This window comes from Hominilimicola sp. (assembly GCF_046972485.1).
Classification (GTDB): Bacteria; Bacillota; Clostridia; order UBA1381; family UBA1381; genus Hominilimicola; species Hominilimicola fabiformis.
Genome location: NZ_JBKVWU010000002.1, coordinates 1 through 57,671 on the forward strand (window position 1 = coordinate 1; position 57,671 = coordinate 57,671).

General features: G+C 38.9%; 56 protein-coding genes, 1 tRNA gene and 1 pseudogene (1 of these 58 running past the window's edge). 13 read left to right on the top strand and 45 right to left on the bottom strand.

Going from position 1 to position 57,671, the window contains the following annotated elements; translation table 11 throughout:
* The 6 genes and pseudogenes from ACLTU0_RS00270 to ACLTU0_RS00295 all read right to left on the bottom strand — a co-directional run.
* A pseudogene (locus tag ACLTU0_RS00270) lies at positions 1-256 on the bottom strand (YggS family pyridoxal phosphate-dependent enzyme); the annotation flags it as partial.
* Between the two features lie 17 nt (positions 257-273).
* On the bottom strand, positions 274-1,458 hold the full coding sequence (locus ACLTU0_RS00275) for an HlyD family efflux transporter periplasmic adaptor subunit (RefSeq protein ID WP_412320912.1): 1,185 nt from the start codon (positions 1,456-1,458) through the stop codon (positions 274-276).
* Positions 1,459-1,553: 95 nt separating this feature from the next.
* Positions 1,554-2,681 (bottom strand): patatin-like phospholipase family protein, encoded by a 1,128-nt coding sequence (locus ACLTU0_RS00280; protein WP_298974092.1) that lies wholly within the window; start codon positions 2,679-2,681, stop codon positions 1,554-1,556.
* A gap of 57 nt (positions 2,682-2,738) precedes the next feature.
* Positions 2,739-4,460, bottom strand: a complete 1,722-nt coding sequence (locus ACLTU0_RS00285; protein ID WP_298974091.1) for an ABC transporter ATP-binding protein — start codon at positions 4,458-4,460, stop codon at positions 2,739-2,741.
* Between the two features lie 15 nt (positions 4,461-4,475).
* Complete coding sequence (locus ACLTU0_RS00290) at positions 4,476-6,191, bottom strand: ABC transporter ATP-binding protein (protein WP_412320914.1); 1,716 nt, start codon at positions 6,189-6,191, stop codon at positions 4,476-4,478.
* 96 nt (positions 6,192-6,287) lie between these two features.
* Entirely contained in the window at positions 6,288-6,782 is a 495-nt protein-coding gene (locus tag ACLTU0_RS00295; protein WP_147514696.1) for an amidase domain-containing protein, read from the bottom strand.
* Between the two features lie 499 nt (positions 6,783-7,281).
* Between ACLTU0_RS00295 and galE the strand changes: the two genes are divergently transcribed.
* Both galE and ACLTU0_RS00305 read left to right on the top strand, forming a co-directional pair.
* Positions 7,282-8,307, top strand: coding sequence for a UDP-glucose 4-epimerase GalE (gene galE, locus ACLTU0_RS00300; RefSeq protein WP_022230013.1), 1,026 nt, complete (start codon positions 7,282-7,284; stop codon positions 8,305-8,307).
* A gap of 71 nt (positions 8,308-8,378) precedes the next feature.
* Positions 8,379-9,086, top strand: a complete 708-nt coding sequence (locus tag ACLTU0_RS00305; protein ID WP_412320917.1) for a DNA alkylation repair protein — start codon at positions 8,379-8,381, stop codon at positions 9,084-9,086.
* Between the two features lie 41 nt (positions 9,087-9,127).
* On the opposite strand, the gene trmB is transcribed toward ACLTU0_RS00305, so the two are convergent.
* The 5 genes from trmB to ACLTU0_RS00330 all read right to left on the bottom strand — a co-directional run bounded on the left by trmB (position 9,128) and on the right by ACLTU0_RS00330 (position 15,582).
* Entirely contained in the window at positions 9,128-9,796 is a 669-nt protein-coding gene (gene trmB / locus ACLTU0_RS00310) for a tRNA (guanosine(46)-N7)-methyltransferase TrmB (protein ID WP_022230015.1), read from the bottom strand.
* 137 nt (positions 9,797-9,933) lie between these two features.
* Positions 9,934-12,693, bottom strand: coding sequence for an S-layer homology domain-containing protein (locus tag ACLTU0_RS00315; RefSeq protein WP_412320919.1), 2,760 nt, complete (start codon positions 12,691-12,693; stop codon positions 9,934-9,936).
* Between the two features lie 121 nt (positions 12,694-12,814).
* On the bottom strand, positions 12,815-13,327 hold the full coding sequence (locus tag ACLTU0_RS00320; protein ID WP_412320921.1) for a dihydrofolate reductase: 513 nt from the start codon (positions 13,325-13,327) through the stop codon (positions 12,815-12,817).
* Entirely contained in the window at positions 13,324-13,974 is a 651-nt protein-coding gene (locus ACLTU0_RS00325; RefSeq protein WP_412320922.1) for a hypothetical protein, read from the bottom strand. Before ACLTU0_RS00325 ends, ACLTU0_RS00320 begins: the two co-directional genes overlap by 4 nt.
* Entirely contained in the window at positions 13,975-15,582 is a 1,608-nt protein-coding gene (locus tag ACLTU0_RS00330) for an ABC-F family ATP-binding cassette domain-containing protein (RefSeq protein ID WP_022229321.1), read from the bottom strand. It abuts the gene before it with no gap.
* 93 nt (positions 15,583-15,675) lie between these two features.
* Here ACLTU0_RS00330 and ACLTU0_RS00335 point away from each other — a divergent pair, with 93 nt between their 5' ends.
* Entirely contained in the window at positions 15,676-16,509 is an 834-nt protein-coding gene (locus tag ACLTU0_RS00335; RefSeq protein ID WP_337871104.1) for a deoxyribonuclease IV, read from the top strand.
* Between the two features lie 46 nt (positions 16,510-16,555).
* Here the strand turns inward: ACLTU0_RS00335 and ACLTU0_RS00340 are convergent, their stop codons facing one another.
* Entirely contained in the window at positions 16,556-16,843 is a 288-nt protein-coding gene (locus ACLTU0_RS00340) for a hypothetical protein (RefSeq protein ID WP_022229323.1), read from the bottom strand.
* Between the two features lie 144 nt (positions 16,844-16,987).
* On the opposite strand from ACLTU0_RS00340, the gene ACLTU0_RS00345 reads away from it, so the two are divergent.
* From ACLTU0_RS00345 to ACLTU0_RS00355, 3 genes are all read left to right on the top strand, one after another.
* Positions 16,988-17,362: a zinc-ribbon domain-containing protein gene (locus ACLTU0_RS00345; protein WP_412320924.1), complete on the top strand. Its 375-nt coding sequence runs from the start codon at positions 16,988-16,990 to the stop codon at positions 17,360-17,362.
* A gap of 82 nt (positions 17,363-17,444) precedes the next feature.
* Entirely contained in the window at positions 17,445-17,948 is a 504-nt protein-coding gene (locus ACLTU0_RS00350) for a hypothetical protein (RefSeq protein ID WP_412320926.1), read from the top strand.
* Positions 17,949-17,970: 22 nt separating this feature from the next.
* Positions 17,971-18,432, top strand: coding sequence for a hypothetical protein (locus tag ACLTU0_RS00355; protein ID WP_412320927.1), 462 nt, complete (start codon positions 17,971-17,973; stop codon positions 18,430-18,432).
* 54 nt (positions 18,433-18,486) lie between these two features.
* Here the strand turns inward: ACLTU0_RS00355 and ACLTU0_RS00360 are convergent, their stop codons facing one another.
* Entirely contained in the window at positions 18,487-19,638 is a 1,152-nt protein-coding gene (locus tag ACLTU0_RS00360; protein ID WP_412320929.1) for a G5 domain-containing protein, read from the bottom strand.
* A gap of 277 nt (positions 19,639-19,915) precedes the next feature.
* On the opposite strand from ACLTU0_RS00360, the gene ACLTU0_RS00365 reads away from it, so the two are divergent.
* Positions 19,916-20,185, top strand: coding sequence for a hypothetical protein (locus ACLTU0_RS00365; RefSeq protein WP_022229328.1), 270 nt, complete (start codon positions 19,916-19,918; stop codon positions 20,183-20,185).
* 1 nt (position 20,186) lies between these two features.
* Here ACLTU0_RS00365 and ACLTU0_RS00370 read toward each other — a convergent pair whose 3' ends face one another.
* The 6 genes from ACLTU0_RS00370 to mltG form a co-directional block, all read right to left on the bottom strand.
* Positions 20,187-20,987 carry a zinc-ribbon domain-containing protein gene (locus ACLTU0_RS00370; protein WP_022229329.1) on the bottom strand — a complete coding sequence of 267 codons (801 nt, stop codon included), beginning with the start codon at positions 20,985-20,987 and terminating at the stop codon, positions 20,187-20,189.
* Positions 20,988-21,509: 522 nt separating this feature from the next.
* Positions 21,510-26,285 (bottom strand): InlB B-repeat-containing protein, encoded by a 4,776-nt coding sequence (locus ACLTU0_RS00375; protein WP_412320931.1) that lies wholly within the window; start codon positions 26,283-26,285, stop codon positions 21,510-21,512.
* A gap of 315 nt (positions 26,286-26,600) precedes the next feature.
* The gene (locus ACLTU0_RS00380; RefSeq protein WP_412320933.1) at positions 26,601-30,416 is read right to left on the bottom strand and encodes a hypothetical protein; all 3,816 of its coding nucleotides are present in this window, start codon (positions 30,414-30,416) and stop codon (positions 26,601-26,603) included.
* A 130-nt stretch (positions 30,417-30,546) separates the two neighbouring features.
* Positions 30,547-31,770 (bottom strand): peptidase U32 family protein, encoded by a 1,224-nt coding sequence (locus ACLTU0_RS00385; protein ID WP_412294428.1) that lies wholly within the window; start codon positions 31,768-31,770, stop codon positions 30,547-30,549.
* Between the two features lie 19 nt (positions 31,771-31,789).
* Positions 31,790-32,455, bottom strand: a complete 666-nt coding sequence (locus ACLTU0_RS00390) for an O-methyltransferase (protein ID WP_117966619.1) — start codon at positions 32,453-32,455, stop codon at positions 31,790-31,792.
* Between the two features lie 13 nt (positions 32,456-32,468).
* Positions 32,469-33,551: an endolytic transglycosylase MltG gene (mltG, locus tag ACLTU0_RS00395; RefSeq protein WP_412320935.1), complete on the bottom strand. Its 1,083-nt coding sequence runs from the start codon at positions 33,549-33,551 to the stop codon at positions 32,469-32,471.
* A 188-nt stretch (positions 33,552-33,739) separates the two neighbouring features.
* On the opposite strand from mltG, the gene ACLTU0_RS00400 reads away from it, so the two are divergent.
* From ACLTU0_RS00400 to ACLTU0_RS00410, 3 genes are all read left to right on the top strand, one after another.
* Positions 33,740-35,473 carry a phospho-sugar mutase gene (locus ACLTU0_RS00400; protein WP_118446180.1) on the top strand — a complete coding sequence of 578 codons (1,734 nt, stop codon included), beginning with the start codon at positions 33,740-33,742 and terminating at the stop codon, positions 35,471-35,473.
* A gap of 301 nt (positions 35,474-35,774) precedes the next feature.
* Positions 35,775-36,767 (top strand): helix-turn-helix transcriptional regulator, encoded by a 993-nt coding sequence (locus ACLTU0_RS00405; protein ID WP_022228873.1) that lies wholly within the window; start codon positions 35,775-35,777, stop codon positions 36,765-36,767.
* Positions 36,768-37,037: 270 nt separating this feature from the next.
* Complete coding sequence (locus ACLTU0_RS00410; RefSeq protein WP_022228874.1) at positions 37,038-37,295, top strand: HPr family phosphocarrier protein; 258 nt, start codon at positions 37,038-37,040, stop codon at positions 37,293-37,295.
* A gap of 81 nt (positions 37,296-37,376) precedes the next feature.
* Here the strand turns inward: ACLTU0_RS00410 and ACLTU0_RS00415 are convergent.
* The 22 genes from ACLTU0_RS00415 to ACLTU0_RS00520 all read right to left on the bottom strand — a co-directional run bounded on the left by ACLTU0_RS00415 (position 37,377) and on the right by ACLTU0_RS00520 (position 51,431).
* Positions 37,377-37,452 (bottom strand) — tRNA-Thr (locus ACLTU0_RS00415).
* A gap of 45 nt (positions 37,453-37,497) precedes the next feature.
* Positions 37,498-37,941 carry a GatB/YqeY domain-containing protein gene (locus tag ACLTU0_RS00420; protein WP_022228875.1) on the bottom strand — a complete coding sequence of 148 codons (444 nt, stop codon included), beginning with the start codon at positions 37,939-37,941 and terminating at the stop codon, positions 37,498-37,500.
* 32 nt (positions 37,942-37,973) lie between these two features.
* On the bottom strand, positions 37,974-38,147 hold the full coding sequence (gene rpsU / locus ACLTU0_RS00425; RefSeq protein ID WP_022228876.1) for a 30S ribosomal protein S21: 174 nt from the start codon (positions 38,145-38,147) through the stop codon (positions 37,974-37,976).
* 183 nt (positions 38,148-38,330) lie between these two features.
* Positions 38,331-39,128: an N-acetylmuramoyl-L-alanine amidase gene (locus ACLTU0_RS00430; protein WP_412320938.1), complete on the bottom strand. Its 798-nt coding sequence runs from the start codon at positions 39,126-39,128 to the stop codon at positions 38,331-38,333.
* A 25-nt stretch (positions 39,129-39,153) separates the two neighbouring features.
* The gene (locus tag ACLTU0_RS00435) at positions 39,154-39,564 is read right to left on the bottom strand and encodes a holin family protein (RefSeq protein ID WP_412320940.1); all 411 of its coding nucleotides are present in this window, start codon (positions 39,562-39,564) and stop codon (positions 39,154-39,156) included.
* A gap of 16 nt (positions 39,565-39,580) precedes the next feature.
* Entirely contained in the window at positions 39,581-40,534 is a 954-nt protein-coding gene (locus ACLTU0_RS00440; protein ID WP_412320942.1) for a hypothetical protein, read from the bottom strand.
* 2 nt (positions 40,535-40,536) lie between these two features.
* Entirely contained in the window at positions 40,537-41,955 is a 1,419-nt protein-coding gene (locus tag ACLTU0_RS00445) for a phage tail spike protein (protein WP_412320943.1), read from the bottom strand.
* Positions 41,956-41,965: 10 nt separating this feature from the next.
* Positions 41,966-42,793 carry a phage tail domain-containing protein gene (locus ACLTU0_RS00450; protein WP_412320944.1) on the bottom strand — a complete coding sequence of 276 codons (828 nt, stop codon included), beginning with the start codon at positions 42,791-42,793 and terminating at the stop codon, positions 41,966-41,968.
* 11 nt (positions 42,794-42,804) lie between these two features.
* Positions 42,805-44,535 (bottom strand): hypothetical protein, encoded by a 1,731-nt coding sequence (locus ACLTU0_RS00455; protein ID WP_412320946.1) that lies wholly within the window; start codon positions 44,533-44,535, stop codon positions 42,805-42,807.
* A gap of 2 nt (positions 44,536-44,537) precedes the next feature.
* Positions 44,538-44,705, bottom strand: coding sequence for a hypothetical protein (locus ACLTU0_RS00460; protein ID WP_412320948.1), 168 nt, complete (start codon positions 44,703-44,705; stop codon positions 44,538-44,540).
* A gap of 17 nt (positions 44,706-44,722) precedes the next feature.
* The gene (locus ACLTU0_RS00465) at positions 44,723-44,992 is read right to left on the bottom strand and encodes a hypothetical protein (protein ID WP_412320949.1); all 270 of its coding nucleotides are present in this window, start codon (positions 44,990-44,992) and stop codon (positions 44,723-44,725) included.
* Positions 44,993-45,002: 10 nt separating this feature from the next.
* On the bottom strand, positions 45,003-45,602 hold the full coding sequence (locus ACLTU0_RS00470; RefSeq protein ID WP_022228885.1) for a major tail protein: 600 nt from the start codon (positions 45,600-45,602) through the stop codon (positions 45,003-45,005).
* Positions 45,603-45,648: 46 nt separating this feature from the next.
* Entirely contained in the window at positions 45,649-45,990 is a 342-nt protein-coding gene (locus tag ACLTU0_RS00475) for a hypothetical protein (protein ID WP_022228886.1), read from the bottom strand.
* 4 nt (positions 45,991-45,994) lie between these two features.
* Positions 45,995-46,318 (bottom strand): HK97-gp10 family putative phage morphogenesis protein, encoded by a 324-nt coding sequence (locus ACLTU0_RS00480; protein ID WP_412320951.1) that lies wholly within the window; start codon positions 46,316-46,318, stop codon positions 45,995-45,997.
* On the bottom strand, positions 46,308-46,625 hold the full coding sequence (locus ACLTU0_RS00485; protein WP_412320953.1) for a hypothetical protein: 318 nt from the start codon (positions 46,623-46,625) through the stop codon (positions 46,308-46,310). Before ACLTU0_RS00485 ends, ACLTU0_RS00480 begins: the two co-directional genes overlap by 11 nt.
* A complete protein-coding gene (locus ACLTU0_RS00490) occupies positions 46,609-46,968 on the bottom strand; it encodes a phage head-tail connector protein (protein WP_412320955.1) in 360 nt (119 codons plus the stop codon). Before ACLTU0_RS00490 ends, ACLTU0_RS00485 begins: the two co-directional genes overlap by 17 nt.
* A 27-nt stretch (positions 46,969-46,995) precedes the next feature.
* Positions 46,996-47,817 carry a hypothetical protein gene (locus ACLTU0_RS00495; RefSeq protein ID WP_022228890.1) on the bottom strand — a complete coding sequence of 274 codons (822 nt, stop codon included), beginning with the start codon at positions 47,815-47,817 and terminating at the stop codon, positions 46,996-46,998.
* 31 nt (positions 47,818-47,848) lie between these two features.
* On the bottom strand, positions 47,849-48,364 hold the full coding sequence (locus ACLTU0_RS00500; protein ID WP_308456557.1) for a DUF4355 domain-containing protein: 516 nt from the start codon (positions 48,362-48,364) through the stop codon (positions 47,849-47,851).
* Between the two features lie 53 nt (positions 48,365-48,417).
* Positions 48,418-49,731 carry a phage portal protein gene (locus ACLTU0_RS00505; RefSeq protein ID WP_412320957.1) on the bottom strand — a complete coding sequence of 438 codons (1,314 nt, stop codon included), beginning with the start codon at positions 49,729-49,731 and terminating at the stop codon, positions 48,418-48,420.
* Entirely contained in the window at positions 49,728-50,978 is a 1,251-nt protein-coding gene (locus ACLTU0_RS00510) for a PBSX family phage terminase large subunit (RefSeq protein WP_412320959.1), read from the bottom strand. The genes ACLTU0_RS00505 and ACLTU0_RS00510 overlap by 4 nt, the downstream gene beginning before the upstream one ends.
* Positions 50,962-51,189: a hypothetical protein gene (locus ACLTU0_RS00515; protein WP_412274676.1), complete on the bottom strand. Its 228-nt coding sequence runs from the start codon at positions 51,187-51,189 to the stop codon at positions 50,962-50,964. Before ACLTU0_RS00515 ends, ACLTU0_RS00510 begins: the two co-directional genes overlap by 17 nt.
* Positions 51,190-51,227: 38 nt before the next feature.
* Positions 51,228-51,431, bottom strand: coding sequence for a hypothetical protein (locus ACLTU0_RS00520; protein ID WP_412274679.1), 204 nt, complete (start codon positions 51,429-51,431; stop codon positions 51,228-51,230).
* 228 nt (positions 51,432-51,659) lie between these two features.
* Here ACLTU0_RS00520 and ACLTU0_RS00525 point away from each other — a divergent pair, with 228 nt between their 5' ends.
* From ACLTU0_RS00525 to ACLTU0_RS00535, 3 genes are all read left to right on the top strand, one after another.
* Positions 51,660-52,313, top strand: a complete 654-nt coding sequence (locus ACLTU0_RS00525; RefSeq protein WP_412274681.1) for a LexA family protein — start codon at positions 51,660-51,662, stop codon at positions 52,311-52,313.
* Between the two features lie 64 nt (positions 52,314-52,377).
* The gene (locus ACLTU0_RS00530; RefSeq protein ID WP_412320960.1) at positions 52,378-53,628 is read left to right on the top strand and encodes a M16 family metallopeptidase; all 1,251 of its coding nucleotides are present in this window, start codon (positions 52,378-52,380) and stop codon (positions 53,626-53,628) included.
* 117 nt (positions 53,629-53,745) lie between these two features.
* Complete coding sequence (locus ACLTU0_RS00535; protein WP_022228898.1) at positions 53,746-53,997, top strand: IreB family regulatory phosphoprotein; 252 nt, start codon at positions 53,746-53,748, stop codon at positions 53,995-53,997.
* 76 nt (positions 53,998-54,073) lie between these two features.
* Here ACLTU0_RS00535 and ACLTU0_RS00540 read toward each other — a convergent pair whose 3' ends face one another.
* The 4 genes from ACLTU0_RS00540 to ACLTU0_RS00555 all read right to left on the bottom strand — a co-directional run.
* Entirely contained in the window at positions 54,074-54,862 is a 789-nt protein-coding gene (locus ACLTU0_RS00540) for an HAD family hydrolase (protein ID WP_412294407.1), read from the bottom strand.
* A 54-nt stretch (positions 54,863-54,916) separates the two neighbouring features.
* Complete coding sequence (locus tag ACLTU0_RS00545) at positions 54,917-55,732, bottom strand: ParB/RepB/Spo0J family partition protein (RefSeq protein WP_147514725.1); 816 nt, start codon at positions 55,730-55,732, stop codon at positions 54,917-54,919.
* Between the two features lie 713 nt (positions 55,733-56,445).
* Positions 56,446-57,177, bottom strand: coding sequence for a 16S rRNA (guanine(527)-N(7))-methyltransferase RsmG (gene rsmG / locus ACLTU0_RS00550; protein WP_412320962.1), 732 nt, complete (start codon positions 57,175-57,177; stop codon positions 56,446-56,448).
* A 13-nt stretch (positions 57,178-57,190) separates the two neighbouring features.
* Positions 57,191-57,671: the 3' portion of an SGNH/GDSL hydrolase family protein gene (locus ACLTU0_RS00555; RefSeq protein ID WP_412320964.1), read on the bottom strand. 257 nt of this gene lie beyond the right edge of the window; 481 of the gene's 738 nt are visible here — the last part of the coding sequence; the start codon falls outside the window, past its right edge; it ends in the stop codon at positions 57,191-57,193.

Here is a 57,671-nt window from a genome sequence, read left to right on the forward strand (position 1 = left end):
ACTTAACCTTGTTTGTCTGCAAATGACCTATAAGATGCCACTTTGCAGGCAAAACGCTGTCATATTTGTCCCTTACCTCCTGCGGCTTATTCTCGCCGATGTCCGTTACACCAAGCTTTATTGCTTCGTTCATCATTTCGGCAGGGTGAGTTTTTGTAACGGCAACAAGCGTTATATCTTCACGTTTGCGTCCGCTCCTCTTAGCCGCCGCACTTATTCTCTTTTCAACTTCTTCAAGATTTTCCGCTATACTCACTTTTATCATTCCTTTACCTATCTTTCACCGACAACAATTCTCTCCATCTGTGAAAGTTTATTTTCCGCGTTGTCTGTCGATTCGATTATTGCATATCCGGCGTCTGTATTTGTAAACAAGACATCGCAATAACAGTCATGCTCTCTGTTTTCTTTTATTCCTATGACCTTCTTAGATCCGTCGTCTTCCGTTCTGACAGACTGTATCGGTACTTTGTAGCCTTCATAGCTTTCAAAAATCAAGTCCACATCCACAAGTCTGTAAGAAAATGCACTTTCAAGATATGTCGGGCATTTAACCGTCAATATAACTCTGCCGTTTTCTTCAGCTGAAACGGAATTTATACTGCCCTTAACAACTGCGTCCGCCATATTGTTAAACCTAAGTTTTACGTTATCGCCGACTTCTCTGCCTTCTATGGTGTCTGACGGTATATCCATCATAACGTACCAAACGTGATTATTAACAATTTTGCACACCGCACCGCCGGCATTGATTTTATTGTCAATCTTCTGTATCTTCGGTGACTGCGACAAACCTTCAAAATATGAAACATCATAATTTTCTATGTCATTCGGAACAAGCTCCGTTTCGTATCCGTCTACATAAGTTGTAAACACACCCGAAATCTGTGCATAAATATCCTCTTTGTTTACGCCGATACTGTTTAAAATCTGCTCTCGCTGATTTTCAAGTTCCTGCTCTGTGTTGTCCTCCGCAAGCTGATTGCTTTGTCTTAGGCTGTTAATATCCTTTTTGTATTTTGCAATAGAAAGAATATCGTTATCCTGCGCCGCGTCAATTATATCATTTTCACGCTCGTATATGTTATTCTCCAAAGTGTTTGAATCGAGCGTTGAAATTGATTCTTCACTCTTTTCTGTTCTTGTCTTTTTTATCTTGTTGTCAACAACGGTAAGTTCTTTAATGCTGTCATCGCTGACATCGCCGTAAAACAAAGAACCGATTGTACTGTCTTTGCTGACTCTCTCACCCTCCGCAACGGAATGATAAGCCGTTCCTGCACTGCGTGAATACATAACCCATTCATCGCGTATAATAAAACCATTTGTATTTATAGCATTTTCTTGCGTTATATAGCTTAATTTCTGCGTGTTTATCGGTGTGACGGCATATTTAATACCGTATCCGACCATAGCGGCTATCGCTATACAGATTACTGTGATAAAGAATTTCTTCATCTGTTATTTTCCCCTTAATCCACAAAAATGTTTTGTGGTTTCTGTCAATATAATTATATTATATAATTTTTTTCGACTAAATACAATAGCAAACATCATTTTTGTGATTTAAAATATAAAATAGCCGATGCGGCGTCATATTTTTCACCAAGTATTGACAACTTTTCTTTCACAAAATCACTTTTACCCTTTTCAAGCACATCAACAATCCACGTCATAAACAGCCGTTCATCTGCATTTTTTATTTTTTCAAACACACCGCCCGATATTTCGCCGTTATGCTGACGGACATATTCAAAATATTCATTCATAACCGCACCGACAAGTTCATCAATCGTATACAGTTTGTACGGATTTACGCCGAATATATTCGCCGCAATTTCAATACCCTCAATAAGCTCCTTTGAATATAATCTTCTTGCAGCTGCGTAATCTCTTGCTTTAAAACTGAATAAAACGCCGCTGAATTTGCCGAACGCTTTCATACAGTCGTAATATCCGTCCTGTATGCTTTTTCTTATTCCGTCCCTGTCAAAATCAAACGTCCCCGTCTGCGGACGTGAGCATTTAATATTTATCACATTTTTACCGGCAAGATTAAAAGTTCTGTAAAACCCCACTCCCTTTACATCTATCGCAATAATATTGTCAATCCCTTTTTCAAGCAGCATATTAATCGGCATATTGTTTGACACACCGCCGTCTATAAATTTCTTTTCGTCAATCGTCCTCGCCTTAAATCCCGGAAAGCACGCACTCGCCATAAGGTATTCGGTCAGTTTACCGTAAGGTATGTCTTTGATAAAATAATAATTTTCGCTTTTCTCCGAAAGTGAAAAAGTCGCTATACCGAAATCAATTTCGGAATTACGAATTTTATCCTCGTCGACTATTTCATTTAACAGATTTTCAAGCGGTGACATATCAAGTCCGTTGTTACTGTAAATTTCTTTTGCGATTTTCATTAAGTTTTTGACTTTAAAAAGATTTTCGTCATTCTCCATTTCCTTCGGCAACAATATAATATCGTCAATCGCAATTTTGTTCCATAATCTTTCGGCTTTTGTTTTACTGCCTTGCACGAAAAGCGCACCGTTTACCGCACCGATTGAAACACCCGACACCGCCGAAACTTTAATTTTAAGTTCTTTAAGCGCTTTCCATACACCAATCTGATATGCCCCTCTGACACCACCGCCGGCTAAGACAAGTCCGTATTCCATATTTGTCCTCCTACCCAATGCAAAATTTGGTGTGCATTTTCACGCACACCAAATAAATTAGCTGTTATATAGTTTTGTATAAAATCCATTCTTGGCAATCAATTCATTGTGAGTACCCTGTTCAATAATTCTGCCCTTGTCCATAACAAGAATCAAATCAGCCTCACGAATTGTTGAAAGACGGTGAGCGATAATAAAGCTTGTTCTGCCTTCCATCATCTTTAGAAATGCCTTTTGTATTCTCTGCTCTGTCATTGTATCGACATTTGAAGTTGCCTCGTCAAGAATAAGTATTTTAGGATCTGACAGCATCGCACGTGCAATAGTCAAAAGCTGTTTTTGACCGCTCGACAAATTTCCGCCGTCCTCTGTAATCATTGTATCATAGCCGTTCGGCAAACGCTTGATAAAGCCGTGTGCAGACGCAGCCTTTGCGGCATTTATAATTTCTTCTTCTGTCGCACCCTCTTTACCGTATGCGATATTTTCTTTTACAGTACCCGCAAACAACCAAGTATCTTGAAGTACCATACCGAAATTCTTACGCAAGCTGTCACGCTGAACAGAATCAATAGCCTGTCCGTCAACGAATATAGTACCCTTATCCACACCGTAGAAGTTCATCAAAAGATTTACGATAGTTGTTTTACCTGCACCCGTAGGTCCGACTATTGCTACTCTTTGACCCGGTTTTGCAGCAATATTCAAGTCTTTGATAAGTTCTTTATCCTTATTATATGAGAAATCAACGTCTTTAAACATAACTTCACCGTTTTTAACTTCAAGTTCGGGTCTGTCCTCGTCGGGCGTTTCAGGCTCAATTTCGCCAAGCGCGAAAATTCTTGCCGCCGCTGCCTGTGCAGATTGAAGTTGAGTTAAAATACTTGTCATATCATTAATCGGACGTGCAAACTGTGTAGCATAAATCAAGAAACTTGATATTATACCTACCGACAAATGTCCGGCAAGTGCGGCAAGTCCGCCAAGAACGCCGACAGAAATATACGCAAGGTTATTGATATATCTTGTAGTCGGATTGACAAGCGATGAGTAGAATTGAGCCTTTTGACCGCAGTCGTAAAGACGTGCGTTTATCTCGCCGAATACTTCACTGCTCTTGTCCTCATAACCAAATGCCTTGACAACCTTTAAATTGCCGACCGTTTCCGAAACATAACCGTTAAGTTCACCGATAGTCTGTGCCTGTAATCTGAACATTTTACCCGAATTAGTCGCAATCGCTTTTGAAACGAATATACAAATAATCGTAATAACAATAACACAAAGTGTTATTCTCCAGTCAAGCAAGAACATCAAGACAAGCGAACCGACAACCGTTACGATACCCGAAAACAGCTGTGTAATTCCCTGCAAAAGGCCTTCGGAAACTGCGTCTATGTCGTTTGTAAGACGGCTGATAATATCGCCGTGTGAATGACCGTCAAAAAATTTAAGCGGCAATTTTGAAATCTTGCCGAATGCGTCTTTACGCATTTTTTCAATCGAATGGTTTGAAAGTGCGTTTGTAAACACTGTCATTCCCCATGTAAACAAAGCATTAAGCACATAAACCGCAAAAAGTATTCCTATAAATTTCGCAACCATAGGGAAATCTACGTTATTTTCGCCTTTGATAAAGTCGATAGCTCTACCCGAAATATACGGTGCAACAAGCATAAATATGTTTGCAAGCAATGCCGATATTATAACCAAAATAAGATATTTTCTGTTACCCGCAATATAAGAGTTAAGCTTTGAAAGTGTTTTATTGTTTTTCATCGTTTTACCCCTTTCTTAGTCAAGCTGTTCCTGTGAGTAACAAATTTCCCTGTAAATATCGCAAGTATCAACAAGTTCTTTGTGTGTACCTATTCCGACAATTTCACCGTCGTCCATAACCGCAATTCTGTCCGCGTCTTTCACCGAATTTACACGTTGTGACACAATTATAACTGTCTGACTGTCGGTATTTTCTTTAATAGCACGTCTTAAATTTGCGTCTGTCGCATAGTCAAGTGCACTGGCGCTGTCGTCCAAAATAAGTATAGGCGAATTTTTGATTAACGCACGTGCGATTGTAATACGCTGTTTTTGACCGCCGGAAAGGTTGTTACCGCCTTGTGAAACGAATGTATCAAAGCCTTTTTCTAATCTGTCGATAAATTCGGTTGCCTGTGCCGTATCAGCCGCACGACGCATTTCTTCCAACGTTGCGTCTGCCTTTGCCATATGAAGATTGTCCGCTATTGTACCCGAGAAAAGTGCCGCTCTCTGCTGTACAACCGCAACAGTCTTTCTAAGCGTGTCCTCATCGTATTTCTTTATATCCACGCCGTCAATAAGCACTTCACCCTTTGTCGCGTCATAAAAACGCGGTATAAGGCTTATAAGCGTACTCTTACCGGAACCTGTACCGCCGATAATACCGATTGTTTCACCCTTTTTAATCGTCAAATTAATATTATCGACAGACGGTACTTTACTGCCTGTATATGTCAATGATACGTTTTTAAATTCAACCGCATTTTCACCGTTTTGAGTAGTATTCTTTTCGCCGTATTCAATAAGCGGCTCTGTTTCAAGAACTTCCCCCACACGCAAAGCCGACGCATATGCCTTTGTGTACAAAACAACAAGGTTTGCAACGACTATCATAGCGTTTAGAATTTGCGTAATGTAGTTGATAAACGCGATAACTTCACCCTGCGAAAGATGACCTGTGTTTACACGAATACCGCCGAAATAAATAACCGCAATAGCCGCAAGATTCATTATAATAGTAGTAAGCGGATTGGTAAGTGCGGCAATTTTACCGACTCTTATAGCTGTATTTGCGTAATCTGTATTTCTGTCTTTAAATCTTTCTTTTTCACGTTTTACGCCTGCAAACGCACGAATTACACGCACACCGGAAAGATTTTCACGAAGTACCAAAGTAAGCGAGTCAAGCTTTTTCTGAACAGATTTATAAAGCGGTACTGCCTTGAACATTACAAGGAAAAGTACGAGTATAAACAGCGGTATGACAATCATAAATATAATCGACAGCTTTAAGTCAATCATAATCGCCATAACAAGTCCGCCGACGCACAGAAACGGTGCACGGATTACAAGACGTATAAGCATTGCAACCGCCGATTGAAGTTGAGTAACGTCACCCGTAATTCTGTTTATAAGTGACGGCGTACCAAACTTATCAAGCTGTGCGAATGACAGTGTACCGATTTTTTTGAACATCGCATTACGCACATCTGTACCGAATCCCTGTGACGCGATAGACGCACTGTACTGACATATAAACGCAAATATTACACCGAATGTCGCAATGACAAGCATTAATATACCCATTTTAATAATATAACTTCTGTTACCCATGTTAACTCCGTTATCAATCAGCAAAGCCATAAGAGTCGGAATTAGCAACTCCAACACCGCCTCGGACAATTTAAAAAACGGTCCGACTGTAAGCTGAAGCCTGTACGGTTTCAGAAACGGAAATAGTTTTTTCAATATATAACACCTCTTTTGTAAAAAATCAATATCCTTTTTATTTTATCACTTTTTCTAAAAATATTCAATGAAAAATGTGCATTAATATTAATATTTTCACTCGCCTACATTCGTAATATGTAACGGACGTATTTTTATATATCGGTATGACGATAGCGGTCTGCAATCCGCATCATACGAATGTGCCGCAACAAGAATTGACTGCGGTGTTCTGTTTCCTGCGTCAACCACAACCGGAGAATGGTCAAATCTTTCTTTGTCGGTAAATTGCAGCTGAATAATGTCGCCGTTTTGAATTTGTGATAAATCGGTTAATATCGCTCTAGGTCCTGCACCGCGGTTGGTGGTTAAAAATCTGTATAACTCGTCAACTCCTGTCCATGCCGGCGCTCTGTTGTTTACAGAAATGTAGTACCAACCGTATGTCGGCGTGTAGTTCATAACGCCGCTGCCGGCATATATGCACTGTGACGCAAAGTTTGTACAATCACCGCCCAAATCAGAAAAATCATAGTATTTCGGATTTCTTCCGTATGCCCACTTTTTCGCATATGCAACCGCATTCGCTCTGTTATATTCCATAAATATCATTCCTTTCTTTTTGTATATTAATATAATATGGAATATAGGCGGTTTTGTTAATGGGTGATAAATACCACCACTCCGTCACTTCGTGCCACCTCTCCTCAAGGAGAGGCTTTTTAGGCTCCCCTTGAGGGGAGCTGTCAACGCAGTTGACTGAGGGGCGGCAAAACAATAATATTACGTAGGGGCGACCATTGGTCACCAGAATAAATAAAATTTCGTTCGTACGGAACAGCTCCCCCACGTCCCTTTTACATTATACCCCTCCACACTTCGGCTCCCCTTGAGGGGAGCTGTCAACGCAGTTGACTGAGGGGCGGCAAAACGATAATATTACGTAGGGGCGACCATTGGTCGCCCGAATAAATAAAATTTTGTTCGTAAGGGACGCTGTCCCGACGTCACACATATTTTTATAAAATCCCGACAAAAATATTTTTCAGTATTGAAAAATGCTTTATATTGGTATATAATAAAATTAAATAAATATAGGGAGGAATCGCTAATGAAAATATTGGTAACAGGCGGTGCAGGATACATAGGCAGCCACACTTGTGTCGAACTTTTAAATGCAGGTTATGAAATTGTCGTACTTGACAATCTTTACAACGCAAGTGAAAAATGCCTTGACGCAGTAAAAAAACTTACAGGAAAGGATTTTCCGTTCTACAAAGTAGACTTGCTTGACAAAGAGGCAACAGAAAAGGTATTTGCAGAAAATAAAATCGACGCAGTTATTCACTTTGCCGGTCTAAAGGCAGTCGGCGAATCTACAAGAATACCGCTTACATATTATGATAACAACATCACAGGTACACTTCACCTTATGCAGGCTATGGAAAAATACGACTGCAACAACATCGTATTCTCATCATCAGCTACTGTTTACGGCGATCCTGAAAGAGTTCCTATCGTTGAAACTGACAACAAAGGTGACAAAATTCTTACAACAAATCCTTACGGAACAACAAAACTATTTATCGAAAGAATTATGACAGACGCTCAAAAAGCTAATCCAAAGCTATCTGTAACACTTCTTCGTTACTTCAACCCAATCGGCGCTCACGAAAGCGGTATTATGGGTGAAGACCCTAAGGGTATTCCGAACAACTTACTTCCATACATTGCACAAGTTGCAGTAGGTAAGCTTGAAAAAGTTCACGTATTCGGTAATGATTACCCTACTCCTGACGGTACAGGCGTTCGTGACTATATCCACGTTGTTGACCTTGCAATCGGTCACGTTAAGGCTATTGAACATTGTTCAGACAAGGAAGGCGTACACATCTACAACCTTGGTACAGGTAACGGTTACAGCGTTCTTGACATTGTTAAGGCATTCTCAAAGGCTTGCGGTAAGGAAATTCCTTATCAAATCGACCCAAGAAGACCGGGCGATATTGCCGAATGTTATGCAGATCCTGCAAAGGCAAAGGCTGAACTTGGCTGGGAGGCTAAGAGAGGTATTGACGAAATGTGCGCTGACAGTTGGCGATGGCAGTCAACTCACCCTGACGGTTTCGGTGAATAATTGATTTTAAGAGTTGTTTTAGATTTATTCCAAAACAACTCTTTTATTTTCAGACAAAGAAAGGACAAATAATGGAGCTTACAAAAGAAATATGGACGCAATCAGATTATGACGAATTTGCGGAATACTTAAAAACATTGGCTGACGAAAAATACAAAAAATTCAGTGACTCGCTTGTTCCCGGCGGAACGCAATCTATCGGTATTCGTGTACCCATCTTGCGTCAAACGGCTAAAGCTATTTCAAAAGGTGACTACGCGTCATTCCTTAATTGCAAAAACAACGCATACCGTGAAGAAATTATGATTAAAGGCTTGGTTATGTCGCTCATTAAGTGCGATTATCACGAAATGCTCGGCTATATCAAGCAATACGTTGCTCAAATCACAAGTTGGGAAACTTGCGACATTGTTTCATTTAAAGGATTGAAGAAACATTTAGATGAATTTTTAAATGACATTGAATATTTTATCTACAACGAAAATCCGTGGATTGTACGTTTTGGTTTTAAATGCCTTATGGAATTTTATTTGACCGATGAATATATCGACAAAGTGCTCTCATACGTCAACTCGGTAAATTCAGATTTCTACTATGTTCAAATGATGCAAGGCTGGCTCGTTGCAACAGCCGCCGCAAAGTGCAGAGATAAAACAATGAAATTTCTTGAAAGCAACGATTTAAACGCAGCCACTCAAAATATGGCGGTACGAAAAATTCGTGAATCGTTAAGAATATCAAAAGAAGATAAAGAACTTGTTTTACAGTTCAAAAAATAACAGTAGGGTGCTTGCCATACTGTTATTTTTTATCTTCTCTGTTAGCTTTCTTTTTTTCGGTTGTCTTCCCAACCGAGATATGTCGCCTCAAGACGGTATATCGGCATACCCTGTTCAGAGAAGCGTTGTTCATATTCAGTCATAACGTTGCCTTCAAACTTTGAATTATGCAAATCAAGACTGATATTTTCAAGCTTGAAATTTTCCTCCGCAAACGAGTTAAGCGAAAAATCAAACAAAGCCTTATTATCGGTTTTAAACCAAATATAATCGCCCTGTTTAAGCACGGCTTTATATCTGTCAAGGAAACGCTTATGAGTAAGTCTGCGTTTTGCCTGTTTATTTTTCTTCCAAGGGTCAGAAAAATTAAGATAAATACGTCTTATCTCGCCAAATTCAAATATATCTTCAATTTTTTCCGCATCCATATCCATAAACAAAACGTTTGTAAGTTCAGCTGCCACAGTTTTTTCCATAGCCATAACTATAACGTCCTCAACCTTTTCAATCGCAATAAAATTCACATCAGGGTACATCTTCGCCATACCGACAATAAAATTACCCTTACCGCAACCGATTTCAATATGAATAGGATTATCGTTACCGAAACGTTCAGCCCATTTGCCCTTATACTTTTCAGGCTCTTTTATCCATATATCACTGCAACGCTCCATTCTTGCGTCACAATTTTTCTTTTTTCTCATTCTCATATTATTTTTACCTCAAATACAAATTTCTCATTTATTATACTATAACAATAATTTTTTTACAATATATTTCTCAAATATTTTAAAAATCACAAAAAAATCGGACGCATACGCGTCCGATTTTAATATTGTTTTATGATTTATTTAATTAAATCCCAAAGCATTGAAAGCATTGTAGCAGCCTGTGCTCTTGTTGCATTAGCCTTTGGTTGGAATGAACCGTCATCCATACCGTTGATAATGCCCAAACCAACTGCATTGTTTACATCTTCAACAGCCCATGCTGCGATGTCTGATGCGTCTGTAAATTCCTTATCGGCAGCCTTAGCCTCAACATTCTTATATGCGGCAGCCTTAGCAACCATTGATGCCATTTCTTCTCTTGAAATTTCCTTATCGAAATCTTCAACAGTGAACGGAATATCTTCTGCAATTAGGTTAGCATTTTGAGCGGCTTTTACGAATGGCATTGCCCAGTGTTCGCTTGCCAATGATGAATCTGTATCAATCTTTAGAGCGTTTACGATAAGTGTTGCAAACTGACCCTTTGTTACAGTTCCGTCAGGAGCAAAGTGTGTATCGTCCATACCGTTGATAACGCCTGCTTTATACATCTTATCGATGTATGTCTTACCCCAGTGACCTACAACGTCAACGAACGGTGAATCTGTTGATGGTATTGAACCTGCAACAGGTAGAGCAGATTCGTCAAATGCCTTTGCCTTGTATGAATTTGAAACAAGTTTAACATTTGCGTCCGGTTGAGTTGTGTACTGTGAATTAGCAATATGGTCGTTCATATACCAGCTGATATGTGGCGGTTGGTTGTAACAGTTTGTATCTGTTGCTGATGAGTTTCTGTAAATATCATCATGTGCAAGAGTATAGAAATTGTAATTTGTTGCATATGGTGTTTCATATAGTCTTAGAGCATATTGATATACAGTCTTATCTAATTCAACTTCAACATCCTTATCAAAGTTACCCTTGATCGTTGTCTTTTCTTTCTTTGTGTCTTGACCTGTGATTGTGTAAGAAACAATTTCTTCTCTCCAGTCACCTAACAAGTCAGCTTGTAGGTTCGGATTACCCTTTGTTGAGTTGATTGAGTGTGAACCCTTACCCTCGAAAATCTTATCGAATGTCTTTGTATTGTCATTCCACTTTGTTACAGTAATTTCTTTACCTGCACCGTTGTGGTCTTGAAGTTCATCCTGTAAGTCGCCTGTCCAATAAATTCTGCCGTTCATAGCAGCCTTTAGATCAGGAAGTTCGTTACCGTTGCTGTCCCAGTAACCTGATGAACCTGCACCCCACATAGCGTACCAAGAGTCGCCGTAACCGATATTGGCAATCATAGCACGACCTGTATCTTTGATACCGTTGTGAATTTGATAGAATTCGCCTGTCTTAGCGTTTTGAAGTGAAATACCCCATTGATGACGATCATTAGGAGCGCCTTGAGCAGCAGCTGCAGCCGAATTTTTAAATATTGTATTAGATGTGATGTATGGAGAAAGTTGTGGACCTTTCAAATCAAACACTTCACTGTCTGCACTGTAATCCTCATAAGCTTTTAACCATTCAAGACCTTCTTTAGTTGGGTCGAAGTCACCAAGGTGCATAGCATCACCGTGCTCTTGATATGTACACCATAGAACCGAACCGTCGTTATCCCATGTCAAAGCACCGTAGAAAATTTCGTCCTTACCGTCGCCGTCAACGTCACCTGCTTCAATTTGGTGGTTACCTTGACCGATATAGCCGTTATTCTTTGATTCGGCTGTATCAAATGACCATTCCATCTTTAGCTTGCCGTTCTTAAAGCTGTATGCAGCGGCACCTGTACGTCCGTTAGGATTTGAGATACCCTTACCGAAGTAATAACCTCTTGCAAATACAGCAGACGGTGACTGACCGTCAATATAAGCTATTGTACTGTTATATCTTTCCGAACGGTTACCGAAATCATCACCGAATGTTAGTGATGCAGCATTTGAGCCGACAGTATTATTCGGGAAATAATCTATTGTGTCAAGAGCCTTACCTGTTGTACCGTCAAAACACGTTACATAAAGCGGACCTTGCAAGTTTTTACCGCCGTTTAGAGCAGCCCAGCTGTTTTCGTATGTTTCGCCCTTTGATGCATCACCGATTACGTTACCTTGACCGTCAACAGTACCGTCAGCAGTTCTCACCATAACTTCTGCTCTGCCGTCACCGTCAAAATCGGCTACGTTAAGCTGAGTATCGTGTTGTCCTGCACGGATATTGTAACCCATGTCAATTCTCCAAAGCTGAGTACCGTCAAGTTTGTAAGCATCCATATAAACCTTACCGGTTCTGCCGCCTGTAGCGGCGTCCTTAGCGTCTGAAGGGCTCCATAGCATTACGATTTCATATTGTCCGTCACCGTCAAGGTCACCGTATGATGAGTCACCCGGTGTATATGAACCGTAGTATATGCCGTTTCTGTCCATTTGTAAAACGTCACTTTCAGGAGCTTTAGCCAAAGGAATATCAAGGTATCCGTTCTCCCATACGCCTACGCTGTCTGACATTTCGCCGTTTGCAACTACTGTATACTTATCGTTTACAGTACCTGACGCGTCAACAAAGTTTGTAACCGCACCTTCGTTAATCTTTTCTTGGTTTCTGTAAAGAGTAAATGTAGTGTCAGCAGGCTCTGTTGCCAATCTTCTCCATGAAATAAGTACACCGTCGTCAGTCTTTGTCGCAACGACACCTCTATCAAGGTTTTCCATGTTTCTTGTGATTGCACTGCCGGCAAATGCACTTGCACTTGTCATAGGAGCAACTACTCCTACTGCCGCAACCTGAGCAAGAACCAAAGAAAATGCACCTAATTTTCTTAGTTTTTTCTTTGAATTTTTAAGCATTTAGTTATCCTCCCTCTTTTATATATACTTTACCTATCCATTAAAGCATAATAATCATTATCTATATAATATCATATTTCACAAACTTTTTAAAGTGTTTTTCATAAATTCAATGTGTAATTTACAGTGTTTTTTGTTCAAAATGCGATTGAGGATTTTTGTTTATATAAGTGCAGAACACAAACGAAATGCCGTTTTCAACGCATTTTTCGGACACGTTACCGAGCTCCCACACCTCATTTTTATCAAGATTGTCGATAAAGACATCCGCATTGCCGTCGGAAAACACCTTTGTTATATACGCACTGTCACAGTACGGCAAAAGCTGTCTGTAAACCTCTCCGCCGCCTATGACAAAAGTATCGTCACCGCCGTATTTTCCGATAATCGTTTTTATATCGTGAACAATCTCCGTGCCGTCACACTTAAAATTTTTATCGGTTGTAAGTACAACATTTTTTCGATTTTTAAGCGGTGTTGCGTTAGGGAAGCTCTCCAACGTCTTTCTGCCCATAACAACCGTCTTACCCATTGTTTTTTCTTTAAAAAATTCCATATCCTCGGATATGCGGAACAGCAAATTCATACCTTTGCCAATGCCCCACTTTTCATCAACCGCCGCAATTATTTTCATTCTGTTTCATCAGGAAATATCAATTCCTGTGCATACGGAAGTGTTCTCGCCCAATTGATGAATGACTTTGACCATTCTGTCAATTTGTGAAATCTTCTCTGACCTTTTGAACACATCGCCAAAAGATTTTCGTATGTCATTGTAACGGTTCTTGTCTGCTGCCACGCTGACGGCAACCATCTGATAAGTTCTTTCCAATATGCCTTATCCTTTGTTTCAAGATACTTTACACGCATACTCTCCAAAAATTCTATATGCTTGTCTATCACATCACCAAGTTTTGTGCCGTCATAATCAAGATCTGAATTGTAATCGTCAATTTCAAAACACTCGGCAGTAATAGGTGTTGACGCAAGTTTGTGCATTGTCGATGTACTGTTCGCGGTTGTACCGACCTTATACGTATCAAATTCTTTCCACCAATAAAGCGGACCTGTTATATCAACCGACACAAAAATCTGACGCATAAATTTTCTGTGTTCACTGCCCGATTTTATAAGTCTTTGTGCCAAATCCAAATCGTTTTCACCGATTATGACTTTTCCGTTCTCCTCAACCGTATCATTTTTATGCCATGATTCAAGAGGGTTTCTCATACCTTTAAGTGCCCGTTTAAAGCCGTAAACCTCTGTATTTTCAAATTTCATTTAGTTACCTCTTTTCATTTCGATATACTCGTCAAATGTACACATTCTGTCCACGATTGTGCCGTCCTCACGAATATCAATAATTCTGTTTGCAACGGTATTCACAAATTCGTGGTCGTGTGACGCAAATATAACGTTTCCCTTGAATGCTTTCAAGCCGTTGTTTACCGCAGTGATTGACTCAAGGTCAAGGTGGTTTGTAGGCTGGTCAAGTATAAGTACGTTTGATCCGTACAACATCATTCTTGAAAGCATACATCTGACTTTCTCACCACCGGAAAGCACGTTTACCTGTTTGAATACATCATCACCCGAGAACAACATTCTTCCCAAAAATCCTCTTATATACGATTCGTTTTGAGTTTCAAAGCCTGCCGCACTGTATTGTCTTAGCCAATCCACAAGATTTAGTTCACAGCCGTCAAAATACTTAGAGTTATCTTTAGGAAAATAACTTCTTGACGTACTTACGCCCCACTTAACAGTACCCTCGTCCGGCTCATCTTCACCGGCAAGTATTTGCATAAGTGCAGTGATTGCAATTTCGTTTTCACCTATTATGGCAATCTTATCGTCATGATTTAGTGTGAATGATATATTATTAAGAAGTTTTTCACCGTTTACAGTCTTTGAAAGTCCGTCAACGGTAAGCAAATCGCGTCCTGCTTCTCTATCCATATCAAAGCCGACAAACGGATAACGTCTTGATGACGCAGGCAATTCTTCAACTGTAAGTTTATCAAGCATTTTCTTACGGCTTGTAGCCTGTTTTGATTTCGACTTATTCGCAGAGAACCGCTGAATAAAAGTCTGCAATTCTTTAATTTTTTCTTCAGCTTTTTTATTTTGTTGCTTGATAAGTCTTTCCATCATCTGACTTGACTCGTACCAGAACTCATAGTTACCGACATACATCTTAACCTTTGAATAGTCAATATCAACGATATGCGTACACACAACATTAAGGAAATATCTGTCGTGCGATACAACTATGACTGTACCCTCGTAATCAAGCAAGAAATCTTCAAGCCATTCAATAGCCTGCAAATCAAGGTGGTTTGTAGGTTCGTCAAGAAGGATAATGTCAGGGTCACCGAACAATGCCTGTGCCAAAAGGACTTTAACCTTTTCGTTACCGCCAAGATCAGCCATCTGCGAATACATAATACTTTCGTCAAGTCCAAGACCCTGCATTAGCTTTGACGCATTGGAATCAGCCTCCCAACCGTCCATTTCCGCAAATTCCGCCTCAAGTTCAGCCGCTTTTATACCGTCCTCGTCTGAGAAATCTTCTTTTTCATACAACGCGTCTTTTTCTTTCATAATATCATAAAGACGCTTGTTACCCATAATAATCGTATCAAGTACAGTGTACTCGTCATATGCAAAGTGATCCTGTTTCAAAACCGACATACGACAATTTGGGTCGATAGACACTTCACCGGTTGTCGAATCAAGTTCACCCGAAAGAATTTTAAGAAAAGTCGATTTTCCCGCACCGTTTGCACCGATTACGCCGTAGCAGTTGCCCGGTGTGAATTTTAAATTAACGTCCGAAAACAGATTTTGTCCGCTGAAATTCAGACTTACGTTTGTTACTGTAATCATTAAATATTTCTCCTAATTTTTATTGTTGATTTTATTTTTCAATTATACTATAATAATGTTATTAATGCAAGTATATTATAGGAGGAAATCAGAATGTTAAATATAGGTTGTCACTTGTCAGCCGCAAAAGGCTATATGAATATGGGTAAAGAGGCAAAGAGCATTGACGCAAATACTTTTCAATTTTTCACGCGTAATCCACGCGGAGGTAAAGCGAAAGCTATTGACGAACAAGACGTAAAAAACTTCCTTGAATTTATGAAAGAAAATAATTTTTCGCAAATTCTCGCTCACGCACCGTATACGCTTAATGCGTGTTCCAATAAAGAAGAAACTCGCGAATTTGCCTTAAATACAATGGCTGACGATTTAAGACGTATGGAGTATACACCAAACCAGCTGTACAACTTCCACCCCGGCAGTCATGTTGGACAAGGTGTAGAAATCGGAATTGATTTTATCGTAAAGCAGCTTAATACTGTACTTACACCCGATATGACAACGACAGTTTTACTTGAAACAATGGCGGGTAAAGGTACTGAAATAGGTCGCAGTTTTGAAGAATTGAAAGAAATCCTTGACGGCGTTAAACTTGATAATAAAATGGGCGTGTGTATGGATACTTGCCATATTTACGACGGCGGATATGATATTGTCAATGACCTTGACGGTGTTCTTGATGAGTTCGACAGAATTATCGGTCTTGACAGATTAAAAGCAATTCATATGAACGACAGCAAAAATCCTTTTGCAAGCCATAAGGACAGACACGAAAAAATCGGTGAAGGCAGTATCGGTTTTGATACTATGGTTAAGATTATCAATCACCCAAAATTACAGGGTATTCCGATTTTGCTTGAAACTCCGAATGAACTTGACGGTTATAAAAAAGAAATTCAAATGCTTCGAGAAGCATATACTATATAAAACAGAATACTAAATTAAATACAAAACCCAAGAAAAGATGAGGACGTCAGCCCTCATCTTTTTTTTGGTTTTCTTCATCTTCTTCAAATCCTGTTCTTAACTTAGGGATAATCTGACTGCGTCCGCCTCTGCCGTTTGTATTATGTTTTCTTTCCACACTTTCAACCAAATCAGTATCTATGTTTTTCAACGCAAAATCTATACATTGATTTATAAATTCATTTCGGCTTATATCAATTTCAATAGCCCAACTGTTGATTTCTTCTAACATTCTACTATCCAATCTAAGTGAAATAACTTCTTTTTCAGGTTTTTTAGGTTCAAATTTTTTCAAAGCGATTCCTCCTCTTGACACAATTATATATTCTATGCTAAAATAATCCTATATTCTTATATTTAATACATATAAGAATACTATTTAATTATATATTTTTAATATCATAAAAATAATACTATATGTAGTAGGAGGAAGATTACAATGGAAAATCAAACAGAAAACACAAATGTAACAACTGAAAACAAACCGCAGTCCGAGCCGTTGCATAAATCATTTTGCAGAGAGTGCGGCACAATGATTAGTGAAAAAGCGGATATATGCCCTAACTGCGGCGCCGCACAGCACAGAGTCAGTGTAATAAACGACACCCCGTCAGCAGGACTTAAGGTACTGTCATTCTTTATCCCTCTTGCCGGATTGATTTTATTCGTTGTACAAAGCAAGGATACCCCTATCTCTGCCAAAGAATATGGCAAATGGGCTTTAATCGGTTTTTGTACTGGTATAGTTTTAAGTATAGTGTGGTACTTTGTAGTATTGGCATCTGTTTCAAGTATGTTCAAAGCATTTATTTAATATTCAAATTTGTAGTTACTACTTTGTCAGCCCACAGACAAAGTCAGCTACATTTTTCACTAACTATGTGGGCAGAAAGGCTATGGAATTTATTATGAAGAAATTTTTAGTAACAGTATTGTCTGTGGCTTTGTTGTTGTCTACAACCGCCTGTGGAACAAATTCAGAACTCGAAGAATTAAAGCAAGAAAATGAACAACTTAAGGCTCAATTAGAAGAAAGTAGCGAATCTACTGAAAAACCAACAGAAAAGCCAACAGAAAAACCGACTGAAAAACCAAAAGAAAAGGCCGAAGAACAAAAAACATCAGATACCCAAGCCAATTCCAACACCTCTTACGAGCTTACCGCCGGAAATTATGAAGTACCGGCTGATGTACTCGCCGGTAAATATGACATTGTAGCTGTAAGCGGTCATGGTAATTTCAAAAAGAAAGGAAATGATGGATATTACGACCTAAGTGAAATTCTTGGAGTTGATAATGACACATTCTATATTAAAGATTATAAAAATGCCAAATTTGTTGAGGGAGACATAATCGAAATCAGCGGAACTCTTAAAACACAATTAATCCCTAAGAACTAATTTTTGAATGGAGATTTTGCATATGAAAAAATTACTGACAATCATATTGTCTGCAACCTTGATATTATCCACAACTGCATGTGGATTAAATCCTGAGGTTGAGGCATTAAAAAAAGAAAACGAAAAGCTCAAAGCACAGTTAGAAAGTGCCGAAAAAAAGGACACTCCAAAACCCACACAAAATCCGACACCAAATCCAACAGAAAATCAATCTGCTGACAATAATTCTACATATGAACTTACCGCCGGCGATTATGAAATTCCAGGCGATATTCCGGCTGGCAAATATGACATTATAGCTATAAGCGGAGAAGGCGAATTTATACTTGATGGGAACGACAATTTTATAGACGAAAGAATGAGTCCAAACGTCGAAGAAAATTCATATGCCATCAAAGAACGTAAGAACGCATCATTAAAAGACGGCAATTCTATAACTATAAATTATACCCTCAAAGTTCAATTAGTTCCAAAAAATCAATAAACACAAAAAAATCCCATTTTGATGTTAAATCAAAGCGGGATTTTTATTTACACATTATTCCAAAATATACACTACACAACTTCTTCTGCCAAAATTGTTGGCATTAGAATTGTAGCATAAATCAATCTTGTTACCCTTAATTGCACCGCCGGTATCTTCGGCACTTGCAACGCCGTATGACCATGAGCCGTCGGCTGATGTTACATACACTTTTGAGCCCAATGGAACGACGCTCGGGTCAACTGCAACTATACCATATCCAAGCGGATTACCCATTGCAGAAACCGTATAACCGCCGTTTTCTGACGGTGAAGTCGAATAAGCTGTAGCAGTCATTGTGATTTTCTTCTTATATTTATATCCGTTTACAGTACCGCCGTCATCGCTTACTGTTGATTTCGCTGCAAAAGTATCTTTAACCGTTGTATTTTTAGGTGCAGGAGTCGGCTCCATTGTACCGTTTGCAATAACCTTGTTACGCATTTCAGTTGTAACTTGTTCGTCTATCACCTCTCTTGTCGCCTCTTGACCATCTTGGTATGTAACCTTGTAAGTGATTGTTTTCACACCGTCTTGTCCTTCGTCAACGACTTTTTCCTGTCCCTTGATCAAAGTCGCATCATCAACATATTCAACACCTTTAGGAATTACTTCCGTTTCGGTTTCGTCTGTATGGCTCACCGATACAAGCTGGATTGTGTCACTGCTTGCAACAGTGTCGCCGTTGGCTGAAATTTGGTCATATTCACCCGGAATATATCCTGCCTCAACAAGTGCGTCCTTAACGTCCGCCTTTGTTACTGTTACAACTTCTTCCGATTCACCGACTTTAATTGTAACACGCTTACCACGCTTGATAACAATATTTTCATTATCCTCAACAGGCTTTTCTGTTGAAACGTTAATCTTATCGGTATCCGAAACATTCACGCCATGTTCTTCAAGAGCACCCTCAACGCTTTCACTTCTTGTTTTTACAGTTTTTGTTTCATTTGTTCCCGCAAATTCGTTTATTTCCGTAATTGTGATTTCCTTCGCCGATGCGCTGTATACAGTACCGAATATTACCGTCATCATTGCCACAAGCGTAATAATTGCAATCGTACATCTTCTGTGTTTTGCTTTCAATTTTGCTTTTTTCTTTTCTTCGCGTTTTTCACGCAAATTCATTATCATTTCTTGTTTTGTCATCTCTTGTGTAGTCATAAAAGTTAAACCCCTTTCATTACTTGTCCCATAGTATACTACAAAATTGTTACATTGTCAAGCTTTTTATTACGTTTTTATTACAAAATAATTTCAAATATTGCAATATGAATAAATATATTACTCGACTTTTCCCATATATTACTATTTATATGCACGATATTTACATATTATTACATTTATTTTTGATTAATGTTACAAAAACAAAGCAGGTATATACTTTTTCATAGTCGGAAATAATGGAAATAAAACAAATTGAAATGATTGGAGATTAGTAATGAAAGAATTGACAAAGAAAGTAGTTATTTTAAATAATTTTTCATCACCGTATGTGAGCCAAGCAATAATAATTCTCAAAGACTATAATCCAAAACTTGAAAGCAGAGCAATAGCAGACGCGGAAACAATAGTCAGTCGCTACATCGAACGAATACAAAAAAACGGACAACCAACAAAGGCTGTCCGCTCGAAATCTAAAATATTAAAAATATTGATTTGCTTAATTTTGATTGCGTCAATATGTTTTGCAATCAAATATCTTTCTTAAATTATTTGAAATTGCTGTCCATATAGTCAATATATTCAGTATATTTTTGAGCTGTTGATGTCATTGAAGAATATGAGAAATCATAATATACCGCAATTCCGTTTTTCAATACGCATTTTCTGTGGTAAACAGTATCATCTGTTGTCACAGTGACTGCATACCAATCGTCACCGGCACGAGAATATGAAACTTCGCCGCCCGTTTGACGTGCATAGTCACGCATAAGGTCAGACGGAGCACCGCTCTTCCCCTCTTGCGAAACAGTCATAGTTGCACCGCCAAGCGCATCGGTCAAGTTAAGTTTTTGATTTCCTGTTGTCGGATTTGAATTAAAAGTAGATGGATAAACGCACGTCACACCGCTTATTGTCATTTTTGAATAACCGTTTTTGCTTGCTGAATTTGACGGCGATGATGTTGATGATACGTTGTTTGCTGTATCTGTCGGCGTATTCGTTGCACTTGCAGGCGAATTTGTTGACGTAGGAGCAGTGCCTAATCCGTTATCGTTCGGAGCCATCATATTATAGCCGATAATCACACTTACTATTGCGATAAGCAGTGCTACGATTATGAAAATCATAACACTTCCCTTACTTTTTCTACGTTTTTTATTACGGGCTTGTTTTGCCTCTTTTTCTTGTAAACGACGTTTACGATTAAGACGTTCAGCCTTCAGTTCCTCGATTTCTTTGCGTTTTGTAGTTTGGCTGTTCTGGTTGTTTTTTCTTACTGATTGACCGCATCTGTCACAAAAACGCGTTCCCTCTTTCAGTTGTCTGCCACAATTTTTGCAGTACATAAAACCCCTCCGAAATTACTTTTTTGCTATCTAAACTATTATACTATATATTGTATATAAATGCAAGTAATTTTCGTAATTTTGTTACATATAGATTACACATTAAACGCAAAATACGAAATATTTTTGAAATATTTGTTATTTAAACGCAAAATTCCATATTTTTATTATAAGAGATTATCATATCATTTACATTTATCGACAAATTCTTTTCTCTATGATATAATAACATTCTGAAATGGTTGCAAACCATGCTGACACCACCTTAAAGGGGGTGTGCATATGAGTGAAGCTATTGTTTATTTAACTTTGGTTTTACTGCTTTGTATAGTGATAATAAAAAAATAGTTACCTATCGACCAAATAGGTAACTATTTCGTAGAAAGTATTTCTTTCTACAATTTCTACTACGCAGCATGGTTTGTTTACCATTTCTTTTATTATATTATCACACAACGCTAAATTTGTCAAGCAAAAAGAACGGTCATACGACCGTTCTTTTATCAGTTATTTTTTGTTTAATTATTGAACTGCCTCAATCTTTAGGTTATCCATTAATACACCACCACAATATTTACCTGCTGCTATAAATACTCTGTCTAATACTGTTGTATCTTTGTTTACAAAATCAGCTGTTGTTGATTCTACAACTGTTGTCTCACCCTTTTTCAATGTATATGTAACCTTCTTTGTTGAGAAATCAACTGTTGCGTTAAGTGTTACCCAACCTGTTGCCTCTCTTTTTAAAGAATTAAAATCTGATGTAGTAATTGTTTCTTTTATTGATGGCGATACTTCATTACCATTAATTGTAATTGTACCAAAAGTTCCGTTACCAGTTGCCGGAGCTGCTATTGTTAATATCTGTTTATCAGAACTTAACCAAGTACCTGCATTTGATCCACCTAGCAATGCTATATTAGAGCTCTTGCCACTAGCACAAGCTTCAATGTTAAAGTCAAAAGATACATTAAACTTATGAACATCATAAGTATTTACTGCTGTTTGATAATTTTCAACGGCTGTAAGTGATGGTGATGTAAGACTTGAATCACCGCGGGTTCTGACACCTGTACCTATAACTTTACCGTCTGTTCTTGAAGCGACTTCACCAGGATTAAATACTTTTGCACCGTCACCAGCAGCTGTAAAATCTGAAGTTTCATCAAAGTTATTGTCATATATTGAAAGTGCTCTTTCCAAAACAGGAACTGATGCAAAAGTAGCTGTTACTGTTACGTTAGCTGCCGGCATTACAAATGTATTATTTGTTACCTGTACAGCAGCATCACCGTTTTTAACTTCAAGTGTTGACACTTTGTAGTTAGCTGCAAGAGTCGGAACTATTGTTACAGTTTGACCGATTGTTGCAGTTGTTGCATCAGCATCACCCACTTTAATTGCGATTGAGTTACCGTTTTCTGCAACTGTGTTGTTTGTAATCGTGTAGTTAATAGCTCTAAATGTAACCTTAACAGTAATGTCGCCTGCAATAGCATTTCCTGCTACTGTATACTTGCCCTCTGTAGCTGTAACTGTTGTATAAGTATCATCTTCTGCTGATGTTAATTTGTAAGAAACAGAATCTAATTCATAACCTGCATTAGCTGTAGGAACGATTTCAAGAGTTTCGCTCTCTTTGAATGATGTAGCATTTTCAGTATCACCTACTTTAAATGCTACTTTACCATTTTCAACTGTAGCGGCTACAACTTGGAATGATTTCTCTGCAATAACATTAACTTCAAATGTACCTACAACTTTGTTTGCATCAGTATCATCTGAACTTGCAATGTCTTTTACTGCTGTTGCTTTAACAGTAAGCTTACCCACAGCTTGGTCTGCAGCTACCGTAAGAGTACCGTCTTGAGCCATTACTGTACCATCAGCAAGGCTTACACCTTCTGTTGCTGATTCAACAGACCATGTAATAGCTGAATCTTTTGTAATATCAATCTTCTTATCAGCGTCAGCATATACTGTTGCTTTATATGTACCTTTTTGACCAATCTGTACATCTGTATTTGTACTTGAAACAACTACATTATCAACGTCTGCTCTTACAAAATCAGCTGTAACTGCAATAGCACTTTCTTCACCTGTAACTGTGTATGTATATTTTCCATCTACTGCTGTAACTGCTGTTCCGTTTACCTTTACAGCTGATAGTTTCTTTCCTGCAGGAACTGTCGGTGTAATAGTAATTACATCGTCTTTTACAACTTGTGCTTTATCTACAGTTACGTCTGTTGCTGTAACATTAATCGGTGTTACATATGACGGATCATTGATGTAAAGATTATCAATTTGCATATTTGCGTTTGCTGTATTTGAATGATAATCCATAGCAACAACACCTGCTACGGTGTTATCTCTAAAGTCAACAGTCTTATCATATAGTGCTGTTTCCTTTGTATAGTTGTTATTTGCCTTATAGTCATATACCTTAATAGCAACTTTCTTTGTTTTATTATTTACAACTGCGTCAACGTGATACCATTTAGTAATAATATCTGTACCTGTAATTTCATCAACAACATCTGCACCACTATAAATTTTTATAACAGCACTACCCTCAGCACCGATTGTAAAAATTCTACCTGCTGCATTGTTGTTTCTATCATTAGTTCCAGGTTGTGTACCTCTTACACTTACCCATGCATTTCTTGTTGGTATAGAAATATCAAATGATGTAGCAACCGCCTCACCTTTTGCAGGAAAAGCCACAGTATATGGATTGTATCCAGCTCCTGAGCTACCGTTCCCGGTTTTCAAATTCTGAACTTTTGTTGTGTTACCGTTAACACCATCTGCGATACTTACCGTTACTCTGCTGTAATCAACAAAGCTGTTTGCAGCACCTTCTGTATCATATGTGTTTGTTCCGTCAGCATATGGAAGAACAGCTTCATCTTTTGAAGTAACTGCAAGATTTGTAACATTAGCGTCTGTAACTGTTACTTCTGTAGTTTCTGTATCGCCAACTTTAATTGTATAAATATCCTTACCGCTGGCAGCTACAGCTGATACTGTATATGTACCGGCTTTAACACCTGTAAACGTTACAGTTGTATCTTCGATTTTACCTGTAATTGTATTTTCAGCTTCTGCTTTATCTGTAAGAGTTACAGATTTAACACCTGCGTCTACAGTACCTGATACTGCATAAGTAGGAACAGCTGTTGCTGTTGGAGCCGGTGTATCTGTCGGAGCAACTGTTTCTGCAGGAGCTTCTGTCGGCTCAGTTGTCGGAGCATCTGTTGTTGCAGGAGTTTCTGCCGGAGCTTCTGTCGGAGCTTCTGTCGGAGCTTCTGTCGGTTCAGCTGTCGGAGCCGGCTTAGCTGTTGCTTGCGCTGCACCGTTCTTTATTGTACAAGCATTAGCAAGCGGTGTCATAGTCTTTAGACTATCCCAAACCATTATCTTATCATTCGTTGTGAATGTAGCTAAATCTGTTGCAGGAACTAGTTTAGCCTCGTTAGCTTTTAGTTCAAGATTAACAACTTTCTTAACTGAATCCAATGTATTATCAGTTCTGTATGATGCTTGAACAAGAACTGCATCTGTATCCTTATCTGATGTCAATGTAACTGTATTTGCAGTTTCATCAACGCTCATTGTAACCTTTGCAGGTATCGGAGCAGGTGTCGGAGCTGCCTCTGATGTTGGAAGAAGTTTTCTTGGTTGATCAGCTATTCCTGAATATGTTAGCATATTGTCAATTCTTGCAACTGAACCTGTGTAAGAACCACCTTTTTCAGATGTTACTGCTAACAATGGAAGTTCTGAAACTGATGATGCTGTATTGCCTGTTCCAACGTGGTCGCAATCAACTTGTGGTTTTTCTGTGAAATCTTCATCAGCTTTTGCAACCCAAATTCTAAATTTATCGCTTGAAACTATAATTGCAACTTTGTACCATTGATAAGCCTCAACTTGTTGACCGATTGTTATAACATTGCTGCCGCTACCGATTGTGTAGCTTGAGGCTGTGTCATCAGTTGTAAGTACACCCATAACATTGTTGTATGCACCGTTCTTGTCAGTACCAGCTTGGCTGTTATCCTTTAGAATATAAAGTCTACCGGCACCGCCTGCCTTGTTTGAGCAAAGATTAACAGTAAATGTCATTACAGATGATTTTCCGTCTGCTAATGCCAAAGTATTTGCAGCAGAAACTACAGGACCTCTACCGGCACCTGAATAAGGACCACCTGCAAGTGTAAGAACTTTATCGCCAGCTGCCCAATCTTCTACTGAAACAGTTGTTGCTGTATCGCCGCCGGTTCTATTACCCATAGCAATAGATAGACCGTCTACATCTGTAATTGTTGTAGCAGTTTCGCCCATTGCTGTTGATGCAAGTGCTTTGCTGAAAGTATTATTAACTACCGGTGTAACTCCATCTGGAGCTGAAAGGCCAGGAGCCTGTGTCTTAACGTCCGGAACCGGCATAACTGTTGGAACTACAACAGTTGCATCACCTCTAAGACCATCTGTTGTAAGTGTTTCCGGAGCACCTTGGTAAATATGTAAGTTGTCAAGTGCAACTATACCACTACCACCATCACCTCTGTTTGAGCAAACATATATTGAATTAATTTCATTTGTTGAGTTTGTATATTCTACACCGTCAACAAGTTTATTACCTGACTTATCGATTACTGTTACAGTAGTCTTATCATTATTAACTGCAGCTTGTACTCTTACCCATTTAGTATCTGCAACCTCGACTGCACTTTCAGGATAAGCTACTAATTCTGATGTTGAATCATCATTAATTACCCATTTATCTGTAAGATATGGTCTAAGGTCAGTTTTCATAGCAGCGTTAGCTACTGACGCACCTGAACCTGAATTATACTTTGTACCTTGTTGTGCATTTACTGTATCTATAATACCTGCACCATCTCTTGTATCCTTAGTGCTTGTATCATTTGTAAATGCAAGTTGGTTTGAGTGCATGATTCTGCTCATACCATTACCACGAGTCATCATTGTATCATACTCAATAGTATATTGACCTGAAATAGTTTGACCCAAAGAATATGTCGACTTACGGTTACCGCCGCCGCTACCTTGGAATTTTAAATATTGGTCAGTTTCACCGTCATCAATGGTAACTGTCGGAACAATGTCACCTTTATCTGTTCCATCCGGAGCAACCCAACCATCTGCTGTTGAGCCATCAAGAGTGACTAAATCTGTTGCCGCGCTTGCTGTTACTGTCAAGCCTGCGAAAGCAGATGCTGACATAGCAGCGGCGCAAAGTAATGAAATTAGTTTTTTACTTTTCATTTCTTCTCTCCCTTTCTTTCCTTAACTTGTTTCCAAGTCTTGTTTAATTTAACAGGTATCGTATGTCGATTTAAGTAAATCTGCACAAACTCAACCCATCTATATGGTATATATTGTATCATATTTTTTTTGTATGTGCAATATTATTAAGAAACTTTGAATGAAAATATTGCACAAAAAAGCACATAATTTTTTATTCAAAATGCAAAATTCAAGTTGTACATTTTTTATTTTTGTAGATTATTTTTACCAAAAAAGACCGCTTTTCGCGGTCTTTTTAGTGGGTTATTTGATACTCCATTTGCGAGCTAAATTTTATTCTGTGTATTGGTCTGCACTGAATATTTCTATATTATCAAACGATATAGAACCATATGCCTTTTTACCATACTTAAAATACAATCCCGACATTCCCGTTGCATCTGTATCAGCCATATCAACTTCACCGTCAAAATAAGTCTTACTTGAGTCAAGCGATTTTGCCACTACATTTACTTTGTGTGTTGTAAAATCGCAAACTGCAACTACCGATATCCATTCATTATTTGGAATTGTTGTCGTTTGTCCGTTTATTGTGGTTGTACCGTCCTTTGCTTGATTTAAATACAAAACATATCCGCCTGTACAACCATAATTTTTATTTCCACCATTATAAGTTATATTTCCCGAATGAACAGCAAATTCATTTGGGTCAGTATTTGCGGTTGTAAACTTAATATTCATTGCATATACAAGTCCATTATCAGATGTATATGTTTCTCCGAATGATTTCTCTCCGGCTCTTGAACTGGTATTTGCTCCAAATCTCAAATAATTACCAAAACTTGAATTTTCATCATACTCAACCGTCATTGCACCTTGTTGATTTGCACTAACCCATCCGTTTGCTGCCAACATTGATGTTGTCAATGTTTTGAATGTTTCGTGATACAAATAATTGTATTTATCCGGTTCAGATACTGTAAATACTGCCGTAAACTTCGCAGTGTCATGTGCTCTTACAGTAAGTTCACTTGTGAACGCAAAGTTTTCATTACTGCCGTCCTTACGCCAAGCCAAAAGTTCATAGCCTTCATTTGCAGTCGCAGTCAAAGTCACCATATCGTTCATATCTACTGTTTTTTCAGTAGTTCCTGCTTCTCCTATATAAGCACTTCCCATTGTATTGTCGCTTGATTCTACTGTAATTGTCTTTTTAGGAAGAGCTTCTTGTTCAAGAGTACCTACCTTCAAATCAGATATTCTAACATCAACTGCCGCTTTACTTGCCGATAGCAAGAAATAAGTAAGTTGTGTAGGTGAAACTGTACCAAATGTACTGTAATTACTAAATTCATATGTGACAGGATCGAAACCATCTATTTGAATAGTGCCTGTTCCGTTATCCATATCAAGAATATATCTTACAGTTGACCATTTACCCTTATTTATTGAGCCTACTTCTTTACCGTTAGCACTGATTGAGCCGTTGCTTCCCACGTTAAATAGTGTGATTGACTGCTTTCCTCCAGGATTTCTATCAACTACACCGTCTGCCAAGCCGACATTAAGATTTCCGCCCGAAACATATGACAAATCCATTTCTATAAGGTATTTTCCGCTTGTGCCTATTACTGTTTCCGATGAATCGTCTGCCGCATCAAATTTCTTTGAAGAATAGAATGAACCGTCTGAACTGTTATCGGCTTTCTTACCTGTCGATGCAAATTCTGCATATCTTCTGCTTATTACATCATCTGCACTTTCGGCACCAAGTTTTCCTGTATTTACAGCACTACCTGCAACAACCCAGTTACCGTTCCCTGCCAAATCTTCATCACCGCTATAAGTTTTACCTTCATAATTAAAGTCTTCCAATATAATCGAACTCTCTATTGTCATAGGTTCATATACAGATGAATATGTATCCGGATTATCTGTATCAACTATCAATCCTTCATCTCCACCCGCATCTTTTGCTCTGTAAACTACTGCAGTGTATGTATCACCTTCAGCGAGAACAAGACCGTCTGTTGAAGTTCTGAATTCTTTAATTGTTTGTGTTCCGTTTACAGTGTTATCAACTTGTGCATTTGCATAGATTTTACCCTTTTCTGTTCCGTCTGAATTTTTAATAGTAATAACTACGATACCGTATGCACTCATATCCTTTTCAGATACTGAATGTTTCAAAACATCAACAGATTGTATTGTTCCGTCTTCTGCAAATACTACATTTTTTATAGTAGTAGGATATTTTGTAGGTAGCAATGAAACATATACATCAGGATATGCCTTGTTAGGTGCAGGACCTGCTTTTACGACATTTTCTGAAACTTCATACGGTGTTGCGGTGCTTCTCATACCTGTTACAAGAGGTTTTATTGCATTTGCTTCTACTTCTGTAATCGCTGACTGATCCTCGTTAGCTTGAAGTTTTAGTGCTTCTTGCATAAATAAGTATGCACCGTTATCGGCACCAGCGTCATTAGGGTGAGTACCGTCAATTCCGCCGCCTCGTACTCCACGGAAATAGTAGTCAACTGCATTTTTCTCATAAACTTCAGAACTGCGTATTTCCTTTACCTTTGCTCCGGCAGCTTTCATCCAATCAAGCCAAGGTTGATTTAGGTCAATAAATACTACATCCTTTGCTCCGGCTGCAGTAATACCCTTTGCAATAACCGTGTCTGCATACTCATAACCCGCATCTAATCCGTCTGACGCTGCCTTAGCAACAAAGTTATCTGCTTCTGTTTTTCCGCCTGTTATAAGCACTTCTGTATAATATTTTGCAGCTTTACTGAATCCGTTAAGTGTTGATTTCCATGTATTTGTTTCTGCATCAAATTGGTCTGTGTTATGACGGTCAATAGGTCCTACATAAATTGTTGTCGCTCCGACCGAATGAGCTTTTTCATAATACTTCGGTATTGCTTTTAAATATCCCAAAGGTCCGTCATCCTTATGGTTATGTCCGTATTGAACATATACAAAATCGCCTTTACCGATGTTTGCATTTGCCGCAGTCCAGTGTGCAGAATCAGTTGCATTTATACCTCCGTCACCTTGATTGGATATTGCAACTCCTGTCGGCAAATATTTTGATAAGAATGTACCTGTTCCGCCATAGTTTTGTAGCGGGAAGAACGGTTGTAATGCAGCATAATCACAACCTGTTGAATCTGTATACATCCAAACAGTAGGACACGCTTCAACTTCTTCAACTTCTATAGCCGAAATTGCAACATTGTCACCAACTGCCACTACATTCAACATATCATCAGCATATGTAAAATCTTTTGCTCCGTCACGTCCTTTTATGTATACGTTTTGAAGCGTTGCAGTAAATTCAACTTCTTTTGTTTCTCCTGCGGCAATCTTCTCTTCTGTTACAATCGGATGACGTCTTTCAGAAAATACAGTTGCAATAGCATCTTTTGTCTGATCTAATCCGGTAACGTAAACTTTTACTTTATAGTAATGGTCATTTTCCGCATCCATACTGAAACGAATAGGATAATCGCCCTCTATTGCAGGCTCGCCTTTTATGTCAGCACCGCCGACAGCTCCCAAGAAATCGTCTGTTGCAGATGTAACCGTATCCTTTTTACCCGAATTTACAACAACAACCTGTCCTTCTTGTGTATCTATACCATCGATATAAGTTCCGACTTCATATGCCTTTTCGTCAGTACCTAACAAACCAAATTTTTTACCGTCAGATGTTTTTGTGGTGTTTGTTGAATATGCGGTATCTTTTGTTACCGAATAATATCCGTTAGCCACATTATCGCTGTCGCCAAAGTCAAACTTCCACATTTTTCTCGGAACATTTACAGGCTCGCTAAGTAGCGGACGCATATTCTGCAAACTATCCCAAAGCATTATTCTTGCACCGGAAGGTACGTCTATTGTACTTCCGTCAGACACCTGCTTACAATCAAGTTTTTGCAATATACTGCTATCAGAATCGTAAGAAGCAATAATTGCATATGCGTTACTTGATGAATGAATTGTTGCAGTATTACCGTCAAGCGTTACACTTGCGGTATCATCTGCCGCACTTGCCGTCATAGGCAATACGATACTTCCCGCAATCATTGCCGTTGACAATGCCGCACAAAGCAATTTTTTTAGATTGTTTTTCATAAAACCTTCTCCTTTTTTATAAATTTCCTCTCTCAAATTTGCCGTTATAAATTATATTATCATATTCTCTCAAAAAAGAAAAGCAGATTAATAAAAAAAGTAGTTTTTTTATTAAATCTGCTCTGTTTTTTTACTTTTTCTTTCTAAGCATTGCACCCTCGCAAACAGGCTGTGCCGTTTTAAACTTAACTATCTGCTCCGCGTGATTTGCAACTTCGATTTCATTACCGTTTTCGTCACACATACTGTCAACCGTCTGTACAAAAAACGGTTTCATAGGCTGAATTATCTCTATTTCGTCACCCTTAAAGAAACGGTTTCTCTGTGTAATCGTTGCAATGCCGTTTTCCGCGTCATACGACTTGACTATACCGATAAGGTCGTAATCTCTGATATACGAACTTGACGTGTAAACCTGTGAATTTTCATCCGGCTTGCCGAAATAAAAACCTGTTGTATACGGTCTGTGACTGACCTTGCAAAGTTCTTCGTATTCCGCTTCATTAAACACATAATTTTCGGGATCGGCACAATATCTGTCAATCTCACGTCTGTACGCCCCGACAACCGTTGCAACATAATAAGAAGTTTTTACTCTGCCCTCGATTTTAAGGCTCGCAATACCGCTTTGCACAAGCTCAGGTATATGACGGATTGTACACAGGTCCTTTGAATTAAATATAAACGTACCTCTTTCGTTTTCAAACACGTCCATATATTCACCCGGTCTTGTTTCCTCGACAAGTTTGTAATTCCATCTGCACGGATGTGCGCAAGCACCCATATTTGAGTCACGTCCTGTCATATAGTTTGACAAAAGGCATCTGCCCGAATATGATATACACATAGCGCCGTGTATAAATGCTTCAAGCTCCAAATCTTCAGGAATTTTCTTTTGAAATTCCGCAATTTCTTTAAACGACATTTCTCTTGCAAGCACGACACGCGTTGCACCCATCTTGTACCACTTTATTGCCGAGCGATAATTAATGTTATTCGCCTGTGTACTTACATGAATAGGTATTTCCGGTGCAAGTTCCTGCATCATATCAAACAATCCCAAATCTGCCACAAGCACTGCGTCAAAGCCGTAATTCTTTATATCTTTGACAAACTCCTCAAATTCTTCAATATCATCATTATGCGGAAGAATATTTGCGGTAAGGTACACTTTTTTGCCTCTGTCGTGAGCGTACTTTATACCTTCCTGCATATCTTCCTTTGAAAAATTTTCCGCCGCAACACGCAGCGAAAACATTTCACCGCCGATATACACCGCGTCCGCACCGTAATCTATCGCTGTTTTCAATTTCTCCAAGCTGCCGCCGGGAGCTAAAAGTTCTGGTTTCTTCATAATATATTCCTACCCTTTATTATTTCTTTACCGATATTGTAACACCGTCACCAAGCGGTAAAAGCGATGTTTCAAGCTCCTTATGCTCCATAAGCATATCAATATATTTTCTAAGACGTTTTACAATCGTGATTTTTCTTCTCACAACGTGGTTATCGTCCGCTGTCATTCCCTTGTAAAGCACATTGTCGGAAATAAGCACACCGCCTTTTTTCAGCAATCGCACGCACTCGTCAAGCATATAAATATAATGTGCTTTCGGACCGTCAAGAAATATCATATCAAAAACTTCATCATCGTCAATATACGAAAGATAATCCTTTGCATCTGCCTCAATAACAGATATTTTTTCCGCATATCCCGAAGTTTTAATATTCTCCCTTGCAATGCGCACCATATCTTCGTTACATTCAAGTGTTGCTATTTCGCAGTCATCATCTGTAGCCTGTGCCATTAATATAGAAGAATACCCAATCGCACAACCTACTTCAAGTATTTTTTTCGGTTTAACCGTTCTGCACATCACCGACAAAAACCTTGCCGTTTCAGGCTCTACTATCGGAACACTGTTTTCTTCCGCATATTTTTCAAGCGAGTGCATAAATTCATCATTATGCACTGTTTTCGCACGCAAATATTCCGTTATATACGGCGGAACAATCGCGTCTTTATCATATTCTATCATTTATCAAACCTCTTTATTGTTTTAAACTGTCTTGATTTTCAATCGCACTGTCATCGACCGAAATATTTTGTTCGGTACTCTGCATTGCCGCAAGGTGTTCTTCATATGTCTTTGAGAAGATATGTGAGCCGTCCTTGCCAAGTACAAAGTAATACGCATCGGTTTCCTCCGGATAAAGTGCCGCCTCTATACATTCCGTTCCCGGATTGCATATAGGGCCTATCGGAAATCCCGCATACATATATGTGTTATACGGTGAATCTATCTGCGTGTCGGCAATCGAAAGCACAGGCTTTCTTTCACCTAAAATATACTGTACCGTCGCACACGACTGGAACTTCATACCTGAGTTTCTTCTATTATAAAATACTCCCGCAACTTTTGCTCTTTCCGTTCCGCTGTCCGTTTCACGTTCAACGATTGACGCCATAGTTATAACTTCATCAACCGTCAATCCAAGCTCTGTCGCACGTTCATAATACTCCGGTTTAAACTGATTGTCAAATGCCGCAAGCATTAGGTCGATAATATCGTGTGCCGACATTCCGTTCGGAATTTCATACGTTGCAGGGAACAAATATCCCTCCATACGCCCGTCACGTTCAGGCAAGTTTTTCAAGAACGCATAATCATAATCGTCGGGATTTAAAGCCGCATAAAAGTCCTGCCAGCTTACAATACCTGCCTCATCAAGTTTCTGTGCAATCTGCTTGATTTCATAGCCCTCCGGTATTGTAATTTTCGCAGCCTCACGGCTCGGCGTTATTATAAGATTAAGTATGTCACTGTAACTCATTCCGTCATCAATCGTTGCCGCACCCGGCTGAAAATTACCGTCATATCCGCCGAGCTTTGACTGCACCTTAAACAAAAGCGGATACTTTATTATGCCATTGTCCTTTAACAGTTTTGCAACAGATGACGTACCGTCACCTTCTGCAACCTCTATTCTCTTACTTCCTTCTTCTATTGAAACACCAAGGCTGTCGCTTAATAGTATGCCCGTTCCCGCAAGACTCAAAACAACTATAACAGCTATGATTATCACAGGCACTTTCCATTTGCCGTAACCTGTTTCATGCACCTTTACTGCCATAAAAGTGTCCTCCTTATTAATACATATTACTGCTATTCTATAACAAAATACACTTTTCGTCAAGTTTTGCGTTTTTTTTGTCAATTTATACGATAACTTTTCTTTAATTTTTACATATTCATAATTGAAAATTTTGAGAAAGTATTATATAATATTAATATGAGATTATTTTTAAGGAGGAGTTATCAATGGGATACAAGGAAACCTACAACCGTTGGCTTACAAGCGACGTGGTTGATGATGACACAAAAGCAGAGCTTAAATCTATTGAAAACAACGAAAAAGAAATAGAAGAAAGATTTTATCGTGAACTTGAATTCGGTACAGCCGGTATGAGAGGTATCATCGGAGCGGGTACGAACAGAATCAATATATATAACGTAAGACGTGCAAGTCAAGGTGTTGCGAAATACGTTCTTTCAAACGGTGAGGACGCCGCAAAAGCAGGTGTTCTTATCGGTTACGATACACGTAATTTTTCACGCACATTTGCTGAAGAAACAGCTAAGGTTCTTACTTGTGCAGGTGTAAAGACTTATCTTTTTCCTATCGTTCATTCAGTTCCGGAAGTTTCATTCGGTATTCGCGAACTTGGCTGCAGTGCCGGCGTTATGATTACCGCCAGCCACAACCCTAAAGAATACAACGGTTACAAGGTATACGGTCCCGACGGCGGACAACTTCCTCCGGACGCGGCTGATGTTGTTGTTACCGCAATCGACAGCTACGATATATTTGACGATGTTAAGTTTATTTCGCTTGACGAGGCAAAAGAAAAAGGATTGCTTGAAATTGTAAGCAGCGACCTTGACGAAAAATTCCTTGACGTTGTTCAAACACAACAGCAAAATCCCGAGGCAGTAGCAGAAGTTGCAGATACATTCAAGCTTATCTACACACCTTTCCACGGCACAGGCTCAAGACCTATCAAGGCAATACTTAATCGTATGGGCTTTAAAAATGTGCTTGTCGTTAAGGAACAGGATACAGAAGACGGTAATTTCCCGACTGTTAAGTCACCTAATCCGGAGGACAAGGAAGGTTTTGAAATTGCTATAAAAATGGCAAAGGAAAATGACGTTGACGTTATCATCGGTACAGACCCCGACTGTGACAGAGTCGGTATAGTTGTTCGTGACGCCGACGGCATATACAGAACACTTACAGGCAACCAAACAGGTGCTTTGCTTGTTGAGTACATACTTTCATCAAAGAAAGCCAAAGGCACTCTGCCTGAAAACGGCGTTGTTATCAAGACAATCGTTACAACAGAGCTTGCCGCCGCAATCGCTCATTCATACGGTATCGAAATTATGAACGTGCTTACAGGCTTTAAGTACATAGGCGAAAAAATGACAGAGTTTGCCAAGACAGGCGACCATACATATCTTATCGGATTTGAAGAAAGCTACGGTTATCTTGTAGGTACTCACGCACGCGACAAAGACGGCGTTGTTGCGACAATGCTTATTGCAGAAATGGCTGCTTACTACAAAACAAAGGGTAAGTCACTTTATGAAGCACTTATGGACATATACAAGAAATACGGATATTATTCAGAAAAGACAGTTTCATTCGTAATGCCGGGTAAAGACGGTATGGAAAAAATGTCACAGTTACTTACAGATCTACGTCAAACACCTCCGACAAAAGTTGCAGGTATGGACGTTGTGCTTTACACCGACTATCAGTCACAAACAATTAAAGATACAAAGGGCAATGTTTCACCTCTTAAAGGTTTGCCTAAGTCAAACGTATTGAAGTACAACCTTTCAGACGAAAAGACTTACTTTATCGTAAGACCGTCGGGAACAGAGCCGAAAATCAAGTTGTATCTCGGCACATTCGCAGAAAGCTTTGAAACAGCCGAAAAGACTATCGAAAAAGTTCTTGAAGATTGCAAAAAACAACTTGGACTATAAACCAAAATGCCTTTCTCTTTGAGAAAGGCATTTCAGATTGTAGACAAAACCGTTATGGTTTTGTCTACTTTGTTCTTGGGTGTTTGAGGTGCAACCTCAATTTATAATCATTTCTGGCGACCTGTGCGACAGAAATGGCTTAAAATCTAAAGTTTCGACTTTGGAGGAACTTTATGATTTTTTCTCTAAAAACACTCAAAAATTACATCACAAGATGTGATTTTTGGAGCTGTCGACATTTTGTCGACAGACTCATTAACTTGTGGTATCATTAAATTATATTACACTTGGGGGGATTGCAATGGGGAAATCATTTAATCAAAAGCTGAAATTACTGTACATAATGCAGATGTTAAAGGAAAATACAGACGAAAATCACGCAATGTCCGCAAATGATATTATTTCGGCACTTGCCAAGCAAGGTATAAGTGCCGAACGCAAGAGCATTTATGATGACATTGAACGGCTTAAATTATTCGGTTGCGATATTTTGAGCAGAAGAAGTGAGCCGAAAGGATATTATCTCGCGTCAAGAGATTTTGAAATTGCAGAATTGAAGTTATTGGTTGACGCAGTTCAATCTTCAAAATTCATTACAGAAAAGAAATCAAATCAGTTAATTCACAAAATCGAACAGCTTGCCAGCCGTCATGAGGCTCAAACGCTTCAAAGACAAGTCGTTGTTTCAAACAGAATTAAGACGATGAATGAGAGTATCTACTATAATATAGATAAACTTCATTCCGCAATATCTTCAGATGTTAAAATCACTTTCAAATATTGTTCATGGACGCTTGCCAAAAAGCTTGAACCGAAAAAGGACGGTGCAAATTACACCGTAAGTCCGTATATTTTGATATGGGACGATGAAAATTACTATCTGATTGGTTTTGATGATGATAGCAAAGAAATACGCCATTACCGCGTAGACAAAATGCTTAACATAACAATAACCGCCGAAAAACGTGACGGCGGTGACCAATTCAGCAAATTCGATATAGGAAACTATTCAAAAAGAACATTCGGTATGTTTGCAGGTGACGAAAATACACTCGAAATTGAATTTGACAATAACCTTATCGGTGTTGTTATGGATAGGTTCGGCAAGGATATTATTTTAAACTCAAATACCGAAAATACGTTCGTTGCCAAATTAAATGTAAACATCAGTTCACAGTTTTACGGTTGGCTTGCAGGGCTCGGAACAGGTGTAAAAATCCTTTCTCCGCAGTCTGAAGTCGAAAAATATTTAACATATATTAAGGATATATCCTCAAAATATACAAATTTTTGATGTTTTGTTATATTATATCCTGTAAACATATAACCATTAATACATTTAATGGTTATATTTTCTTTCACTTTTCATAAAAAACATTTCGTATTAATCGGATTTTTTATCTATTTAATGGTATTATTATTCATTTTGTTGACAAATCAATCGACTGTGATATAATGTAGCCAATGTACAAAGTTGTGCATTTATTTTTATACCGAAGGGTATAGAAATAACGTATCTGGAAATAATCATATTGATATTTCCGAAGGATAGGAGGTTTTTACCATGAAACAATTTTCTTATACAATTCAAGGTGAACACGGACTTCACGCCAGATGTGCCGGCAAACTCGTACAAAAAGCACAAAATTTTACGTCGAACATTAGCATTGAATATAACCAGAGAATTGAAAACTTAAAAAGACTTTTTACAATAACTTGTCTTGGCATCAGTAAAGGTGATTTCGTTACAGTCAAAGTTGAAGGTAACGACGAAACTGAAGCCGCAAATGTTCTTGAAAATTATTTTAAAGAAAATCTTTAAAGACAAAAAGCACGTCTGATACAGGCGTGCTTTTTGATTTGTTTGCACAAAAAAATCGAAACAAGCATAACCTGTTCCGATTGGAGCTAATGGGGGGAGTCGAACCCCCGACCTACTGATTACGAATCAGTTGCTCTGCCAACTGAGCTACACCAGCGAAAATGAAATATAAGAGAGAGCCGAAGCTCTCTCTGTAATATTTTTAGTTAAACAAACTTTTAGCAATCGTGCTGACTGCTTTTCCGTCTGCTCTTCCCTTAACTTTTGGCATAACGTATTCCATAACCTTACCCATGTCTTTCATGGAGGTTGCGCCTACTGCTTTAACGCCTTCTTCTACAATAGGACGTAGCTCGTCCTCTGTAAGCTGTTTAGGAAGATATTCCATCAAGCATTCCATTTCCTGTTTTAACTGAGAGATTAAATCCTCTCTGCCACTCTTTTCATATTCAGGAAGAGAGTCCTTGCGTTGCTTTAATTGCTTTGCAATTACCTCCAAAATATCCTCGTCATCAAGAGTTACTTTGTTGTCCTTTTCAACCTGCAATATTGCAGTACGGACAAGTTGTACTGTATTTTTGCGTACAGTGTCTTTGTTTTTCATTGACGATTTTAGATCTTCTGCTAATTTTTCCTTTAAAGACATTATCGTCATCTCCTTATGTTGCTAATTAAAAATTAGAACTTTCTTTTTCTTGCAGCTTCTGATTTCTTTTTACGCTTTACGCTTGGCTTTTCATAGTGCTCACGCTTTCTGATTTCAGACATGACACCTGACTTAGCACATTGACGCTTGAATCTGCGAAGTGCGCTATCTAATGATTCATTATCTTTTACTCTTACTTCAGACATTGTTTCCCCTCCCTCCGGCAAGTCAATTCTAAAAACGGACTTGATGGACTCAGTTATACACTGTTTGTACAACAATATCTATTATACCTTATTTTACATAGATATGTCAAGATATTTTAGTGATTTTTATAAAGATTTGTTTATTTTTTTAGCTGCCGACAAATTTATCGGCAGCTGTATTTATTATTTCAATGTTTTTGACAAACGATACATCACTACGCAGGTCCAAAGTTTTGTATCATCAAGCCCCAATCCGCTGCCGGTGCCGACAATTATACCGTTATCCACGCACCACCGAACAGCCTCTTTTGCCCAGTCGGGCATATTATCATCAATATAATTATAAATCATAGGATTTTCGATTTTGTAAACCTCATTCTGCAAAACATCAACTCTTGCAGTCTGTTCTGAAATCATTTGTTTTAATTCTTCATATTGTGACATTGTAAGTTCCTCCTCCATTTTTTCGTCGACTATCGCGTCACTTATTGCCTCGGCAATTCTGTCTGCACCGACTTCATTATATAAATCCGCGTCCGATTTAGTGTCGACAAAGCACACTTCTATAAGCATAGACCTCGCATTACTTCTGCGAATGACATACAAATTTGAGCCGTTTTTTATACCTCTGTTTATAAACCCAAGCTCCGCCATATTTTCACATACCAGCTCCGCTTGTTTAAAAACTTCTCCGTTATAGGTATAAACCTCAGTTCCTCTGCCGCCGCCGCTGTTAAAGTGTATCGAAACGAACAAATCAAGCGGCTGTGCATTCGCTTTATCCACAATCTTTTTCAAATTTTCACTTACCGTAGAAGAATAATCGTCAGTGCAATCAACCACCGTAACACCTTTTGCCCTGAGATACTCCATTACTTTATAACCGACTCGGCGCGTTTCGTTGCTTTCGTTAAGGAATCCGACCGCACCGCTGCCGACTGTACCGCTGACAGTGTGTCCGCAATTTATTCCTACTATCATATATCTCACTCCCCATATATTATATTCACTCACTGTCCGCACTGTTACTGTCACGAATTTGGAGCAATATATCCTTTATTGCTTTCGGCATTCGCGGGTAAATCACCGCCACATTTTCCAACACACTTATACCCTCATTCGCTACGTAAAACATAATAACTATTTCCCGAATTGCAACATTATCACCCGTAATCTGTTGGAGAACATTTGAAAGTGCTACTATAATTAATATAGTAATCTTTTTGAGTAATCCTTTAAACCCAATCTCACTTGACATTGTTTTTGTATAAATTGCTTTAATAACACCTGTCAAACAGTCAAGCACCATTATCACCAGCAGTGCCCACAAAATACTGTCCCATCGACCGAAAATTGCGGCGAAATATCCGCCCACAATTCCGATAACCGTACTTGTCCAATTAAAAATCTTATCCATAAATTACTCCTCCGTTTTATTTATTTTCAGCTTGCTTTTTTAACTCCGCCACCCACTTCAACAAATCCGTCACACGATAACTTGCATCTTTACCATTTACAATATCATTCACGCCGACTTTTCCGCTTACAAGTTCATTTATCGCCCCAACAAATGAATCTCTGTTATTCGTTTTGAGAGCGTCAAGTGTGTTCAATCCTTCAAATCTGATTATACCCGCATATATTTCGGCAACTTCCGCTTTCATATATGTTACATTCATCTTTGCAACATTACCCGATTCAGGCTGTTCCGTAACCTCCAAGCCCAATGTACCGTTATCGCTGTCATATAACAAATTAATCCACTTTTCTCCCTCTTCACCTTTTTCCGCCGAAAACGAGGCAGAAATCGGTGCTGTTTGTATATATGCACGTCCGTCCCTAAAAATTTTAGTCTGCACAGGTAAGCTGTTTATCGTTACTGTACCGTTTCCGTTTCCTGAATTTATGTTTATAATAAAATCAGCCTTTTTCAGACTGTGCGTTATCTTATGCGTAATATTCTTTTCCCTTCCGTACAACTCGGTTTTGTCTGCTTTTTCAAAAAATCTTGACTTGTTTTCTTCATTATCTGCCTGTCGCTCCATTTTTTCATATTCGATACGACCGCTCAATTCATCATCTGCCTCTTGACGCGAATTTACCTCGTCTGAAATCTTGATTTCAAGCGAACTGTCCGCTTTCTTTCTGTCCGATGTTTCGGTTGAAATTTTGCCCTCAATCGAACTGTCTGCCGTCTTTCTGTCCGACGTTTCCTTTGTTATTTTATCAGTCAAATCATTACCTAAATTCACACGTTGATTTATTTCTTCACTCAAATTATCCTCTAACGTATTATATTCATCCTGCACCGTCTGAAAATTCGATTTCACCTGTTGCCACCATTTTTTCAGCAAAGTTTTTCCGTCAAAATTAAAATCTAATTTCATTCTTATTCTCCTTCCACCAATATCCTTTTCCCATTAATACACAACACACCGTTACTGTCCTGCGTAATAACATTATCCCCCACACTCAATTTTTCCGTTTCAAAATCACCCTTAAAATTCATATTGCCCTTGTCCGTAATATTCACAGCCGAATTGCCGTTGTTGTCCGTAATATTAAACACAAACTGACCGTTCACATTGCCAATCTGCGTTTTTACGTCACCGTCCGTTGACACCTCAATAATATCAGATAACAGCGAAACCGTACCGTTTTCACCGTTTATTTTCATTCCGGACTGTGAAATAACACCGCTTACCGATTTTGCCTTGACTTTACCGCCTGTTGTCGATACTTTTTTGTAACGTTTTGCAAGAGTTCCTATTTGTTCAAGATAGAAAAACAAATCCTTTTTTACCCTGCCGACAGATATAACGGTATCGTCACTTTGATAAGGATAATATTCAAGCCTTATGACGCGTTCTCTAATCTCGTTTCCGCAGTCGATTACAGTCACCGTATCACCGATATTAATTTTCTCGTCCGCATAATCCGCCAGCTTTGAAATATCGGCATATCCGCCTGTTATATTAACACAAGGCACGTCAATTCTTTCCTCATTTTCACTGTCAAACTCCCACCGTGCGCGTCTTAATATTTTACTCGGTTCAATATAATCGGTATAATCACGATACCCCTCACGAACACCGTAAATATCCGCGTTTTCACTTATAATATACTGCTTTCCGCTGTTCACACTTCCGATATGTGCGTCATCTTTTCCGTAAGGGTACAACTTCGTCACCATATCGGTTATATCCCTTTCTATCGAAATATCTTTCATATTCTTTGAAAGGTCAAGCCTTAAACAGCTTTCACCGCCTATACGCTCCACAAGGGCAATCTTGTAATTGTCGGCATAAATCTCGCCCTTACCGCAGTTTTCGATAAGAGCCTTAACCGCCTCATACGGATTGGTCTTATCCATAGAAAAGAAATCAATCTTAAAACCGCTGTAATCAACTCGTTTCAATCCGACTTTTGTCAATTCACTGTCCGTCATAATCGAAAACTTCGTATTTTTAAATATCTGCCCCAAAACATAAGACGGAGTTTTTCCGATTAAATCGGGAATATTTTGAATATGTATGTTCGATGCGTCCGCATTATAGACGTGACTGCATTCCGCCGCAATAAAATTCTTTTCACCGATTGTTTTTGACACCTTTATAATTCTGTATGCCTGACCCTCGCATACAACGATTTTATTTTCACTTATAATTTCCGACTTTTCATTTATCGGGTGCGAAAAATCAAGCCTGCGTTCACCGTTTATTTCATACGTAACACGCACATCATACGCGTCACCGATTACAATACCCTTGTCAAACGTAACACTGTTATACGGTAATATTCTAAGCATTTCCGTCACCTCATTCCAAGTCGTCAAAATGTTCACCGTACATAAAATACGGTGTATATGAAATTTCGGCCGTCATATTTTGACTGTTTGAATTTACGATATGAAGTTTGTTTCTTCCCGACGGAAATTCAAAAAACTCACCCGACACCAATATATTTCCGCTTGTATTTTTGACATTTTGTTTTTCAAAATCAATAGTTGTCTGACCGTTTGACATAAACGTAAGCGATTTGCCGTTCATAGACAGCGTTACATTTCTTGCACTCGCTCCAAGCTTTACAATCGGTCTTACAGGTCTGTCACCGAAATTGTATACACTTATATCACCGCTGCCGGAAATATTAAATTTAAACAAACACGAAATATCAATAGGTATATTTGCATCTAACATAAAAGGCATTTCCAAAGCCGGGCCTTCCGTATCAAAAATACATTTACAAAACGGTTCTGCCCTGAACGACACCTCCATAACCGCCTTACGACCGCTGTATTCAGGCATATATATAACCTCGTCCGACACTTTCCCCCGCCATTTTGAAAATGGCATATCATCAAAAATCAGCTCACCCTCACCGCAAAGCCACAGAGAAAGCAAAGACAGATTCCTCTGCATTTCCGCAAGATTATCGGCATATATGTTAAACGTAACCGTGAATATCCTGTCATTATAAAACTCACGTCCGAAAGGATTAGCTTTTGAAAAATCATATCCGCCGTCACGGTACGGCAAATCGACAATATTCTCTTTTACGCTCGGCAATATCGGTCTTGATTTAGTCCTCACCGTCACACCGAAATCGGAAGAATGACGGTCTTTAAATATAAAACCATTCCTCATATAATCCCCCTTTAATTGTAATTACCGTATGATACAGCCAGTCCGACTCTGTTTTGAAGTGCGTTCAATATATCACGGCTGTCTCCTCTTATGCTGATATTTCTGTTGTCAGAATAAGAATTTGACGATACCTTAATCGACTTTATTGCACTTATAGTCTGATTGAACAACGATGTAATCACACTTTGCATATTTTTTACGTCAAAATTCACGCTTTTCACGATTTTTTCTATATTTATTCCGTTTTTTTCGATAGTTGCAAGAAGATATTTCTTATTTGCCTCAACGGTGTCATAGCTGTTTTCAAGACTTGTTAAAGTTGCGGTATGTGTTTTTTGTAATTTGTACATTTCCTCTTCACGTTTTATCTTTTTCATCTGCTCCTGCAAAGATTTGTATGTATCCATACCTTTTTGAGTAACCGCATTTTTGTATATGCTCAATTTGTGTGATATTTCGGACTTCGACTCGTTCCTGTCCTCAGCTTCCCACTTCGTGCCAAGTGCCTTTTCTTCACTTGAAAACTGTTCTTTCAGATTATTTATGTATTCCTTTTGCTTATCAAGAAGTGCGTCCGTTGCCTCGATTTTTGCATTATACAAATTCAAAACCGCATACATAGTATCGTCACTGTATTCCTGCCAACCTACAAAACCGCCGTCATACATTTCCTGAATACGTTCGATACTGCGTTCGTAAAACTGAATATGACTGTCGCCTGTTTCGTCCCAATCATCATATGTATCGCGGATATTTTTCCAATTCTTCGCGTCACTTTTCCACTTCTCATAAACGGCATAATTCTTTTCATTCTCAAGCTTGCCGATTTTCAAATCAACATCGGCTTTGTACTCATAGAAATCCTCCCAAATTTCTTTAATTTCCTCTGCCGAATATGCGGTTGACGTAACCATTTCCGATACCATAGCATTATAGTTGTAAAGCTGTCTTTTGTACGATTCAATCTGCTCGTCAACACCCATATCATTCACTTGCACCTGATATTTAATCCAAGCGTCGGAATGTTTTTTGTAGTTTGAAAGTGCGGTTTCACTCGCCTTTTTTTCTTCTTTCCAGATTTTCTTCTGCGACGCGAAAATCTCCTCTTGAATTTCTTTCACAACCTCGCTGTCATAACCGAATTGCTCCATCAATTCATTCCAAAGCCTTAATTCCTCCGTCGGAGATACATCGTTTGTTTTTTTGTAATGGTTTAAATCAGCCTTTTTAATTTCAAACATTTCATTGTTTTTGCCGGACGCATAATGCGGAATACCCATACCGTTCATTATCGCCTTTGTTTCGTCAGCCGTATAAACCTTGTCGCCTTGCGACAGCGGAACAACCACATCACGTCCGCTAAACATCATAAGTCGCCCGTTATGCTCGATAAGCTCACGCGGATCACTTACGCCCCTTTCATCATTTACAACCGCCAAACCGCTTTTTGCATATTGTGTTCCGTCTGCCAGTTTCGGCATTCCCTGCACATTGTACTTAACAGTAACATTGACTGTTCTGTCCTTCAAACTGTTTATACTTGCTCTTGCCGAACTCACACCGCTTGCGGTATTGTCAACTGCGGTAATATTGATTTTTGCGTTTTTGCCGTCAAATTCACTCATTATTTTACCTGCCGATGAATTAAGTGTAGCAAGTGCATTTTGTGCCGTTGCCAAAGCATTTATAAGTCCAGACGCGTCACCCGTTATGCTGACCGATAAATTAGCCGCCTCTGCCATAACTATACCTCCTCTCCGTAAAACATTCTCAAATGTTCGTTATCGTAACCCTCTGTATCTTCATTCAATCCGTCAAGCATTTTAAACAGTACCCACGGATTTTGTCTGCCAACTTCGTCAGGCAGTATGTGGTGGTACGTTAGGAACATCGTATAGATGTCCCTAAGCACCCCGCTGCCGCCTGACGTTACTCGTTTTTTGAAGAAAGAGCGTCAACGTAAAACCCCCAAAGTGCAAGACACATCTTTGCACGTTCGTTCACGTCAACGGAATCGATAATATCCTGAGTTGCGTCCGTACCCTCAAACATATGGTCAAGTGCATCTCTGCAAATGCTGAGCGGACCTTTCTTATTTTCATCATTATGTGCGTCATTAATAATGCACATCGCCTCAAAGTCAAACGGCTTTGAAACGTATTTAACCTTATCTTTTACAAATGTTAATGTATGTTGCATAATTTTCTCCTTATACCGTCTGCGGATAGTAATTCATATCCGTAAACCACTTGTTTTCAAATTCATCTCTTGTGATATTTGACGGCAAATCGCTTTCATCAAAATACGCATAATAATTGTTGTCAAAATCACGTTGTACCGCCGTGTATGTTGCCTTAGCGGTTTGCTTGTCGATACTTCCGCTTGACGGCTTTGTCTTTCCCCCTACGTTTGATGCAAAACTGTATGAACCCTTGTAGTATCTTACATAACGGTACGAGCCGTCGGACTTCAAAATTCTCCATGCCACACCGAAATATACTGTTTTAACATCGTTTCCGACTTCAACCACACCGTTTTTGCGTGTCAATCCACGCCACATTGCGTCAACCTCCGGCGGAATATCGGCATTTGTTATATCGTGTCCCAATTTTTCGATATAGCTTGACGCCTCATACGCACCGTTGTCCGCATCAAAAACATCACTGCCGCCGCTGTCGGTCGGTGCAATTTCAACCGTTCCTTTCAAATTATACGCTTCTCCGTATTCCGTTCCGCTAACGCTGTCCTCATTCACTTTAAAAAAAGTATACTTGTCCACACCTATTGTAGGTAAAGGTTTCTTGTTCATAATTTTTCCTCCGTTTTTTCATATTTTGTCTTAAAGAGATATATTTTTATAACGTAAAATACTTCTGAAATCTCATTGTCTTATGATATATTTTTTTATCATTTTCAGGAACGTCCATAGACATCTCCCTCACCCAACTGTCCTTTGTCATTACTTCATTGACCTCTGCCGCCAAATCACTGCATTCTTTCGGAATTTCCGCCCATATGTCAATTTGAATATGCCCGTCTTGAATACTCTCGTCATTGTCGGCATAAAATCCGCCGCACTCCGTCACCGTATAATAACTTATAATCGGCAGATTATTAAAATTTTTCGGATATTGAAATACTGCCTTGCATTTAACATCACTGAGTGACTTTTCAGCCTCCGCATTAATATCAATCATATAATCACCCCTTTATCGCCTCTGCGATTGCAGACAATATTGCTTGCGTGTTTGATAAAAGTGCCGGCACAAGATACGGCTGTGCCGCCATTTTCGACGTACCGAATTCAACAAATACCGCATATTCCGTATCAGCCGATATAACCGCCGTATTTCCGCCGGGCTGTACATTAATTGACGATTGCAGCCGTCCCGTATCGACATGGCAAAGACTTTTTGCACTTTCACATACCGTTTGAGCACCCTGACCGATTATATCCGCAAAATTATTTTCTATATTATTTGCAATATCCGAAAGTCCGTTATCATAATTAATATCAATCTGCATTTTTCTCACTCCGCATCATCGCCGTCATACCGAAATTCCACCATTCAGCCTTTATAATCTCAAAAAATTCGTCACCGAATTTAGCATATCTGCCTATTTTTATAAGGTCTGTTTTGTCACAGAACACTTTATATTTTTTATTTTCGGTCAAACCGTATATACGGTTTTCGAGTTCATTTTCATATGGCTGAATATCACACACAACACTCCCCAAAAGTGTTTTTTCACCCTTTTTTTCATATGTATTTTCACCGACTTCGTACACCTCGATTTCGGTGTCATAAAATCGTTCAAACGGATTTATCATCGGCAATCACCTCCGACGGCACTTTAACTTTTCTGCTGACAAACGGCTTTAGACGTATTGCATATTCTTTCAAATAATCATAGTTGTCGTCAGAGTATTCGACCTTTCTTTCACCCTCCGTAACCGACTTAACACCGCCGTTTTGATTTGCCGTATATCTCTTGACCGTAAACGTCGGAATAAAGCTTACAATCTGTCTTGGCAGAACATCAATACGACAGTATGCCAGCACAGAATTAACAGTATCCTCAATCAAAAGCATAAGAACATCGTCCTTATCATTGTCTTTAATTCCGAGCAGTAATTTCACCGCGTCAAGAATTTCATTTTTAGTGTCCCCCATTTTCAACACAGCCTTTCTGACCTATTCTTATTCGGCAGTTTTAAACACATAAATCGCACTCTTTTTATTTTCAAGCACAAATGCGTCATAATACACTCTGCCTTCAACCAGCCAGCCGTTGATTCCCGGCGGATTATCGTGGATTTTGTATTCCGACAATTTAACCGGAGAAGTCGTTGCGGCTTGATTTGTGATAATAAATTCAACGTTTTCAGGGAAGTAAGACTTCGGCACAACGATAAGCGGAATACCGTCAATCGTTCCGACTTGACCTTTAATCAAAATTTCCTGCGACATATCGCCGTTTCTGATAAAGCTTGAATCCTCCTTGATGTTCTTGTAAAAATCACTTGATACAAATGCACAACTTCCGACAAGCGGAACATTATTTTCAATAAGAGTTGTTGCACCAGTCAAAAATGCGTCATAAGCATTTGCCTTTGTCACCTTACCTGTAACGGTAGTTTTTGCCCCTTCGCAAATTTTTCCAAAACGGTACTTGTCGATTTCAGGCACAACCACTTCTCTGATTTGTCTTTGAAGTGCCGCACCTGCCGCATTTGACATTTGAGTATCGTTATATGTCCCTCTGTCAATAGTGAACGTGAAACTTCTGTCACGCGTCATAGTCATTTCCTGTACAGTGTTTTCGATTTCCTGCGGTGTACCGTATCTGCTTGTGCCTGATACCGAATAGTCGTTCATCTCTGCGGTAGGCACTGAATATACGTTTACCGTCTTAACACCGACAAAGTCGTAATCATTGTTTACCGCCGCCGAAGTCATAGACTCCCTTGCGAATTTTTCATCAATTTTTTGAGCATACTTACTTGCATAATTTATAGCCATTGTATTCATCCTTTCATAATCACGTTATTTATTACATTCCCAAACCGCTTAAAAACGGGTCTGTTAAATTTTCTTTTTCTCTTGAAATTTTCGGCGGAACACCCTTTAATCTTTCGGATAAACCGCTTTCGATTGCTTTCATATATTCTGCTTTAAATCGCTCGATATTTTCCGCCATAATGTCCTTGTCTGCATCTGCGACCATTCTTGCGAAATTCACAGGCAGATTTTGAGCCGCCAATTCCTTTGCCGCCTCAAATTCGGCTCTTTCGGATACATACTGCTGTCTTTCATTTTCAAAATCCTTTTGTCTTTTGTCCATTTCAGCCTTTGCTCTGTCCTCTGCCGACATTGTAGCCATCTTCGCGGCGTCCTCTCTTTCCGATACGATTCTGTCTGAAAAATCTTTTTCCCAAGTTGCTTTTTCGTTTTTAATCGCCTCCGCAACATAGCCTGCAATGAGATTTTTCAGTTCATCGTTTTTGTGTCCCCCGTTTTCGTTTTTCGTGTCACCGTTTAGTGTCCCCTGTTTCTTCTTTTCGTCCATACTTTTTTCCTTTCTTTACATTAAAATAAATCACTATGTTTTTTATTCTTGAATTATTCCTGTACATATTTTAATTTTTCGCCAAGCATTTTTTCTTTTGCGGCAAGCTGTGCCTCTTCTTTCGGATCGCCCACAAATGAAAGCTGTGATAAAAGAGTTTCGCTTGATGCAATACCGACTAAGTTGTTTACCATCTGTGAAATCTCCAACTCATTAACAGGCAAATTTCTCGTAAACACAACATCAATGCGATGTATAGGCACATACTCCATAGCACCTTTTAACGACAGAAAATTAACATACAATTCAAATCTCTGTTTTAAAGCCTTCGTAAAGTATCGCTCCTTGTTTCTGACGTGCTGCTCAAAACCCATAAGCTTATACTTAATCGCGACACCCGATAAATTTGTACCGAACGTCTGGTCTGATAAATCGGGAATCATAGAAAATCTGTGAATATCGCTTTTCAGACTGTCCTTTAACACTTCAATATCGCTTTCGGACATAACCTTTGAAAGATATTGAGCCGCCGCACCCTCATATTCCATCAAAATGCGTTCTTCCTTAAGTTTCTTCGCCTGCTCACTGTCAAGGTCGATACCGGTAAGGAATAAGAATGCGTCAACAAACTGTTCCTTGTCGTTAACTCTGTCCGACTCCAAAATATTGTAAGCATCAATCAGCGGAATCATCTGTTCAAAATCACCTTGCTTTTCTTCATTGTTGCGATACTCCACCATAGGCATTTTACCGAAATAGTGGTGCTGAGAATTTGTCATAGTCATATGCAAAAAACTGTCCGCAGTGTTTTCATATGTATAAATCATCTCCCTGTCACACACAATACAGCAAACACCTGTAACCGTGCCGTCAATGTCACGCTTTTTGTAATAATGTATGCCGTACAGCGGAATTTCGCCAACGCCCGCACCGTACACAATAAACGTGTTGCTCGGCGGCAAGCATACACTTTTCGGCTGTGATTGCTCGTCCGCATAAACCAATTCATAAGCTTTACCGAAAATGCTCATTGTCTTTTCAAATTCCGCGTCCAAACTCGGCATATCCTGAACGGCAAAGCAATTTTTAACCGCCTCAATATCGTATCCGTCAGAACAGCTGTACGCCACAGGATTGCCTACAAGATAGCTTTTTGCAATATCCACGATATACTTCGCGTGATTGCACACAATTTTGTTGTTCGCGATATTGTCGCTTGAACGTTTGCGTTCACAAATTGCGTGTTTGCCGATATAATAGTTGTAAAGTTTTTCGTATCGCTCCTGTTCAAGCGAATGTTTCCCAATCAGCTTAGCAAGCAATACCTCGTCTATACCGTCCTTTAAAATATCCTCGTCAATTATCATAAATCAAGTTCACTCCTTTTAATTACCCTCGCTTTTTTCTTTGTGATTTCGTCCTCAAGTGCATAACGTACCGCATCAATGGTGTGATTGTTCTTGTCGGGATAAACCGACTTAAATTCACCGTCCGTATCGCGTTCAAGCTCATATTCCGAAAATTCTCTTGCAACATTCGGACACCTTTCGGGATCAATCACGATTTTTTCAAGACTCTGCAAAAATCTGATACCGTACTCGATACTGTCCGGACCTTTCCTTGCACCGCGGACACGCAAACCGAACATTCGCAAATCATTGATACTTTTCGGCTCAGCACTGTCGCATACAATCAATTTATTAGCAAACCCTTTTTCAAAAATCTTTTCAGCCGCATTGTGATTTGTCATCCCTTTCGCGTAAATTTCGTCAAAGATAAACAACTTATTGTTGTGATAAAAACACACCACATACACAAACGGATCTGCCGCGAAACCGAAATCGACACCGCATTTAATATTGTCGAAACTTTTTACTTCCTCATCGCTAAGTTTTACAACTTCAAGATTATCAAAAATTTCACCGCCTGTTCCCGTCACTTCGCCGAGATATTCGTGATTATACTGATTAATATGTAGCTTTTTAAGATACTTCGCTTCCAAAAAAAATTGTTCTCCCAACCAGTTTTTCGGTACATCAAGATACGTACTCTTATGCACAAGCATATCGTCACGCTTTTTGAGTGCCTCACGGTTTACCCAACTGCGTCGGTTTTGCGGAGGATTGTACGAATAAAACACGGTAAATTTTTCACCGCCGCGCATCATCGACTGATTTATCGAACGGATTTCTTTCATACCGCAAAACTCGTCTAACTCCTCATACCAAATATATCGAATATATCCATACGTAACCTTTGTGGATTTCAATTTCTGCACCTTGTCCGCACCGCGAAACAGTATTTTCTGACCTGTTTTTTTGTAGACCATTTCCGGCACACTCGCCTTTATATCCCACATATCCGATACGCCGAGCTTTTCAATCGCCCATTCAAGCTGAGAGAATACGCTGTCTTTTAAGTAAGCACCGACCTTACGCAGTACAACCGCATTTGTATCGGCATTTTTCATAATACCGAGTATAATTTCAACACTCACAAAACTTGATTTAGTCGACCCACGACCACCGCAAAGCCAAAAATGCGTATAATCTTCAATAGAGTTATGCACCTTGTAGAAAGACGGCGCTATCAGCCTGTCAAGACTGCACTGCATTTTTCCGCTCCTTGATTTGTTCGGCTTTTTCGATATTATCGACGATTATAACATCACCGCCTCCGCTTTCGCTCTTGCCTCCGAACATTCCGTAATGCTTACCCAAAAGCTCCGCCGCTTTAAATGAATCCGCCATACGAATTTCCTCATCTTCGCGACGCATTATGTACGTTAGAAATTCAAGAATTTCCCCTTCATTTGCAATGCACAATTTAATCACCCTCTTTTTCATTTAATATTGATTTTTCATCAATACATAACGTCCGACTTTCTGACACATTCACTGCAGCCGATACATTCTTCATCATCATTGATATAGTAATGTTCCGGTTCAAAAGCACCGCATACGGGACATACCGTTTCTCCGTCATACGAGTCATAATCACCGTAATTATCCGTCCTTGCAATTTCCATTGCCAAAATTGCCATTGGGTCATCATTTGAATAAATCATAAGCACTCCTTTCTATCTTTTTAAGATACTTTATTGTTAAAAAATATATGCCAATCGCTTGGCTATCTCTTTAAGACACTGTTATTATATCTCATTAAGATACTTTTGTCAAGCATAAATTTCTTTTTAGGATACTTTTAACAACATTTTGTTTACTTTTTAGATACTTTTATGTACAATGCTTGCAAAAAGTTTCAAAATATGATACTATATAATCAGTTACGAAATATGATTAGAAAGATTTTGGTGATTAAAATGACTACGGGCGAAAGAATTAAAATGCTCAGAAAAGAGCATAATTTAACCCAGGAGGAGCTTGGAGCAAAAATCGGTGTGCAAAAAGCGGCAATCCAAAAATACGAAAAAGGGACAGTAAAAAATATAAAACGCGACTCGCTTATAAAGCTTGCACAATGTCTTGATACTTCCCCCGAATATCTTCTCGGCTGGGAGGATATGCCGAATAACGTTGAAATAGCCGATACGTCAAACTATGTAAATATTCCGATAATCGGCAGAGTTGCGGCAGGTCTGAGCTGCTTTGCCGAAACGAATATCACAGATTACGAACCTGTCAATAAAAATGACGTTCGCGGTGACGAACCGTTCGTTTTTCTCCGTGTTGTCGGTGACAGTATGTATCCGCTTTTTATGGAGGGCGACCTTGTGCTTGTCAGATGTCAGTCATCAGTTGACAGTGGCAGTTATGCGGTTGTTATGATAGATGAAGAGGACGGCGTTGTAAAGAAAATCGTATACGGACCTGATTTTATCGAACTTCACTCCATAAACCCAATGTACCCTGTCAGACGTTTTGAAAACGAAGATGTTACACGTATTCGTGTATTCGGCTTGGTACGCGAGATAAAGCGAAAATTTTAGTCGAATTTGGAACAAATCAGTATAAATTTACGTCTAATAATATATATGATAAAGGAGTATAATATTGTATCAATATAAAACACTTTCAAACGGTATAAAAGTAGTTGCCGAAAAGATTGATTACCTAAAGTCAATCTCAATCGGAGTATGGGTAGGCAACGGCTCACGATATGAAAATAAAGAAGTAAACGGAATTTCTCATTTTATCGAGCATATGCTTTTTAAGGGAACGAAAAATCGCTCTGCGGCACAAATTGCACACGAAATAGATTCGGTCGGCGGTCAACTTGACGCATTTACTTCGCGTGAATATACTTGTTTTTATACAAAAACACTTGATTCGCATATTCCGATTGCACTTGAAATTCTTTCGGATATGCTTTATAATCCGAGTCTTTCACCTGATGATATGGCACTTGAAAGACAGGTTATAAAAGAAGAAATCCATATGTATGAGGACAGTCCGGAGGATCTTGTGTATGACCTTTCGTCATATGCCGCATGGGGCGACACACCTATGGGCAGAACGATTCTCGGCACATATGAAAGTCTTGACAGCATAACGCCGGATATAATGAGAAACTATATGAATAATCATTATACAAGTGCGAATACTATAATATCAGTATCAGGAAATTTTGACGATACGTTTTTTGAACTTCTTGAAAAGTATTTCGGTACAAAAAAAATGCTTGACACAAAACCGTATCTTCCTGACGCACCTTATATAAGCAAGAATAATATCGTAAAAGAAAAAGATATTGAACAAGTCCAGCTTGTCGCAACGTTCAAGGGCATTGATGTTATGGACGAATCGGTGTACAGTCTGCTTGTGTTTAACAACGTGTTCGGCAGCGGAATGTCGTCAAGATTGTTCCAAAACATACGCGAACAGCGTGGTTTGGTGTATTCGATAAGTGCGGGACACAGTGCGTATATCAATACGGGTGTATTTGATATTTCTGCCGGAATGAGTCCCGAGAGTCTTGGCGAAGTCGCACATCTTATTTCAAAAGAAATCAATACGATTAAACGCAATAAGCTGACATCGGCAGAAATCACAAAAGCAAAAGAACAGCTTAAAGGTAATTATATACTTTCAAGCGAAAGCACAGGCGCAAGAATGCAAGGTGCAGGTCGCTCATTGCTTTTGAATAAACCGATATACACGCAGGAAGAAGCACTGAAAAAAATCGACGCAGTAAATGCCGATTCGGTTGCGGAAATAATAGACAGAGTTCTCGACAGTTCGACTATGTGTATTTCAGCAGTCGGACCTGTCAATAACGTTGACAATCTGTTTGAACTCGATTAAATAATGTATAAATATTAATTTATTATAAAATTTTAGCTAAAGCACTTGCAATTTTATTGTATTTGTACTATGCTATAAATAAATGATATGCTATTTTTAGCAGAAAGGGTGAATATCATGGAATTTAACGAAACAATGAAAATCAACCTTGAGTTTGATAAGGAAAAGGAAGTCAGAGAAATAGTTGCCAAAGTATATGAGGCACTGAAAATCAAAGGCTATGATCCTATCAGCCAAATAGTAGGATATATCCTTTCAGGCGACCCGACCTACATAACAAGCTATAACGGTGCAAGAGGTCTGATTGTTAAAATAGAACGTGACGAACTATTAGAGGAGTTTGCAAAAACATATATTAAAACGCTTTAATCAAATAAAAGGTATTTTATACATACCTTTTATTTGTACGCAAAAAATCCGTCAAATGACGGATTTTTTAGTTTCATCACAATATTTTCTTTAATACCTGCATTACACCCTCATCATCATTTGACGGTGCGATGTATTTTGCAACTTTTTTAATTTCATCGTGTGCATTTTCCATGGCGTAACTTTCGCCGCAATTTTGGAGCATTTCATAATCATTCATATAATCACCGAACGCAACACATTCTTCGGGCGAAATACCGTAAATTTCCTGAATAACCTTAATTGCGTTGCCCTTATTTACATTTGCATTAATAACATCAACCCAACTTTCCGCCGATAAAACAGCTTTCAAATCACCGCTTATATCCGCGAGTTTGGGAAGTATATTATCCTTTGCTCTTTTGTGGCAGTAAAGCGCAAGATTTAAAATATTATCCTTGCCCACCACCGATTTTATGTCATCAACAGTTTCCAAACGCACATTATATTGTGCGACATCGTTCATAACATATTCAGGCGGGTTTTCTATATAAGATGTCTTTTCGCACCCAAGCACAGGATAAATACCTTTGTCCTCACTCACCAAATCAAGTACTTCCAATGCCTTAGCGTCAGGAACGGGCATAATATGAATAACCTTGTCCTTTTCCATTATAATTCCGCCGTTTTCAGAAATAAAAATCAATTTATCCTTAATCGGATTAAATATATTCAAAAGACTGTAATACTGCCTGCCGCTTGCGACAACAAATTTCACATTGGGATGTGATTCAATCATTTCAAACAGACCTTTCGGCAAACGCAGTTTACTGTCCAAAACAGTTCCGTCCATATCAAATGCAACAAGTTTTATTGATTTTTCCACACTAAAAAACCTCCTTTTGCTTATTATATACCGCAAAGGAGGTAATGTAAACATTTATTTTTTGTCAGTCTTTTTTATTTTAATTATGTATTCCGTTCCCCATTCAAAAGAATTTTCTTCGATTCTTGCGTCTATGCCGCTTTTTTTCATCAAATCAACCGCACGTTTTACGGTGTTTTTGAATACTTTAACATCTTTTGCAGTTGTTATGCGAAGGTCATTGATAGGTTTCGGTTTCGGAATATTCATGGTGCGTACAAGTTCTTCTGCTTGTGTAACATTCATATTGTCACGGCAAATAAGTTTGACGGCCTCAAGCTGTTTTTCTTCATTGTTAAGCAACAGCAAAGCTCTCGCGTGACGTTCCGTAAGGTCGTAATCTCTTATTAATTTTTTCACAAGCGGAGGTAGTTTTAATAATCGTATTTTGTTTGCAACCGATGCTTGACTTTTTCCGACTTTCAAAGCCAACTCCGTTTGTGTAAGTCCCTGTTCACGAATAAGACTTTTATAACTTTCCGCTATCTCAAAAAACGATAAATCCTCTCTCTGCAAATTTTCAAGTAAAGCCAAAATTGCCGATTTATCATTGTCAGCCTCAATTATAACCGCCGGTATTTCGTCAAGTCCCGCCATTTGTGCAGCACGAAAACGTCTTTCACCTGCTACAAGCTCGTATTCACCGCTGCGCCTGCGTACTGTTACCGGCTGAATTAAACCGTATTCCATTATAGAATTTTTCAATTCCTCCATAGCTTGCGGTTCAAAATATTTTCTCGGCTGATTAGGATTTGGTGCTATCATATAAAGCGGAAGTGATACAATCCGCATTTTATCTTGTACCGTTGATTTTCTAAGGAAACTAATCATGGAAATTTCTCCTACGCTATTTTACATTATTTTACACTGAATGGTTAAAAAAATATATCCCACACACAATGTGAAATCACTACTCTTTTTAAATTCTTAATTTTATTTTGAAATTAAAAGTCTAACAACGTGCCTTTCGTCACCTCTTTCTCACTTCAATTCACACTGTATATCAGCGTGGTGACGGAAGATCAGCACTTTGTTTGTCCATGTGCGTTTTATGAGCCTCGCGAAGAAATTCTCGCACGGACATTTTAATCATGCTCTTTTTTAAATTCTTAATTTTATTTTGAAATTAAAAGTCTAACAACGTGCCTTTCGTCACCTCTTTCTCACTTCAACTCACATTGCATATCAGCGTGGTGACGGAAGATCAGCACTTTGTTTGTCCATGTGCGTTTTCTTAGCCTCGCGAAGAAATTCTCGCACGGACATTTTAATCATGCTCTTTTTAATTTCACTGAAATTAAAAAGAGTAACCAGCGATAATGTTCGGCATTGATGTTTACACTTGATGTAACAACATTATCGCTGTTTACCCTCGGTGGTGGAAGGTGTAAGACATTTTGGGGGTAGAACAAGGCCTTGGGGAAACCTTGTTAGAAATGTACCGTATTGATACTATCTGCCTTACATTTACTATTATAGCATAATATTTCCATATTGCAAGTACTTTTTGCAATTATAATTCGACAATATTCAATTTTATTTTTTTATTTCACCAAATTATAACAAGTTCCGATAGGAGTTTTTGTTGCAATACCCGGTTTTCTCGGATATTTAAGCGGAGTTTGTCCTACTTTTTTTATAACTATTATCTTGTGTTTCAATTCGGTGAGCGGAATTTCCGCCTCAACAATGTCCTCAATCTGTCCGCCGAGTATTTTTATGGCACGTTTAGCGTCCTTTACTTCCTGCTCTGCCAACGGACCTTTCAAAGCAAGGAAGTAACCGCCTTGTTTCAAAAACGGAATACACCACTCCGAAAGCACAGTCAAATTAGCCACCGCACGCGACACAACGGTATCGAACTTACCTCTGTAATCTCTGTTTTTACCGCCGTCCTCCGCACGCGAATGGACAAATTCTACATCATTTATATCAACCTTTTCACAAACGTCCTTTAAAAAGTTAATTCGCTTGTTAAGACTGTCAAGCAAAGTCAGCTTAATTTCAGGCTTTGCGATTTTCAGCACAAGTCCGGGGAAACCCGCACCTGTTCCGACGTCAATCACTTTGCCCTTGACATATCCAGTCTTTATTGCGGTCAGCGAGTCAAGAAAATGTTTCGTTACAATGCCCTCATCATCTGTTATCGCAGTAAGATTAATCTTTTCGTTCCACTCAACCAAAAGACGCGCATATTCCATAAGTTTATCGACTTGCACATCATCAAGCGGTATATCAAGCTGTCTGCTTCCGTTTATAATTAAATCCTTCATCATTCACCTATCCATTTTATAAAGATTTCAGCCAAGGTATCATCGGCTCAACATAAATAGCCTGATAACCGAGTTCGTTCGGATGAGTACCGTCACCGTCAGGCTTACTTTCTGTTCCAAAATACAACTTGCGCATATCATCGTCACGCACATTTACACCTGTATCGGAATTATTTTTTGCATACAAATCAAGATACGAAACCTCCCACTTGTCGCATACTTCTTTTATATGCTCATAATACGATTCAAAATTACCTTCGGCGTCATATGTAAACGGATCATGTGTAATAACAAACCCTACTTTCGAGTTAGGAAAATCATTTCTAATTTCAAAAAACATTTTTTCCATACCGCCGGTCATTGTGTTTTCATCAAAATCACCGCTGAAACCGTCTGTAATTTCTCCAAGTTCCGAATGGCCCCAAAAATCATTCAAACCGCCCTCGGCAATGATATATTCATAATCGCCGTCAAGGTTATCGAGCATATCCGTAATA

Coding starts and splice junctions, on each gene's coding strand:
- ACLTU0_RS00275 (WP_412320912.1), bottom strand. CDS start 1,458: ATGAAGAAATTCTTTATCACAGTAATCTGTATAGCGATAGCCGCTATG.
- ACLTU0_RS00280 (WP_298974092.1), bottom strand. CDS start 2,681: ATGGAATACGGACTTGTCTTAGCCGGCGGTGGTGTCAGAGGGGCATAT.
- ACLTU0_RS00285 (WP_298974091.1), bottom strand. CDS start 4,460: ATGAAAAACAATAAAACACTTTCAAAGCTTAACTCTTATATTGCGGGT.
- ACLTU0_RS00295 (WP_147514696.1), bottom strand. CDS start 6,782: ATGATATTTATGGAATATAACAGAGCGAATGCGGTTGCATATGCGAAA.
- galE (WP_022230013.1), top strand. CDS start 7,282: ATGAAAATATTGGTAACAGGCGGTGCAGGATACATAGGCAGCCACACT.
- ACLTU0_RS00305 (WP_412320917.1), top strand. CDS start 8,379: ATGGAGCTTACAAAAGAAATATGGACGCAATCAGATTATGACGAATTT.
- trmB (WP_022230015.1), bottom strand. CDS start 9,796: ATGAGAATGAGAAAAAAGAAAAATTGTGACGCAAGAATGGAGCGTTGC.
- ACLTU0_RS00315 (WP_412320919.1), bottom strand. CDS start 12,693: ATGCTTAAAAATTCAAAGAAAAAACTAAGAAAATTAGGTGCATTTTCT.
- ACLTU0_RS00320 (WP_412320921.1), bottom strand. CDS start 13,327: ATGAAAATAATTGCGGCGGTTGATGAAAAGTGGGGCATTGGCAAAGGT.
- ACLTU0_RS00325 (WP_412320922.1), bottom strand. CDS start 13,974: ATGAAATTTGAAAATACAGAGGTTTACGGCTTTAAACGGGCACTTAAA.
- ACLTU0_RS00330 (WP_022229321.1), bottom strand. CDS start 15,582: ATGATTACAGTAACAAACGTAAGTCTGAATTTCAGCGGACAAAATCTG.
- ACLTU0_RS00335 (WP_337871104.1), top strand. CDS start 15,676: ATGTTAAATATAGGTTGTCACTTGTCAGCCGCAAAAGGCTATATGAAT.
- ACLTU0_RS00345 (WP_412320924.1), top strand. CDS start 16,988: ATGGAAAATCAAACAGAAAACACAAATGTAACAACTGAAAACAAACCG.
- ACLTU0_RS00350 (WP_412320926.1), top strand. CDS start 17,445: ATGGAATTTATTATGAAGAAATTTTTAGTAACAGTATTGTCTGTGGCT.
- ACLTU0_RS00355 (WP_412320927.1), top strand. CDS start 17,971: ATGAAAAAATTACTGACAATCATATTGTCTGCAACCTTGATATTATCC.
- ACLTU0_RS00360 (WP_412320929.1), bottom strand. CDS start 19,638: ATGACTACACAAGAGATGACAAAACAAGAAATGATAATGAATTTGCGT.
- ACLTU0_RS00365 (WP_022229328.1), top strand. CDS start 19,916: ATGAAAGAATTGACAAAGAAAGTAGTTATTTTAAATAATTTTTCATCA.
- ACLTU0_RS00370 (WP_022229329.1), bottom strand. CDS start 20,987: ATGTACTGCAAAAATTGTGGCAGACAACTGAAAGAGGGAACGCGTTTT.
- ACLTU0_RS00375 (WP_412320931.1), bottom strand. CDS start 26,285: ATGAAAAGTAAAAAACTAATTTCATTACTTTGCGCCGCTGCTATGTCA.
- ACLTU0_RS00380 (WP_412320933.1), bottom strand. CDS start 30,416: ATGAAAAACAATCTAAAAAAATTGCTTTGTGCGGCATTGTCAACGGCA.
- ACLTU0_RS00385 (WP_412294428.1), bottom strand. CDS start 31,770: ATGAAGAAACCAGAACTTTTAGCTCCCGGCGGCAGCTTGGAGAAATTG.
- ACLTU0_RS00390 (WP_117966619.1), bottom strand. CDS start 32,455: ATGATAGAATATGATAAAGACGCGATTGTTCCGCCGTATATAACGGAA.
- mltG (WP_412320935.1), bottom strand. CDS start 33,551: ATGGCAGTAAAGGTGCATGAAACAGGTTACGGCAAATGGAAAGTGCCT.
- ACLTU0_RS00400 (WP_118446180.1), top strand. CDS start 33,740: ATGGGATACAAGGAAACCTACAACCGTTGGCTTACAAGCGACGTGGTT.
- ACLTU0_RS00405 (WP_022228873.1), top strand. CDS start 35,775: ATGGGGAAATCATTTAATCAAAAGCTGAAATTACTGTACATAATGCAG.
- ACLTU0_RS00410 (WP_022228874.1), top strand. CDS start 37,038: ATGAAACAATTTTCTTATACAATTCAAGGTGAACACGGACTTCACGCC.
- ACLTU0_RS00420 (WP_022228875.1), bottom strand. CDS start 37,941: ATGTCTTTAAAGGAAAAATTAGCAGAAGATCTAAAATCGTCAATGAAA.
- rpsU (WP_022228876.1), bottom strand. CDS start 38,147: ATGTCTGAAGTAAGAGTAAAAGATAATGAATCATTAGATAGCGCACTT.
- ACLTU0_RS00430 (WP_412320938.1), bottom strand. CDS start 39,128: ATGATAGTAGGAATAAATTGCGGACACACTGTCAGCGGTACAGTCGGC.
- ACLTU0_RS00435 (WP_412320940.1), bottom strand. CDS start 39,564: ATGGATAAGATTTTTAATTGGACAAGTACGGTTATCGGAATTGTGGGC.
- ACLTU0_RS00440 (WP_412320942.1), bottom strand. CDS start 40,534: ATGAAATTAGATTTTAATTTTGACGGAAAAACTTTGCTGAAAAAATGG.
- ACLTU0_RS00445 (WP_412320943.1), bottom strand. CDS start 41,955: ATGCTTAGAATATTACCGTATAACAGTGTTACGTTTGACAAGGGTATT.
- ACLTU0_RS00450 (WP_412320944.1), bottom strand. CDS start 42,793: ATGAGGAATGGTTTTATATTTAAAGACCGTCATTCTTCCGATTTCGGT.
- ACLTU0_RS00455 (WP_412320946.1), bottom strand. CDS start 44,535: ATGGCAGAGGCGGCTAATTTATCGGTCAGCATAACGGGTGACGCGTCT.
- ACLTU0_RS00465 (WP_412320949.1), bottom strand. CDS start 44,992: ATGCAACATACATTAACATTTGTAAAAGATAAGGTTAAATACGTTTCA.
- ACLTU0_RS00470 (WP_022228885.1), bottom strand. CDS start 45,602: ATGAACAAGAAACCTTTACCTACAATAGGTGTGGACAAGTATACTTTT.
- ACLTU0_RS00475 (WP_022228886.1), bottom strand. CDS start 45,990: ATGATTGATATTAATGCGGAGGCTGAAAAGTCACTCAGTGATGTTAAA.
- ACLTU0_RS00480 (WP_412320951.1), bottom strand. CDS start 46,318: ATGCAGATTGATATTAATTATGATAACGGACTTTCGGATATTGCAAAT.
- ACLTU0_RS00485 (WP_412320953.1), bottom strand. CDS start 46,625: ATGATAAATCCGTTTGAACGATTTTATGACACCGAAATCGAGGTGTAC.
- ACLTU0_RS00490 (WP_412320955.1), bottom strand. CDS start 46,968: ATGGGGGACACTAAAAATGAAATTCTTGACGCGGTGAAATTACTGCTC.
- ACLTU0_RS00495 (WP_022228890.1), bottom strand. CDS start 47,817: ATGGCTATAAATTATGCAAGTAAGTATGCTCAAAAAATTGATGAAAAA.
- ACLTU0_RS00500 (WP_308456557.1), bottom strand. CDS start 48,364: ATGGACGAAAAGAAGAAACAGGGGACACTAAACGGTGACACGAAAAAC.
- ACLTU0_RS00505 (WP_412320957.1), bottom strand. CDS start 49,731: ATGATAATTGACGAGGATATTTTAAAGGACGGTATAGACGAGGTATTG.
- ACLTU0_RS00510 (WP_412320959.1), bottom strand. CDS start 50,978: ATGCAGTGCAGTCTTGACAGGCTGATAGCGCCGTCTTTCTACAAGGTG.
- ACLTU0_RS00520 (WP_412274679.1), bottom strand. CDS start 51,431: ATGATTTATTCAAATGATGACCCAATGGCAATTTTGGCAATGGAAATT.
- ACLTU0_RS00525 (WP_412274681.1), top strand. CDS start 51,660: ATGATTAGAAAGATTTTGGTGATTAAAATGACTACGGGCGAAAGAATT.
- ACLTU0_RS00535 (WP_022228898.1), top strand. CDS start 53,746: ATGGAATTTAACGAAACAATGAAAATCAACCTTGAGTTTGATAAGGAA.
- ACLTU0_RS00545 (WP_147514725.1), bottom strand. CDS start 55,732: ATGATTAGTTTCCTTAGAAAATCAACGGTACAAGATAAAATGCGGATT.
- rsmG (WP_412320962.1), bottom strand. CDS start 57,177: ATGATGAAGGATTTAATTATAAACGGAAGCAGACAGCTTGATATACCG.